General features: G+C 65.7%; 45 protein-coding genes and 1 riboswitch (1 of these 46 cut by a window edge). Of the genes, 28 read left to right on the forward strand and 17 right to left on the reverse strand.

From position 1 onward, the window contains the following. Positions 1–1,309: the 3' portion of an ArnT family glycosyltransferase gene (locus AC1DWU_RS13775; RefSeq protein WP_477150556.1), read on the forward strand. The gene continues 239 nt to the left of window position 1, outside the view; the window shows 1,309 of its 1,548 coding nt (coding positions 240–1,548); the start codon falls outside the window, past its left edge; it ends in the stop codon at positions 1,307–1,309. Here AC1DWU_RS13775 and AC1DWU_RS13780 read toward each other — a convergent pair. Genes AC1DWU_RS13780 through AC1DWU_RS13800 form a run of 5 tightly spaced genes read right to left on the reverse strand, consistent with a single transcriptional unit; the run spans position 1,255 to position 5,855 of the window. Then, on the reverse strand, positions 1,255–2,559 hold the full coding sequence (locus AC1DWU_RS13780; RefSeq protein ID WP_477150557.1) for an O-antigen ligase family protein: 1,305 nt from the start codon (positions 2,557–2,559) through the stop codon (positions 1,255–1,257). The genes AC1DWU_RS13775 and AC1DWU_RS13780 overlap by 55 nt on opposite strands. Then, complete coding sequence (kdsA, locus tag AC1DWU_RS13785) at positions 2,556–3,404, reverse strand: 3-deoxy-8-phosphooctulonate synthase (RefSeq protein ID WP_477150558.1); 849 nt, start codon at positions 3,402–3,404, stop codon at positions 2,556–2,558. Before kdsA ends, AC1DWU_RS13780 begins: the two co-directional genes overlap by 4 nt. After that, positions 3,404–4,045, reverse strand: a complete 642-nt coding sequence (locus AC1DWU_RS13790) for a histidine phosphatase family protein (protein WP_477150559.1) — start codon at positions 4,043–4,045, stop codon at positions 3,404–3,406. The genes kdsA and AC1DWU_RS13790 overlap by 1 nt, the downstream gene beginning before the upstream one ends. Further along, the gene (locus AC1DWU_RS13795) at positions 4,042–4,860 is read right to left on the reverse strand and encodes a 3-deoxy-manno-octulosonate cytidylyltransferase (protein WP_477150560.1); all 819 of its coding nucleotides are present in this window, start codon (positions 4,858–4,860) and stop codon (positions 4,042–4,044) included. The genes AC1DWU_RS13790 and AC1DWU_RS13795 overlap by 4 nt, the downstream gene beginning before the upstream one ends. A 2-nt stretch (positions 4,861–4,862) precedes the next feature. Continuing rightward, a complete protein-coding gene (locus tag AC1DWU_RS13800) occupies positions 4,863–5,855 on the reverse strand; it encodes a KpsF/GutQ family sugar-phosphate isomerase (protein WP_477150561.1) in 993 nt (330 codons plus the stop codon). 140 nt (positions 5,856–5,995) lie between these two features. On the opposite strand from AC1DWU_RS13800, the gene AC1DWU_RS13805 reads away from it, so the two are divergent. Then, complete coding sequence (locus AC1DWU_RS13805) at positions 5,996–7,276, forward strand: 3-deoxy-D-manno-octulosonic acid transferase (protein WP_477150562.1); 1,281 nt, start codon at positions 5,996–5,998, stop codon at positions 7,274–7,276. A gap of 123 nt (positions 7,277–7,399) precedes the next feature. On the opposite strand, the gene AC1DWU_RS13810 is transcribed toward AC1DWU_RS13805, so the two are convergent. Both AC1DWU_RS13810 and AC1DWU_RS13815 read right to left on the reverse strand, forming a co-directional pair. Beyond that, positions 7,400–7,648, reverse strand: coding sequence for a DUF4170 domain-containing protein (locus AC1DWU_RS13810; RefSeq protein WP_477150563.1), 249 nt, complete (start codon positions 7,646–7,648; stop codon positions 7,400–7,402). Continuing rightward, positions 7,645–8,490 carry a 3'(2'),5'-bisphosphate nucleotidase CysQ gene (locus AC1DWU_RS13815; protein WP_477150564.1) on the reverse strand — a complete coding sequence of 282 codons (846 nt, stop codon included), beginning with the start codon at positions 8,488–8,490 and terminating at the stop codon, positions 7,645–7,647. The genes AC1DWU_RS13810 and AC1DWU_RS13815 overlap by 4 nt, the downstream gene beginning before the upstream one ends. A gap of 324 nt (positions 8,491–8,814) precedes the next feature. Here AC1DWU_RS13815 and AC1DWU_RS13820 point away from each other — a divergent pair, with 324 nt between their 5' ends. After that, complete coding sequence (locus AC1DWU_RS13820; RefSeq protein ID WP_477150565.1) at positions 8,815–9,342, forward strand: DUF6101 family protein; 528 nt, start codon at positions 8,815–8,817, stop codon at positions 9,340–9,342. A 215-nt stretch (positions 9,343–9,557) separates the two neighbouring features. Further along, positions 9,558–10,409 carry a hypothetical protein gene (locus tag AC1DWU_RS13825; protein WP_477150566.1) on the forward strand — a complete coding sequence of 284 codons (852 nt, stop codon included), beginning with the start codon at positions 9,558–9,560 and terminating at the stop codon, positions 10,407–10,409. A gap of 229 nt (positions 10,410–10,638) precedes the next feature. Here AC1DWU_RS13825 and ubiA read toward each other — a convergent pair whose 3' ends face one another. Beyond that, positions 10,639–11,574, reverse strand: a complete 936-nt coding sequence (gene ubiA / locus AC1DWU_RS13830; protein ID WP_477150567.1) for a 4-hydroxybenzoate octaprenyltransferase — start codon at positions 11,572–11,574, stop codon at positions 10,639–10,641. 57 nt (positions 11,575–11,631) lie between these two features. Between ubiA and AC1DWU_RS13835 the strand changes: the two genes are divergently transcribed. Beyond that, positions 11,632–12,381 carry a 16S rRNA (uracil(1498)-N(3))-methyltransferase gene (locus tag AC1DWU_RS13835; protein WP_477150568.1) on the forward strand — a complete coding sequence of 250 codons (750 nt, stop codon included), beginning with the start codon at positions 11,632–11,634 and terminating at the stop codon, positions 12,379–12,381. An 82-nt stretch (positions 12,382–12,463) separates the two neighbouring features. Then, positions 12,464–13,828: a glutamate--cysteine ligase gene (locus AC1DWU_RS13840; RefSeq protein ID WP_477150569.1), complete on the forward strand. Its 1,365-nt coding sequence runs from the start codon at positions 12,464–12,466 to the stop codon at positions 13,826–13,828. Positions 13,829–13,908: 80 nt separating this feature from the next. Here the strand turns inward: AC1DWU_RS13840 and AC1DWU_RS13845 are convergent, their stop codons facing one another. The 4 genes from AC1DWU_RS13845 to AC1DWU_RS13860 form a co-directional block, all read right to left on the reverse strand. Continuing rightward, positions 13,909–14,778 carry a hypothetical protein gene (locus tag AC1DWU_RS13845; RefSeq protein ID WP_477150570.1) on the reverse strand — a complete coding sequence of 290 codons (870 nt, stop codon included), beginning with the start codon at positions 14,776–14,778 and terminating at the stop codon, positions 13,909–13,911. Between the two features lie 183 nt (positions 14,779–14,961). Further along, positions 14,962–15,606, reverse strand: coding sequence for a glutathione S-transferase family protein (locus AC1DWU_RS13850; RefSeq protein WP_477150571.1), 645 nt, complete (start codon positions 15,604–15,606; stop codon positions 14,962–14,964). 204 nt (positions 15,607–15,810) lie between these two features. After that, positions 15,811–16,569 (reverse strand): ABC transporter permease, encoded by a 759-nt coding sequence (locus tag AC1DWU_RS13855; RefSeq protein ID WP_477150572.1) that lies wholly within the window; start codon positions 16,567–16,569, stop codon positions 15,811–15,813. Between the two features lie 100 nt (positions 16,570–16,669). Then, complete coding sequence (locus AC1DWU_RS13860; protein ID WP_477150573.1) at positions 16,670–17,725, reverse strand: ATP-binding cassette domain-containing protein; 1,056 nt, start codon at positions 17,723–17,725, stop codon at positions 16,670–16,672. Positions 17,726–17,911: 186 nt separating this feature from the next. Between AC1DWU_RS13860 and AC1DWU_RS13865 the strand changes: the two genes are divergently transcribed. Beyond that, on the forward strand, positions 17,912–18,517 hold the full coding sequence (locus AC1DWU_RS13865; RefSeq protein WP_477150574.1) for a MarR family winged helix-turn-helix transcriptional regulator: 606 nt from the start codon (positions 17,912–17,914) through the stop codon (positions 18,515–18,517). A 542-nt stretch (positions 18,518–19,059) separates the two neighbouring features. Here AC1DWU_RS13865 and AC1DWU_RS13870 read toward each other — a convergent pair. Next, entirely contained in the window at positions 19,060–19,947 is an 888-nt protein-coding gene (locus AC1DWU_RS13870; protein WP_477150575.1) for a LysR family transcriptional regulator, read from the reverse strand. 177 nt (positions 19,948–20,124) lie between these two features. Between AC1DWU_RS13870 and AC1DWU_RS13875 the strand changes: the two genes are divergently transcribed. Next, a complete protein-coding gene (locus AC1DWU_RS13875) occupies positions 20,125–20,397 on the forward strand; it encodes a hypothetical protein (RefSeq protein ID WP_477150576.1) in 273 nt (90 codons plus the stop codon). 168 nt (positions 20,398–20,565) lie between these two features. Here the strand turns inward: AC1DWU_RS13875 and AC1DWU_RS13880 are convergent, their stop codons facing one another. Together AC1DWU_RS13880 and AC1DWU_RS13885 are read right to left on the reverse strand one after the other, a co-directional pair. Continuing rightward, complete coding sequence (locus AC1DWU_RS13880) at positions 20,566–21,264, reverse strand: gamma-glutamylcyclotransferase (protein ID WP_477150577.1); 699 nt, start codon at positions 21,262–21,264, stop codon at positions 20,566–20,568. Positions 21,265–21,275: 11 nt separating this feature from the next. Further along, complete coding sequence (locus AC1DWU_RS13885) at positions 21,276–21,722, reverse strand: invasion associated locus B family protein (protein WP_477150578.1); 447 nt, start codon at positions 21,720–21,722, stop codon at positions 21,276–21,278. 424 nt (positions 21,723–22,146) lie between these two features. On the opposite strand from AC1DWU_RS13885, the gene coxB reads away from it, so the two are divergent. The 12 genes from coxB (at position 22,147) to AC1DWU_RS13945 (ending at position 34,981) form a co-directional block, all read left to right on the forward strand. Beyond that, positions 22,147–23,070, forward strand: a complete 924-nt coding sequence (coxB, locus tag AC1DWU_RS13890; RefSeq protein ID WP_477150579.1) for a cytochrome c oxidase subunit II — start codon at positions 22,147–22,149, stop codon at positions 23,068–23,070. A 60-nt stretch (positions 23,071–23,130) separates the two neighbouring features. After that, positions 23,131–24,828, forward strand: a complete 1,698-nt coding sequence (gene ctaD / locus AC1DWU_RS13895) for a cytochrome c oxidase subunit I (protein WP_477150580.1) — start codon at positions 23,131–23,133, stop codon at positions 24,826–24,828. A gap of 54 nt (positions 24,829–24,882) precedes the next feature. Then, positions 24,883–25,812: a heme o synthase gene (locus tag AC1DWU_RS13900; protein ID WP_477150581.1), complete on the forward strand. Its 930-nt coding sequence runs from the start codon at positions 24,883–24,885 to the stop codon at positions 25,810–25,812. Then, positions 25,812–25,970 (forward strand): hypothetical protein, encoded by a 159-nt coding sequence (locus AC1DWU_RS13905; RefSeq protein ID WP_477150582.1) that lies wholly within the window; start codon positions 25,812–25,814, stop codon positions 25,968–25,970. The genes AC1DWU_RS13900 and AC1DWU_RS13905 overlap by 1 nt, the downstream gene beginning before the upstream one ends. Position 25,971: 1 nt before the next feature. Beyond that, on the forward strand, positions 25,972–26,523 hold the full coding sequence (locus AC1DWU_RS13910; protein ID WP_477150583.1) for a cytochrome c oxidase assembly protein: 552 nt from the start codon (positions 25,972–25,974) through the stop codon (positions 26,521–26,523). Positions 26,524–26,525: 2 nt separating this feature from the next. After that, positions 26,526–27,374, forward strand: coding sequence for a cytochrome c oxidase subunit 3 (locus AC1DWU_RS13915; RefSeq protein WP_477150584.1), 849 nt, complete (start codon positions 26,526–26,528; stop codon positions 27,372–27,374). Positions 27,375–27,484: 110 nt separating this feature from the next. Beyond that, positions 27,485–27,862 (forward strand): DUF983 domain-containing protein, encoded by a 378-nt coding sequence (locus AC1DWU_RS13920; RefSeq protein WP_477150585.1) that lies wholly within the window; start codon positions 27,485–27,487, stop codon positions 27,860–27,862. After that, positions 27,855–28,631 carry an SURF1 family protein gene (locus tag AC1DWU_RS13925; protein ID WP_477150586.1) on the forward strand — a complete coding sequence of 259 codons (777 nt, stop codon included), beginning with the start codon at positions 27,855–27,857 and terminating at the stop codon, positions 28,629–28,631. Before AC1DWU_RS13920 ends, AC1DWU_RS13925 begins: the two co-directional genes overlap by 8 nt. A 111-nt stretch (positions 28,632–28,742) precedes the next feature. After that, entirely contained in the window at positions 28,743–30,143 is a 1,401-nt protein-coding gene (gene thrC, locus AC1DWU_RS13930) for a threonine synthase (protein WP_477150587.1), read from the forward strand. After that, positions 30,144–31,406 (forward strand): M16 family metallopeptidase, encoded by a 1,263-nt coding sequence (locus AC1DWU_RS13935; RefSeq protein WP_477150588.1) that lies wholly within the window; start codon positions 30,144–30,146, stop codon positions 31,404–31,406. A gap of 18 nt (positions 31,407–31,424) precedes the next feature. Next, on the forward strand, positions 31,425–32,024 hold the full coding sequence (locus AC1DWU_RS13940) for a GNAT family N-acetyltransferase (protein WP_477150589.1): 600 nt from the start codon (positions 31,425–31,427) through the stop codon (positions 32,022–32,024). Positions 32,025–32,098: 74 nt separating this feature from the next. Next, positions 32,099–34,981 (forward strand): EAL domain-containing protein, encoded by a 2,883-nt coding sequence (locus tag AC1DWU_RS13945; protein WP_477150590.1) that lies wholly within the window; start codon positions 32,099–32,101, stop codon positions 34,979–34,981. Positions 34,982–35,048: 67 nt separating this feature from the next. Here the strand turns inward: AC1DWU_RS13945 and AC1DWU_RS13950 are convergent, their stop codons facing one another. Then, positions 35,049–35,627 carry a YqgE/AlgH family protein gene (locus AC1DWU_RS13950; protein WP_477150591.1) on the reverse strand — a complete coding sequence of 193 codons (579 nt, stop codon included), beginning with the start codon at positions 35,625–35,627 and terminating at the stop codon, positions 35,049–35,051. Positions 35,628–35,754: 127 nt separating this feature from the next. On the opposite strand from AC1DWU_RS13950, the gene AC1DWU_RS13955 reads away from it, so the two are divergent. The 7 genes from AC1DWU_RS13955 (at position 35,755) to gcvPB (ending at position 42,458) form a co-directional block, all read left to right on the forward strand. After that, positions 35,755–36,576 (forward strand): protein-disulfide reductase DsbD domain-containing protein, encoded by an 822-nt coding sequence (locus AC1DWU_RS13955; RefSeq protein WP_477150592.1) that lies wholly within the window; start codon positions 35,755–35,757, stop codon positions 36,574–36,576. 64 nt (positions 36,577–36,640) lie between these two features. Further along, positions 36,641–37,138, forward strand: coding sequence for a redoxin family protein (locus tag AC1DWU_RS13960; RefSeq protein WP_477150593.1), 498 nt, complete (start codon positions 36,641–36,643; stop codon positions 37,136–37,138). An 11-nt stretch (positions 37,139–37,149) separates the two neighbouring features. Then, positions 37,150–37,737 (forward strand): hypothetical protein, encoded by a 588-nt coding sequence (locus AC1DWU_RS13965; RefSeq protein ID WP_477150594.1) that lies wholly within the window; start codon positions 37,150–37,152, stop codon positions 37,735–37,737. A 59-nt stretch (positions 37,738–37,796) separates the two neighbouring features. Continuing rightward, a riboswitch (glycine riboswitch) is annotated at positions 37,797–37,885 on the forward strand. 148 nt (positions 37,886–38,033) lie between these two features. Continuing rightward, positions 38,034–39,203 carry a glycine cleavage system aminomethyltransferase GcvT gene (gene gcvT / locus AC1DWU_RS13970; protein ID WP_477150595.1) on the forward strand — a complete coding sequence of 390 codons (1,170 nt, stop codon included), beginning with the start codon at positions 38,034–38,036 and terminating at the stop codon, positions 39,201–39,203. Beyond that, positions 39,200–39,562 (forward strand): glycine cleavage system protein GcvH, encoded by a 363-nt coding sequence (gene gcvH, locus AC1DWU_RS13975; RefSeq protein ID WP_477150596.1) that lies wholly within the window; start codon positions 39,200–39,202, stop codon positions 39,560–39,562. The genes gcvT and gcvH overlap by 4 nt, the downstream gene beginning before the upstream one ends. A gap of 8 nt (positions 39,563–39,570) precedes the next feature. Then, positions 39,571–40,926 (forward strand): aminomethyl-transferring glycine dehydrogenase subunit GcvPA, encoded by a 1,356-nt coding sequence (gene gcvPA, locus AC1DWU_RS13980; protein WP_477150597.1) that lies wholly within the window; start codon positions 39,571–39,573, stop codon positions 40,924–40,926. Continuing rightward, positions 40,923–42,458, forward strand: coding sequence for an aminomethyl-transferring glycine dehydrogenase subunit GcvPB (gene gcvPB / locus AC1DWU_RS13985; RefSeq protein WP_477150598.1), 1,536 nt, complete (start codon positions 40,923–40,925; stop codon positions 42,456–42,458). Before gcvPA ends, gcvPB begins: the two co-directional genes overlap by 4 nt. 3 nt (positions 42,459–42,461) lie before the next feature. On the opposite strand, the gene AC1DWU_RS13990 is transcribed toward gcvPB, so the two are convergent. Next, a complete protein-coding gene (locus AC1DWU_RS13990; protein ID WP_477150599.1) occupies positions 42,462–43,325 on the reverse strand; it encodes an alpha/beta fold hydrolase in 864 nt (287 codons plus the stop codon). 199 nt (positions 43,326–43,524) lie between these two features. On the opposite strand from AC1DWU_RS13990, the gene AC1DWU_RS13995 reads away from it, so the two are divergent. Continuing rightward, positions 43,525–44,091, forward strand: coding sequence for a methyltransferase family protein (locus AC1DWU_RS13995; RefSeq protein ID WP_477150600.1), 567 nt, complete (start codon positions 43,525–43,527; stop codon positions 44,089–44,091). Positions 44,092–44,459: the final 368 nt, after the last annotated feature.

The raw sequence follows: 44,459 nt of genomic DNA on the forward strand, positions 1-44,459 counted from the left end.
CGTCGCTGGTGACACCCTGCTCGGCGTGCGCCTCATGCCGCTGCTCGCAAATCTCGCGCTGCTTGCCGCCCTTTATCGCACCGGCCGCCTGCTGGTGCCCGGACGCACCGCAGCCGCGCTCGCCGTCGCCTGGTACTGCCTCAGCCTGCAGGGCGGCGTGAACTTCGTCGCCACCCCCGACGTGCCATCGACACTGTTCTGGACGCTGTCGCTCTGGGCCGCCGCCGAGGCCGTTATGCGCTCACGCCCCAACTGGTGGCTGCTTGTCGGGCTCGCCGCCGGCGCCGGTCTTGCCTCGAAATACACCAATGCCTGGTTCGGGGTCGGCCTGGTGCTCATCCTCGTCGGCACGGCTGATGGCCGCGCCCAGTTCAGGCATTGGCAGTTGTGGGCCGGCGGGCTGCTGGCGATCGCAGTATTCTCGCCGGTGCTGTGGTGGAACTACCAGCACGAGTGGCAGTCTTTCCTGTTCCAGGGGGCCCGCGTCGTCACCGTTGACGCCGAACTCAAAAATCTTGTGGCCGAATTCATCGTCGGCCAAGCCGCCGCCATGGGGCCGGCGCTGCTGCTTTGCGCGCTGCTCGGCATCGGCGGGTTCTTCCTTGGGCAAGGTCGACGGAGCGGTGCGCGGTTGGCCCTGCCGGTGCTGACCACGCTGCCGGTTCTGCTCTACTTCCTGTTTCACTCCCTGCATGCCCGCGTCGAGGTGAACTGGCTGCAGCCGGTGACGCCGGTCCTGGCCCTGGTCGGCGCAGCCTTCGTCTGCCTGCTGCCGCCGCGACCGTTCGGGCGCTGGGTCGCGGTCCTCGCCACCGGCCTGCAGACGGCGTTCGGTCTGCTGGTGATCGGGTTCGCCTACATCCAGGCCGTCTACTATCCGCTGGACCTCGGTTTCGCCGATCGCACGCGCATGCTGCGCGGCTGGGACAAGCTCGCCTCGGACGTCCGCCAGATCGCCGACCAGGCCGGAGCGCAGGTGATCTGGACTGAGAATAGCTACCGGTTGACCGGGGAGTTGTTCTTTCACGGCCGCGGCGCCGGCGACCCGCGCCCGGTCCGCGACATCGCTCCGCACCCGCGCTACGACTTCCTGCCGTCCGATCAGCGCTATCCGGCGCTCTCGCCGGCCCTCTTGGTCAAGGCCGTCGCGTCGCCAGCCGCCGCCGACGCGTTGCCGGCACGGCCGGAGTTCGCCGAAACTCGCCTCGTCACCGTGCTGAAGCGCGACGAGGGGGGCGGGCGCGGCAGCGAGTATTATGCCGTTCTGGCGGTCTCGGGCCCCACTGCGGCCTGGCCGCGCGCCGACTGAGCGACCGTCGCCACCCGCTGCGGCACGACGACGAAGCCGAGGATGACCATGGTCATGAAGGCGTACTGCACGGTGTGGAACTCAAAGCCGATCATGATGATGGTCAGCTGGAACACCGCATAGCCGGCGCACAGCGTCACCGCGAGGTACAGCCGCGAGGCGAAGAGCTCGTCCCGCGGCGTGCGGAACACCGCGATCAGCGGCGCCACTGACAGCAGCAGGAAGCTGATGACGCCTGGTATCCCCGCTCCCACCGCAAAGCTCAGCAGCCCGTTGTGCAACTGCCTGAAGCTCAGCATCCGCTCCGCCTCCGACGCCGGGATGTACGGCAATATCGCCCGCACCATTTCCGGCCAGCCATAGCCGAACAGCGGCTTGTGCATGAACGCCTGATACCCGCCCGAGAACATCATCAGTCGTTCCTGCGTCGAGCGGTCCGCCACGCCGCCGGCGAGCACGTCCTGCGTCGCCGCGAACCCACCGATGGCGCGGTCCAGTCCGTATTGCATCGCGATCAGCAGCACGATGCCGGAAGCAACCACCACGGCAGCAGCGGCGATCAGCGTGACCACCCGGTGGCGGGCAGGGGCCAGTGCCAGGGCGAACACCAGCGCGATGAAGCCGAGTACCGGCGTCGCGATCAGCGCGCCACGCGTGCCGCTGAGCAGCGCCACCATGATGCCGAAAATCGGCCCCAGCAGGAACGGCAGCCGGCGATGCTTGCCCGGCGCGAACAGCCCCACCAATGCGAGGAAGCCCAGCAGCATCGCGGTGTCGGCGTAATGGAACGCGCTCATCAGTGGCTGGCCGGCCCGGTCGTAGCCGAGGAACATCACCTGGACCACGCCCACGATCACAGCAATGCCGGCGCCGGTCAGCGACAGCCAGCCGATCAGCACCGCACCATCGGCCCGCGCGAAGCGCTCGACCTGCCAGCGGAACGGCACGGCCACCAGCAACGGCGCGAAGTTGAACGCGAACATCAGGTCATCCGGGCTGTCCGCCGTGATCACGAACGAGAGCGCGGGTAGCGCCGCAGCCACGACGAACATCAGGTCGATCGGGTTTTGGCTCCGGTCCCGAAAGGCCACCAGGATCGACGGCGTGATCAGCGCGAAGATCGCGAACAGCAGCACGAAATACGTGGTGAGCCGCCCCGCGATGCAAGGCAGTGCAAACAGGAAGACGATCGCGGCAAAACAAGCCCAGCGGATATACGACGGCGTGCCATCCTTGGCCGCAGCGCTCATCGCCTGGGGCCTCGGCTCTTGGCAATGGCGTCGAGCGCCTTCAGTTCCGCCACCAGGCTCTCGATCTCGGTCAGGGGGATCATGTTGGCGCCGTCCGACGGGGCGTTGTCGGGGTCTTCGTGCGTTTCGATGAACACGCCGGCGACGCCCACCGCCACCGCCGCCCGCGCCAGCACCGGCGCATATTGCCGCTCGCCGCCCGACGATTCGCCACGTCCGCCTGGCTGCTGCACCGAGTGGGTGGCATCGAAGATCACCGGCTTGCCGGTCTCCGCCATGATCGGCAGGCCGCGCATGTCGACCACCAGCGTGTTGTAGCCGAAGCTCGTGCCCCGCTCGGTCAGCAACACGCCCGAGGCGCCGGCGCTGTCGAGTTTCTTGGCGACATTCTTCATGTCCCAGGGCGCGAGAAACTGCCCCTTCTTGACGTTGACGATGCGCCCCGTCGCGGCCGCAGCGACCAGTAGGTCGGTCTGCCGGCTGAGGAACGCCGGGATCTGCAGGATATCCACCACCTCAGCCACGGCAGCGCATTGCTCGCGCTCATGCACGTCCGTGGTCACGGCCAGCCCGGTTTCGGCTTTGACCGCTTCGAAGATCCGCAGCGCTTCCTCGATGCCGATGCCGCGGAAGCTCGCTCCGCTGGTGCGGTTCGCCTTGTCGAACGACGACTTGTAAATCAGTGGAATGCCCTGCCGCTCGCCGAGTTCGGCAAGAAAGCCCGCGGTCTTCAATGCGTGATCACGGCTTTCGATCACGCAAGGACCGAGAATGAAGGCAAGCGGAAGATCAGTACCAAACCCGACGCGCTTCCCGTTGGGCGCATCGACAAAAACCTGCTGCATCAAAACAAATCCAAATCGCCGGGCGATTCGCCCGGACGTATGTCCCACCCCAGTAGACGGAAATCGGCCCCGTCGTCGGCCTCGATCACACCATAGCTTCCCGTACGGAATTTGACGCCGGCACGGTTTTCCCCAGGCTTCAGGCCCAGCGCCGCCAAGGCGAACCGCGCTGCTCCATTACTGGTCACCAGGAGTATCGTTCCGCGAGGCAGCTCCTCCGCTGTCCGCTCCACGAACTCCCGCCAGGCGAGCAGGCGCCATTGCGCCCCCACCTCCCAACCTTCGGGCGCCACCCACTCTGTCTCCCACAGCGTGATGGCCTCGTTACCCAATCTTGCGATAACGGCGGCCTCGGGCTGCCCCTCATCCGGCCCATGGTCGATCTCGGTGAGGAATGGCGCCGCCTCGATCTTCAGCGGTTGCGACCCGACAATCGCCTCGGCCGTCGCGCGCGTCCGCTTGAGCTCGCCGCTCAACACCCGGTCGAAACGCACGCCCTTGTTGGCGAAATGCCGTCCCAGCGCCTCCGCCTGTTCGAGCCCCGTCGCGGTCAGCGGCAGATCGGTGCGGGCGCCAATCCGGCGCGGCGGCTCGCCGGCCTCGAAGGTGTTGCCATGCCTGACAATCACCAGCCGCGTCATGATCGCCAGTCGACGAACGGATCGCCGAACTCCGCGATCAGCCGCTCCGCCCGCTCCACGTCCGCCGGGCTATCCACCCCGCTCATGGTGATCTTGGCCGGCGGCACGATCACTGCGCGAATGTCGAGCCCCAGCTCGATCAGCCGCAACTGCTCCAACCCTTCGAGCTGCTCGTACTGCGAAGGCGGCGCGGCCTCGAACGCCTCGAGCGCCGGTGTCCGGTAGCAATAGAGCCCGATATGCTGCAGCACTGGCGACAGCGGGCCCTGCTTTCGCAGCTCCGCTTCCTTCCGCATGAACGGCAGCACCGTCTTCGAGAACCACACCGCCCGGCCCGCGCCGTCGCGAATGCACGTCGTGCCGCTCGCCGGCGTCGAGCGCTTGTGCGCCACCAGCGCGTCGAGCCGCGCCCAGTCCAACTGCACCACCGGCGTCGTCACATCCGCCGCCGACCCGCGCGCCGTCCGCACGATCTCGACGATATGCTCAGGCGCCGTGAACGGCGCATCGCCCTGCAAATTCACCACCAGACCTGCCGTCCGCCCGGTCGCCCGCAAAGCCGCCAGCGCCCGCCCGGACCCCGAAGTGATCTCGCTCGCCGTCATCACCGCTTCGAGCCCAAGTCCCTGTGCTGCCGTCAGGATGCGCTCGTCATCGGTGGCGACCAGCACCTCCGCATCGCCAAGCTGCCGCGCTGCCGCCACCGCGATTGCCGCTACCCGCTCCAGCAGCAACCGACCCGCAATCGGATGCAGCGGCTTGCCGGGCAGCCGGGTCGAACCATAGCGAACAGGGATGACGATGAGGTCGGACACGCTCAGACGAGGCCGACGCGCAGGCAATCGTGGACATGCACGATGCCCACCGGCCGGTTTCCGTCCATGGCGAAAATCGCAGTGATCCGCGGCGTCAGCACCGTCATCTGCCGCAGCGCCTCGCTCAACAGCGCCTCGGCGCCGATGGTCCGCGGGTTCACCGTCATCACCGCTGCCGCCGTCTGCGCCAGCAGCCCGTCGGCCATGTGCCGACGCAAGTCGCCATCGGTGATGATCCCGAGCAACTCGCCCGTCTCATCCACCACGCCGGTGCAGCCAAACCCCTTGGAGGTCATCTCGAGGATCGCAGCCGCCACGCTCGCCTCGGCCCCCACCAGCGGCAGCTTCTCGTCCCGATGCATCACCTCGCCGACCGTCAGCAGCGCGCTGCCGAGCGTGCCGCCCGGGTGGAGCACGTGGAAATCCGAGGCCTGGAAGCCGCGCCGCCTGAGCAGCACCACCGCCAGCGCATCGCCCAGCGCCGCCATCATCGTCGTCGAAGTCGTCGGCGCCGCCGTGATCTCGCACGCCTCGCGCGCGTCGGGCAGCGTCACCACGATGTTCGCCGCCCGCCCCAATCGAGAGTCGGGCCGCGCCGTCACCAGCGCCAGCGGAATATCGAACCGCACGCAATAGTTGGCGAGGTCCGCCAGCTCTGCCGTATCGCCGGACTTCGAGAACATCACCACCACATCGGCGGTAGTGATCATCCCGAGGTCGCCGTGGCTGGCGTCGCCACCATGGACGAACTGGGCCGGCGTACCGGTGGAAGCCAGCGTCGCCGCCACCTTCCGCGCGATATGCGCGCTCTTGCCCACGCCCGAGAGAATGACCCGCCCCGGCGCCCGCTGGATCAGCTCCACCAGCGCCACGAACGCGCCATCGAGCCCTGCGGCGAGTGCCTCGAGCCCCTCGGTTTCAAGCCGGATCGCCGCGCGCGCCTCATCGAGGGCGAGCTGCTGCAGACGCGCATCATTGGCAATCGGATAGCGCACGTTAGGACCCGGTCCGCGCCTCGCTGAAGACATGGCGTGGCTTAGCAGCAATCGCCAAGAACCCGCAAGCAAGCGCCGCAAGGTTGTGCCCCGCCGTTGGACCGGCTAGGTCACACCTGCAGCCCAGTTGGAGTCACCGCGTGTCCGAAGCCGTGCCGTTTCGCTGGAAGGCCTATGGCGGGCTCGTCACGGCGGCGTCCTGGCTGCACTATGCGGTGCTGTCCCGCTTCTCCAAAAGCGACGAAGGCGGCACCGCCTGGTTCGAAGAGCGCCTGAACCCGGTCCTGCCGCAACCCGCCCACGGCAAGCGCATCTGGATCCACGCTGTCTCCGCCGGTGAATCGAAGGTCGCCGAACTCCTCCGCCAGCGCCTGCTCGAGCGCGACCCGGGCCTCTCGGTCGTCCTCTCCGCCACCACCTATTCGGGCTACGCCCGCGTCCGCGCCATCGCCGGCGACAATTCCAGCTTCGTCATGCCGCTCGACACCCTCGAAGCGCAGCGCCGCATCTTCACCAAGGTGCGCCCGGACCTGCTGGTGCTGGTCGAATCCGAGTTCTGGCCCGCCCAGTTCGCCGCCGCCGAGGCCGCCGGCGTACCCGTCGTGGTCGTCAACGCCACGATGTCGCCGCGCAGTTTCGCCCGCCACCAGCGCAACCCGCTGGTCGCCAACCGCACCATCGCCAAGGCGCAGCGCATCTACGCCCAGGACGAAGCGATCGCCGCCCGCTACGCCGAACTAGGCGTCCCCGGCGACCGCATCGACGTGCTGGGCAACCTCAAGCTGGTGCCACTGAAGAGCTCCGGCGCGACTCCCAAGGACGCTCCCCCGCTCATCGCCTTCGGCAACGTCCACCGCGACGAGATCGACCTGCTCGCCCCCGCCATCGCCGAACTCCGAGCCAAACGCCCCGACGCGAAACTCGTCCTCGTCCCGCGCTATCCCGGCAAAACGCCGGGCGAAGTCCTCAGCGCCCGCCTCGGCGCCGAACTCGCCATCGTCGACAGCGAAGCGGCCATCACCGACTCCGGTGGGCTGGTTTGGCTCGATGAAATGGGCACGCTGTCGAAAGTCTACGCCCGCGCCACCATCGGCATCGTCTGCGGCACCTTCTCCGATATCGGCGGCCACGACCTCAGCGAACCGCTGCACCTGGGCGCAGCCAGCCTCTACGGCCCCCACATCGAACGCCAGAAGCCGCTGCACGAGGCGTTGTCAGCGCTAGGTTGTGCTGTTCAGGTCGGCTCGGCGGACGAGCTGCCTCAGGTAGTGCTGGGTCTGCTGGACGACGCCCCACGCCGCCAGCAAATGGTCGACGCCTTCCGCGGAGTGGCGGGCAAGGCGACCGAAAGGCTCGACGCTTTGGCTGCGAGCCTTATCGCGCAGGTCGAGAACCCGGTGCGAGCCGACCCCCACCCTTGATCCCTCCCCGCAAGGGGGAGGGAGACGACAATCTCGATGTCAGTGTAAGGGTCTCCCTCCCCCTTGCGGGGAGGGGACAGGGGTGGGGGTCCCCACGCTCCGGCTGCGGTGTTGTCGCCGACCTTACTCGTCGTCTTCCGGGTTCAGCAGCCGGTGCAAATGCACCACGAAATACCGCATCTCGGCATTGTCCACCGTCAGCTGCGCCTTCTGCTTCCACACCGCGTGCGCCGCGGCGTAATTCGGATAGACCCCGACCAGGTCCACGGCATCGAGGTCCTTGAAGACGATGTCCTCGGCCTTCTCCACTTCACCACCGATGACGAGGTGCAAGAGCTGCTGCTTGGTCTCGGGTTTCTTTGTCTTGCTCACGGCTTCAGACGCTCCAGATCGACTTCCTGTGGCTGCGGGCAGCCATAGACCTTGACCAGCGCCGCATGTAACGGCGCTTTTAGCGAAGGCTCGGCCAGCGCTGCAAGCGCTCCGTGCCGGGTTTCCGGGCGATTGAAGCGCAGGGCACCTATGCACACGTCTTCGAACCCGACCCCGGCCTCGGCAAGGATGCACGCCGCGCCCGCCACGTCCCAGTCCTGCGCCCCGCGCCGCACCACCACCGCATCGAGCTTCCCCGACGCCACCAGCGCCAGCCGATAGGCCAGCGAGGGGTAGAACGGCCCGCGCGTGTACTCGAGCCCCGCCGCCTGCAACTCCTGGTGCACCGCCCCCGGCGCCGGGATCAGCGGCGCGGTCCGGCCCGGATGGCGCTGCCGCACCAGCGGCTTGCCGTTGAGCCGCGCGCCATCGCCGATCGCCGCGTCATACATCTCGTCGCGCACCGGTGCGTACACCACCCCGGCAATCGCCACTCCGTCCTCGACCACCGCCAGCGACACGGTCCAGCTGTCCTCGCCGCGGATGAAGCCGCGCGTCCCATCGATCGGGTCGACCACGAACACCCGGCGATGGCTAAGCCGCGCGGGGTTGTCGACGCTCTCCTCGCTCAGCCAGCCATAGTCGGGGCGCGCCGTGAGCAGGGCCGAGTTGAGGAACTTGTCGAGGACGATGTCCGCCTCGCTGACCGGCGAGGCGTTCTCCTTGGTCCAGGTCTTCAGGTCCTTGCGGAAGTAGCCGGCCGCGATGATCCCGGCGGTGACGGCGGCCGAGCGCAGCAATTCGCGATCGTCGGCAGCTGTAGTCGGGGCGGCATTGAGCATCAGTCTTCCGGGGTATTTGGCTGGCCGTGCTTCTAGGCGCATCCCTGTGCAGGAACAAGGCCCGCACAAAGGCCACAGGTCGCCTCAGTGGCTGCGCGGCCACTACTTAGCCCAGTTGCGGGCTGGCGCCGGAGCGAGTGGTTAAAGCCAAGCAAGCACACGCACTTAAGACTGCGTTACACCCGGTGACACCCCGCTAACCCTTCGCAAAACAACCTAAACTTAACCCAGTTTCTTAAGCGGGGTGGCAAGGGGCGCGGGTACATTGGGCCCATCAAAGAGGGCGGCACTAACAGCTCTCGAAAGTTGACAGGAAGGCATATTATGCAGGGTCGTATTGGGATCGACGGTTCGTCGGTTGTCATGTTGTTCGGCGAGGGCAGAGCCCCCCGGACGCGTTCGCTGACTGCCAGATATTTCGGTCCGGCCAACGATAATGGCCCCAAGGATCCGGTGAAGACCGTGACGGTGCGCAAGACGCTCGAAAAGAGCGGCGTCGCCATCAAGATCAAGGTGCCGGTCGATGAGTTCATCGGCGTTGCCGTCTCGACCTCGATCACCGAAGAGGGTGTGCTGTCGAGCGCCATCGAGCTGGTGCACGGCGACCCGGACCTCAACTACCGCGTGTTCGAAGAGATCGGCAATTCCAACGTCGTCGCCGAGTGGCAGAACTGGGGCAAGAAGCTCCGCCTGCCGCTGTTCATCAAGGCCGGCGACGGCAACCTCCTCCCCTATTCGCAGCAGGTCGATGGTGTCGCACTCGGCATCAAGCACGACCGCCGCCGCCTCGCCGCCGACGCCGAGCGCCGTCCCCGCTTCCTCAACCGCCGCAAGCCGGGCGAAGCGTCCTGATGCAACTTTTCCGGCGCTAAGCCGTTAGTAATCAACAAGCCGACAGCGATCCCATGCACGTTTGAACTGTCGGAAAGACTCGTAGCGACCTCCAAAACTAGCTCGAGCCGGGGCCGATCCAGAAATGGACCGGCCCCGCTTCTATTCTGCGCCCTGTTCATCACTGCTTCAGCCGGCTTGCGGCAGATGCCAGTCGTGATCCCCAGGGGTGAGAGATGTTGAAGTCATTGGCTTTTGCGGCGCTGATCCTGGCGCTTACCGGCACGGCGGCCGGAGCGGTCGACGTGAAGCTGGCGGACCCGGTTCCCGGGCACCCGCAATCCACGGTGCTCGATCTCATGCGCCAGGTCGTCACCGACCTCACCATCGATTCCAATGGCTACGGCAGCGGCAGCGCCATGAAGCCGCTGCGCCCGATCGACGAGGCCGCGAGCGGCGAAACGCCCGCTGCGATAAAGGTCCTTGGACCCGAGGTTGTCACGCTGCGCGTCGACGGTCGCCCGCTCACCCTGCTGCACTCGGTTCTCGGCCACTCCAATGACAGCGTCGCGGAGGTGGTCCTGCTGGCGCTCTACGACGAGAACCTCAAGCTGCTCGATGCGGTGGATGTCGGTATCTACGAGAACAACTGGTTCGGCGAAGTCTTCCCGATCGGCGCCGCCAACGACGCGGTCCGCGTGAACTCCGAACACTTCAATTCGAGCCAGGGCTACGACGCCGCACAACTGGTCTTCGTCAAGGACAAGCAACTCACTCTCATCGACTCGATCTACTTCTTCTCGGTGCAGGGTGGCCGCTACGAGGAGCACCAGTCGCTCGCCGTCACCACAACTGCCGGCGGCCCCGGCTACTGGCCGATCACCGCCTCGGTCCACGCCACCCGCACCGTCGAGCCGCCTGAGCCGCCTGAGCCGGTGGAGGAGGGCGAGGATCCGCTCGAGCCACTGGCCCCGGCCTACGACCGAATGATCGCCCAGACCTACAACTGGAGTGCCTCGCTCGGCGGCTACGTGGCGGATACCGACGCGTTCGAAAAACTCAACGCCGAGAACGAGTTGAAGTACTAGGCCGGCGGGCACGGTGGCGTCCGTCCTGCATCGCTTCTAGCGCCAGGTAAGCCGCAGCCTCCCAGCCGATCTGGGCTTCGTCGGCGAGCGGGCGGCAACAGCGCTCCGCGGCAATGACCTTCAGTTTCGGCATGTCCATCTCCGGGTTTCGTTGCCCGAAGAAATACCCGCTCAAGGCTTTATGCAGAAGTCGGCGACATCAGGAGAGATTGTGCAGCAATCTGCACAATCAGATCGCGAGATCGAGCAGCAGCGCCAGGGTGAAGGCCAGTCCCACCCAGTGGTTGGCCCGGAACCGCACCAGCGCATTCGCCGGGTTCCGCGGCTCGAGCGTACGGATCTGCCAGCCCAGGATGCCGATCACCACTAGCATGCCCAAGAGGAACGGCCATCCCGCACCCACCAGCAGCGCCGCCGCCACCCACAGCACCACCGCCGCAGAATAGAACAGCGCCACCAATGTTCGCGCCCGCCGCCCGAACAATCGGGCGGTGGATTTCACCCCCACCAGCGCATCGTCCTCGATGTCCTGCAGCGCGTAGATCGTGTCGTAGCCGATCGTCCACAGGATCCCGCCGACATAAAGCAGCAGCGGGGGCAGGGCGAGGGAACCGGTCTGTGACGTCCAGCCCACCAGCGCGCCCCAGTTGAACGCCAACCCCAGGAACAACTGCGGCCACCACGTCACCCGCTTCATGAACGGATAGATCGCCACCAGCACCAGCGACGATACACCGAGCAGCACGGTTGTGCCGTTGAACTGCAGCAGCACCACCAGCCCGACCAGCGACTGCAGGACGAGGAACAGCGCCGCCTGCCGCTTCGTCACTTGGCCCGACGGGATCGGCCGTGAGCGCGTCCGCGCCACCTTCATGTCGATGTCGGTATCGACGATATCGTTGAACGTGCAGCCCGCCCCGCGCATCGCCACCGAGCCCACGTAGAACAGGATCAGCGCCCACCAGTCGAAGCCGCGTGCTGGGTTCGCCAGCGCCGCCAGCGCCAGCGCAAATCCGCACGGCCAGAACAGCAGCAGCAACGGGATCGGCCGGTCCCAGCGCGCCAGCCGCCCGTAAGGCTTCAGCCACTCCGGCGCGTAGCGATCGAGCCAGTTGCCGCGGCTCGCGTCCGCTACCGTACCTGCTGCTTTGTCAGGGGTTTGCATCGTCTGTCTTGTGTGTCGTAATGGCCCTGCGGCCAGTTTCATATCACGCGTACCACGATGCCCAGATCGCACAAGACCCTGCCTCGCCTGTTCATCGAGGCGCCGCTCGCCGCAGGCGCGAAGCTGGAGCTCGGTCGCGACCACACCAACTACCTCTTGACCGTCCTGCGCATGAAACAGGCCGATGCGCTGGTGGTGTTCAACGGCACCGACGGCGCCTGGATGGCGCGTATCGCCGACGATCACCGCAAGGGCGCCACCCTCGAACTCGTGGTGCAAACCCAGCACCAGACCGAAAAATCCGATCTCTGGTTCGGCTTCGCACCGCTGAAAACTGGCCGCCTCGACTACCTCGTGCAGAAGGCCACCGAGATGGGTGCCGGCATCATCCAGCCGGTGATCACCCGCTTCACCCAGGTCTCGCGCCTCAAGTCCGACAAGCTCCACGCCAATGTCATCGAAGCCGCCGAGCAGTGCGAAGTGCTGAGCGTCCCGAAGCTCGCCGACGAGGTCACGCTCACCGACCTCATCTCCACCTGGCAGCAGAAACACGGCCTTCGTCGCCTGATCTTCGCCGACGAAAGCGCCCCCAACCACGCCCCGAACACCCAGCTGATGGATCTCGACGGCCTCCCCATCGGCATCCTGGTCGGCCCCGAGGGCGGCTTCTCCGACGATGAGCGGCAGCTCCTCCTCGCCCAAACCTTTGTAATCCCGATCAGTCTCGGCCCCCGGATCCTCCGCGCCGACACCGCTGCGGTGGCTGCTCTCGCCGTCGTTCAATCGACCATCGGCGATTGGCGATAAAGCCCATTGCATTCGGAGCGCGGCTGGCTATTGTCCGCCGCGCCCGGCCCGGAGCCCGGCAGTCTTGCCTGTTGGAGTGCCTATGGCCGGCGAAGAAAACGCACCGCTGATTGAAACGCGGGACGACCTGCTCGAGGTCATGGCGGTCGGCGGCAAGCCCAAATCCGAGTGGCGCGTCGGCACCGAGCACGAAAAGCATGTCTATCGCAAAGCCCCGCTCCGTCCCGTCCCCTATGCCGGCGACGACGGCATCCATGCCCTGCTCAAGGGCATCGAGGCTCGCACCGGCTGGCACCCGTTCTTCGATCGCGGCAACCCGATCGGGCTGCGCAACCTCGGCGCCGTCGGCGGCATCTCGCTCGAGCCCGGTGGCCAGTTCGAACTGAGCGGCGCCCCGCAGCTCACCATCCACGATGCCGCCGCCGAGCTCGACGCGCATCTCGAGGATTGCCGCATCATCGGCGGCCCGCTCAACATCCATTTCCTCAGCCTCGGCGTCACCCCGCTCTGGTCCGTCGCCGAAATCGCCGCCATGCCGAAGTCGCGCTACGGCATCATGACCAAATACATGCAGGAGGTCGGCAGCCTCGGCACCTCGATGATGTACCGCTCGGCCACCGTGCAGGCGAACCTCGATTTCTCCGACGAAGCCGACATGGTCAAGAAGCTCCGTGTCTCGGTGGCGCTCCAGCCCATCGTCACCGCGCTCTTCGCCAACTCGCCCTTCGTCGACGGCAAGCCCTCGGGCTACCTGAGCTTCCGCTCGCACATCTGGCTCAACACCGACCGCGCCCGCACCGGCATGCTGCCCTTCGCGTTCGAAGACGGCTTCGGCTTCGATCGCTACGCCGAATACGCGCTCGACGTGCCGATGTACTTCGTCATCCGCAAGGGTGAATACATCAACGTCGCGGGCGAGAGTTTTCGCGCCTTCATGCAGGGCAAGCTCCCCCAGCTTCCCGGCGAGCGCCCGACCATCAAGGATTGGGAAAACCACCTCTCGACCCTGTTCCCCGAGGTCCGCCTCAAGCAGTTCCTCGAGCAGCGCGGCGCCGACATGGGCGATCGCGGCCACGTCCTCGCGCTCGCCGCCATCTGGACCGGCCTCCTCTACGACACCGAAGCGCTGGACGCCGCCTGGGACCTGGTCAGCGACTGGACCAATGCCGAGCGTCAGACGCTCCGCAACGAAGTCCCCCGCACCGCCATCCACACCAAGTTCCGCGGCGGCACCGTCGCCGATATCGCCCGCCTCGTGGTCGACCTCGCCGGCGACGGCCTCCGCCGCCGCAAGCACCTCGCCGCCGGCAAGGACGAGACGATCTTCCTCGATCCGCTCAACGAAACCCTCGATCTCGGCAAGACCCAGGCCGAACGCTGGCTCGACAAATACAACGGTGAATGGGCCGGCGACCTCACCCGCATCTTCGACGAAGCCGAAATCTAGTTTCTTCTCTTGATCCTCCCCGCGGGGCGGGGGGAGGCGGACCACCTGAAGGGTGGTGGACGGGGCGCCCAGCCCGCAGCTTAATCCGCCAGCGAAATCCGGTACTTCGGCATCGGCCGCTTGCGTTGCCGCCACTTCATGTAAGCCTCGTTCAGCCGATCGCGCTTTGGCTTGAGGAAACCAGGCCAGTCAAGCCCCGCCAGCTCATAGTAGCTCTCGAGAAGGTCCGTCTGCAGCAGCCGGCGCTCCTGCGTGTAGAAGCTGAAATGCGACACCAGCAGGTCGCCGAACACCTTGCCCGGCCGATTCAACTTGGCCGGCAGCACGGCCGAAAGCCACTCTTCCTCGTTCTGGTCGGGCGGATGAAACAGTTCGCCCAGCGCGATCACTTCAGCGCCGAAGAAGCCGATCGCATTGATCGAGAACCGCCCCAGCCGCACTTCCCGATCCGGCACGCGGAAATCGTCGAGCCGTCCCTTCCGGGCGGCTTCGATCAGCACCGGATGCATCGCTTCGGGAAAACTCGGATGCGCCCAGCTGTACGGACACATCGCCTGGCTGGTGATCGTTCCTTCGATCCGCACCTTGGAGAGGCTCTGGATCAACGAACTGCACACCGCATTGTTGATGATCAGCGGCGCAAACCACAGCGCCTCGCCGCGGCTGGCGAGTGCCCTCGCCTTGAAGCGTTCGAAGAACCCCGGCTCGGTGAACACGATGTCGTCGTCGAGCCGCAGGTAGAGCGCTTCCGGATCGTCGCAGAAACGGAAGAAGTCGCCGATGTTCTGGCTCGTGCCGTCTGCCGACGCGAGTCGCTTGATCGTGCAGCGTGGGTCGCTGGCCGCCAGCCGCTGGAGGTAGGCCCGGTCCGCGTCGTTGCGGCAATTGTCCCACAGCTGCCATTCGACCACCTCGGCGCTGCCGAGGACGTAGTGGCTGAGCAAACGCATATAGCGCTCCCGCCCAGCGGGAGTGACAACGATCAGCTTCAAGTCAGACCCTCAGCGAACAGCCTCGCGCCCTGTTCTCAAACGCCACGCCGGAGTCGTCAACACGTCCGTCTATCTACTTCGACGAAGCCGAGGTCCGGACCGCGGTCATCTCGACCCGTCGAAGTGGCGCAGCGGACCGTCTCAAACGGCCTGCAATGCAACCGCGGCGACCGCCAGTTGGGCTCGCTTGTATGCGGGGCGGGCTTGTCCGCGCGCGACATAGGCGTCGATGTTCGGATACTCCGCGAGCAGGCCCGACGGCCCGAGCCGCGACAGGGCGTGCACCATCATCAGGTCACCCGCGCTGAAGGCCCCATCGAGCCACTCGCTGTTGCCAAGGCGTTCGGACAGCTCGGCCAGCCGCACGCGGATGCGGTCCTTGACCAGCGGCAAGCGTTCCGCCGCCCAGCTCTCGTTGCCCTCGGCGAACCTCGCCGTCTGGAGCTCGAGGATCGGCGGCTCCACGGTGCTGAGCGCCGCAAACATCCACATGATCGCCCGCGCCCGGCCATTGGCATCGCCCGGCAGCAGCCCGGCATGCCGCTCCGCGATATGGAAGACGATAGCGCCTGACTCGAACAGCACCAGGTCGCCCGCCTCATAAGTCGGAATTTGCCCGAAAGGATGGAGCGCCCGATGCGCTGGCTGCTTCATCGCAGCAAAGGAAACGAGCCGCACCTCATAGGGCTGGTCGACTTCCTCGAGCGCCCAGCGGACGCGCATGTCGCGCGACAGTCCCTTGCCGCCGTCGGGCGACCGTTCGAAGGCGGTGATAGTGGGCTTCATCGCAAGGCTCCGTGCGTTCCGTGATCATCGCGAAGGCCTGCAAGCCTTCATTGATAATCGAACGGTCGAAGCGAGATTCGACAGGCCACCACAAATAATTCGCGTCACGGCGCCGGGAACAGCTCTCTCCGTGATCCTCCCCCGCGCGGCGGGGGAGGGGGACCGCCATGGGCGGTGGAGGGGGCGACCAAAGCCCCTGCCAGCCTATTTCGTCTGCGCCGCCAGCACCCGGCTGCCCACCCAGGCCCCGATCACCACCAGCACAACGGCCAGCACCAACCCGATCCACACGATCGGTTCGCCGAAGTTCCCCAGGAACACCGATCGCAGCGCTTCGACGATGTGCTTGAACGGGTTGAAGTTGGCGACCACCTGCAGCCAGGCCGGCGCCAGCGTCATCGGCAGCAATATCCCCGACAGCAGCAGGATCGGCAGCGCCAGCGTGTTGACCATCGGCGCCAGGGCGTCCTCGCTCTTGGTCGCGATGCCAATGGCGTTCGAGATGAACGAGAACGCCGCCCCGAGCAGCGCCACCAGCACCAGCCCGATCAGCAACGCCCCTACCGGCACCCGCAGCCCCATGAAGAACGCCGCGCCCACCAGGACGATCGCCTGCACGGTGATCACCACCACGTCGCGCAGCGTCCGCCCGGCGATGATCGCAGTCCGCGCCGCCGGGGACACCAGCTGCCGGTCGATCACCCCCGAGCGCCACTCGGCGATGATCCCGAAGCCGACGAACAGCCCGCCGAAAATCCCGAGCTGCACCAGCAGCCCCGGCACGAACACCTGCCAGGCATCCCCCTGGAACCCCGAGGTCGCCGCCACCGTCTGCAGCAGCGGCCCGAACAGCGTCAAATAGAGGATCGGCTGCAGCAGCCCGATCACCACCCACAGCGGCTGCCGCAGCGACAGGCTCATAGCCCGGGCAAAGATGATCCAGGTATCGCGAATGAAGGACATTTCCCAAACCTTCCAAGTTTCAGGCGCGCCGCCCCCTCAGTCGTCACCCTCCCCCTTGCGGGGAGGGATCAAGGGTGGGGGAGCCACACGCTCAGTCAGTTCAATCCCGTAGCGACCGTCCGGTCAGCGTCAGGAACACATCGTCCAGCGTCGGCCGGTTCACATCGACGCCGATCGCGTCGATCCCCGCCTTGGTGAGGTCGCCGAGCAGCACCGGCAGCGCCGTCGCTCCATCGGGCACATGGAAACGCACGACGTTGGCTTCGGTCACCGGCACATCCGCGCCGACCAGACGGCCCGCAATGCTGGCCGACGCGGTCGCGTCCGCCTCCGTGCGCAGCGTCAATGTGATCGTGTCACCCGACACCCGCTTCTTCAGCTCTGCCGGCGTGCCTTCGGCAACGATCGTCCCATGGTCGATGATCAGGATGCGATCCGACAGCGAGTCGGCCTCGTCCATGTAGTGTGTGGTGAGAAACACCGTGGTCCCCAGCTCGTCGCGAAGCTTGCGGATGTGATTCCACAGGTTCGCCCGGCTCTGCGGGTCGAGCCCGGTCGAGGGCTCGTCGAGGAATACCAGCCGCGGCTGGTGGATCAGCCCCATCACGATATCGAGCCGCCGCCGCTGCCCGCCCGAGAGCGATCCGCAGGTGCGGTCCCAGATCTCGGCCAGATCGAGCGCCGAGAGCAACTCCTTGCCCCGCTGGATCGCCACCGGCTTGTCGATGCCATAGAGCCGCGCATGGCTGACGATCTCCTCGCCCACCTTGGCCTCGGGCGAGGTGGAGCCCGCCTGGCTGACATAGCCGATACGCCGGCGTACCTCGACCGGATCGCGGAGCAGGTCCGCGCCCACCACCGTCGCCGAGCCGTCGGTCGGCGTCAGCAGCGTGCAGAGCATCTTCAGCGTCGTGGTCTTGCCGGCGCCGTTCGGCCCCAGAAAGCCGACGATCTCGCCTTCGCGAACGGAAAGGTCGATGCCGCGCACCGCCTCGATGGTCTTGCCCTTGGCGCCCCGCGCCTTGAAGCTTCGTTTGAGGCCCTTGGCCTCGATGATCGTGTTGGTCACTTGCGCCTCATTGTCATTGCGCGGCACGGCGAACAGCTCCACCGGCATGCGCCGGATCGGCTGGAATGGATGCGATTGCGGTTTCATGCGCCGGCCCTCCGGCCGTCGGTTGCGTCGTCTTCATGATCGTTTTGCAGGCCACCCGGCTTGATCGCGGTTGCGATTACGAGATCGCATCCGCGTATCTCGCATCGCATTCGCGTATCCTCGTGGGCGGTCCATGCGACATCCAGGAATCTTGCATTCCTCGATGTCTCATCGTATAATTATCTTATGGATCAAGATATCAACGCGTCAAGAGAAAAATCGGAGCAGGAATTCGGCCTGCGTTTCAAGGAAGCCGTTCGCGCCAGCCAGACCGCAACGGACCTCTTCGACGAAACGCTGACCCAGTTCCTCGGCATCAACCGTACCGACGGCCGCTGCCTCGATCTGATCGACCGGCGGGGCAGGGTGAGCGCCGGCCAGCTCGCCAATGACAGCGGCCTGACTACGGGCGCCGTCACTGCAGTGATCGATCGCCTCGAGGCCGCCGGCTATGTCCGCCGCATCCGCGACACTCTCGACCGGCGGAAGATCTGGGTCGAACTGACCGAGGACACCCGCAACATCACCGCACGCATCTTCGGTCACTACGAAAAGACCGGCCCGATGATGATGGCCCGCTTCACCCCCGACCAGGTCCGCGCCATCCTCGAGTATCTGGAGATCGGCACCTTCGTAGAGAACGAAATGGCCGCTGCTCTCAAGGAGCACCTCGACCCCCGAGCCACCACCCCCACCGCCCGCCTCATCCAGGCCCGCGCCTTCGAACGCGCCGTGGAAGCCGGCCGCCCCAGGCTGCAGGCAGAGCTGAACGAGCTGCTGAAGGAGAAGTAGGGGGATACGGCTGGCAGACCGGTGGGCACTTTTCATCCTCCCACCAGCCGTCATCCCGGCGAAAGCCGGGACCCACTGCTCAGACAGTCGGTCTGGGCACCGGCCGTGCCGGTCCATCACGGCAAGGTCGGAGGGCTAAAAGCGAGTGGATGACCCAGTGCACTGGGTCCCGGCTTTCGGCGGGATGACGGTCGGTGGCGGTGGAAAGAAAAATCGTCACCGACTTATCCCCCCACTCCGAACCCGTGCGATCCTGCCCTCGTCACCCACACGGGCGCGGTCGCGTACGGACGGTCGGTGGGGCGATTTCGGTGCTGGGGGAGCCGTCCCCTGGCGGCCGCGGCTGTGGGCACCCGTCCACCGTTTCCGTGCCTGGTGCACGGCGTGCGAACGCTTCCTCATGGTCCCCGCAAAAACCCCGAACAGTTCCGGCGTGGCGACGGCCTTCATATTGCGGACTACCCGCGTGGTCGAAGCCACGCCGGAACCGCCTGCTCTTTGAATCTACCGAAGCCCACGGGCTGTCGGGCGCTTCGTCGCGCCTATTCCGCCGCCATCGGCAGGCTGTCCTTGCCGTCGAGGTTGCCCATGCTGGCAACGATGTGGCTCGAAAGCGCATCATAAATCCCGCCATAGGCGTGGCTCGCGCGCATGATGGCGATCTCGGCGTCGCGCAGCCGCGGCAAATCCTTGTCCTCGGCAATCACACGCATGCCGGGCTGCAGCGCGCTCTCGGGCAGGAAGCCGACCGCGAGGTCGGTCAGCACGGCGCTGGCGATCGCCATGGCGTTCGACGAGGTATAGGCGATGCGATAGTCGCGGCCGATGCGGTTCAGCACCTCGACCGCGTTCTCCTTCCAGCAGCAGTGCAACCCGCCGGCGATCGGCAGCGGCTCGGTGGCCAGCGCCTGGCCGCCATGCGAGGCAACCCAGAACATCCGCTCGGTGCGGAACATCTCGCCATATTCGTGGTTCGTGCCCTGCGTGAAGACGATGAGGTCGTAGCGCCCCTTCTTCATCCCATCGAGCAGCTCTTCCGACGGCTGGCAGCGCACATCGACCACGATCTTGGGATGCGTGCGCTGGAAGCTCGAGAGGATCACCGGCAGCAATCTCACCGCATAGTCGTCCGGCACGCCGAAGCGGATCGAGCCCTTGAGGTCGCCATCCGAGAACACGTCCATGATCTCGGCATTGATCCGCAGCATACGCCGCGCCCGCGCATAGAGCGCATCGCCATACTCGGTCAGCGCCACCGTGCGCCCGTCGCGGCTGAGCAGCGCCTGTCCCAGCCGCTCCTCGAGCCGCTTGATCTGCATGGAAACCGCGGACTGCGTCTTGTTCACCCGGCGTGCCGCCTCGGTAAAACTGCCGCAATCGGCGATGGCACAGAAGCTCTGCAACTGGTCGAGATCGAGGGGAGTGGTCATCCCGCTTCTCCATCACGAAATTTGATGACGAGGATGAAATCTATTTGTTGGACGAATGGAAGGCAAGGGCTCATATCACCACCCATCGGTGATCCCGAGGTCGCCACCGGCGATCCTCCGATCGCTTTCCCCGCCCCGGCACTCCCGCCCAGGCAAAGATGAAATTGGAGAAGGACCATGGTCCACTTGCTTTCGAGCGAGCGGCCGTCGATGGCTGCCGCGTCGTCCAACCCGCTGAGCGCACTGGTGAATTGGTTCGCCAAAGCCCGGGCTGCGCGAACCCAGCGCATCGCCCTTGAGTCGCTTCTCGACTACGACGTTGCTCGCCTCGAGGACCTCGGCATCAACCGCCAGGACCTGTTCGAAGCGCTTGACAGCCCCAGCCAGCGCCCCGGCTACAAGCTGTCGCAGAAGCGCGCCGAGAGCGCCCGGAATTGGCTCAACCCCTGAGGTGAGTCTCCTCGTTGGCTCAATCCCAGATTGTGCCATCTTCGGGTCGGTTCACCCACCGGCCTTGTTTCCTGATGAACTGCCGGGCTCCAGGGCCCGGCTTTTTTGTTTGATCCTCCCCGGCGCAGCGGCGGAGGGGGACCAAGCAAAGCTTGGTGGAGGGGGCGCCTAGCCCATCGCGTCCAGCCGCTCAGCCACCAGCTCCTGCAGCCGCCACAGATGCGGGTCGTGGATACCCAACTGTTCGAGATGGGAGACCGTATTGAACAGGTACTCGACCATCGAGCCGCGCGACCCCACGGCCTTCGCCAGCACATCGGCGACCTGCGCCTCGCTCAGCCCCGAGACATAGCGCCCGCTGTTGCGATCGATGCAGAAGGTGAACGCCCGTACCGGGCCGTGTTCGGTCGCCACCGTCACCCAGCGCGGCGGAAACGAGGACGGCTTCTGGCTCATCTCGCGCCGGCAGAGTTTCTCGATGTTGTCTTCGGCCTGGCCCGGCGGCAGCCGGTACAGCGCGCCCTTGCAGGCGCCGCCCCGGTCCAGCGCAAGCATCAGCCCGGGATTACTCTTCGAGCCCCGGAACCAGGTGTTCCAACCGAGGCAGAAGGCGCGATGCCAGCCCCGCAGCAGCCCGGTGCGTATCTCGACGAAGTCGCAGGCCGGCTTCCAGATCAGCGAGCCATAGGCGAACACCCAGATCTGATCCGAGCCATCGCTGCCGCTGAGGATGTCCTGCACGAACTGCTTGTAGTCCTCGTCGGTGGCAGCCTCGCTTGGCGAGACCGCCCCATCCGGCTGCACCAGTAGCGCCATCCGGGCCACATGGGCCTCGTTCAAGCGCATCTGCCGCACCGGCTGGCCCATCGGCGCTGATCCTACGGGAGTTGCGCGAAGCCGTCGCCGAAGCCGTTGAGCGAAACCGGGATGCCGATACCTTCCTCCGGCGTCTTGAACACGAAGAAAATCGCGCTCTTGCCGGTGGTGAGCTTGGCGATCAGCTCGTCGTCCAGCACCACCTCGGCGACGCACCCGTTGGGCAGGCAGCGCACGAAGGCCACGCGTCCGATATTGGCGCCGTCGATATTGAGCCCGAGCCCGTTCGGCAGCAGCACGCCCAGCGGCGCCAGCACCCGCAGCAGCCGCGCCTGCTTGTCGGCGGTCTTGAGCACGATCACCGACAGCCCGACATTGGGCTGGTCCTCGGCCGAGACGTTCTGGATCAGCGCGCATTGCTCGAAGCTGGCGCCCGGCGGCGTGTCGCAGCTCATTTGCCAGTCGCCGTACTGCGCCTTGACCACGCCCTGAGACAGGGCAGGGGACATCAGACCCGCCGCAATCGCGGCCACCGCGCCAACAACCGCGAACGTCCGAACAACTAGCCCGAGGATTGGCTGCACCGATCCACTCTCTCTATATGTGACATAACGAATCCCGCGTTTCCGCAGGCTCTGCAACTTAGTCGGTTAGCCCCGCGCGGCTGTCAACAAGCCGTCCCGCATGGCGCCGCGGATAAACGCCTGCCAATCAAGGCGAGCATGAGGCGGGGCCCCTTCCACCCGAACGGTGCGTTTTGACGCACGGTGTGGCGAGAGGCATGAATTGCCTTGGGTCTGCCGATGTGGTTTAGACACGTTCCAAGTTTCAAGCGCTCCGAGGTTGAGTCGGGGCGGCGTTTCGCTATGCCGCATTTGACACCTCAACCCGCGCTAGAATACCGGACCAGACGGGATCTCAAGGGGGTTTTAGGTGACCGGCAAACTACTGAGTTCGATTGGCTCGCTCGGAGCCGCAGCCCTTGCGCTTCTGCCGATGGTGGCAACTGCGCAGGAGCAAGGCCATCCGGTGCCCGGTCAGATCGGGCTGCAGCCCTCCGTGACCCCGATCATGGATTCCATCCACGCCTTCCACGATGGCCCGCTGCTGTGGACTGCCGTGCTGATCGCAGTGCTCGTCCTGGTGCTGCTGATCGTCGTGATTGTGCGGTTCAACGCCAGGTCGAACCCCAAGCCGTCCTCCACCACGCACAACACGCTGGTCGAGATCGTCTGGACCGTAGTGCCGATCCTGATCCTCGTGATCATCGCCATCCCGTCCTTCGCGGTGCTGACCGACCAGCTCACCGTCCCCGATGGGCAGCGCAAGTATCTCGGCTCTAACATCTTCTCGTTCGGTGACGTCGAGGTTCCGGCCCCCGAGCTGACGGTCAAGGCGACCGGCCAGCAGTGGTACTGGGACTTTGAGTATGTCGACCAGGGCAAGTCGCTCTCGTCCAACATCCTCCAGGAAGTCGACAAGGACGGTAAGGACCGCCCGCACCTGAAGCCCAACCAACCGCGCCTGCTCGCGGTGGATTATGAGCTGGTCGTTCCCGTCGACACCACCGTGCGCGTTCAAGTGACCGCCGATCCGTCGGGCGTGATTCACGCCTTCGCCGTGCCCTCGTTCGGCATCAAGATCGACGCCGTGCCCGGCAAGCTCAACGAGACATGGTTCAATGCCCGCAAGACCGGCATCTACTATGGTCAGTGCTCGGAACTGTGCGGCAAGGACCATGCCTTCATGCCGATCGCCGTGCGCGTCGTGACGAAGGAAGAATTTGCGGCCTGGATGGCAGCGTTCAAGGCGGGTACCGTCGACGACGCCAACGCCACCCTGCCTGCACTCAGCTAAGGACCCGTGCGCGGGTCCTCGACCCGGCGCCCCAGGTGATACGAAAAGGGATCGCTCAGAATGGCCGATACTCACGCTTTGGAAGCCCATGATGACCACGGCCACGCCGCGGCACATGATCATGGCCATCCGACCGGCTGGCGGCGCTACGTCTATTCGACCAATCACAAGGACATCGGCACGATGTACCTTATCTTCGCGATCGTCGCGGGGGTGATTGGTGGTCTGCTCTCGGGCGCCATGCGCCTTGAGCTGCAGGAGCCCGGCATCCAGATCTTCCACGGTCTTGCCGCGCTGGTCTACCAGACCGATGCCGATGCCGCGCTCGATGCCGGCAAGCATATGTACAACGTGTTCACCACCGCTCACGCGCTCATCATGATCTTCTTCATGGTGATGCCGGCGATGATCGGCGGGTTCGGCAACTGGTTCGTGCCGCTGATGATCGGCGCGCCGGACATGGCCTTCCCGCGCATGAACAACATCTCGTTCTGGCTACTCCCGCCGGCCTTCCTGCTGCTGTTGATGTCGATGTTCTTCGAGGGGCCCTCAGGTGCGCTCGGTACCGGCGGCGGCTGGACGATATATCCGCCGTTGTCCTCGAAGGTCGGACAGCCCGGCCCGGCGATGGACTTCGCAATCCTGGCCCTGCATATCGCGGGCGCTTCCTCGATCCTCGGCGCCGTCAACTTCATCACCACCATCTTCAACATGCGCGCACCGGGCATGACCCTGCATCGCATGCCACTGTTCCCGTGGTCGGTGCTGGTCACTGCGTTCCTGCTACTGCTGTCGCTGCCGGTGCTTGCCGGCGCGATCACCATGCTGCTCACAGACCGTAATTTCGACACCCACTTCTTCGATCCGGCCGGCGGCGGCGATCCGATCCTGTTCCAGCACCTGTTCTGGTTCTTCGGTCACCCCGAGGTGTACATCCTGATCCTGCCGGGCTTCGGCATCATCAGCCACATCGTCTCGACCTTCTCGCGCAAGCCCGTGTTCGGCTACCTCGCGATGGTCTACGCCATGATTGCCATCGGCGGCGTCGGCTTCATCGTGTGGGCGCACCACATGTACACCGTCGGCATGTCGCTCGACGTGCAGCGCTACTTCGTGGCCGCCACCATGGTCATCGCGGTGCCCACGGGCGTGAAGATCTTCTCGTGGATCGCCACCATGTGGGGAGGCTCCATCAGCTTCCGCACGCCCATGCTCTGGGCCATCGGCTTCATCTTCCTGTTCACCGTCGGCGGTGTGACCGGTGTGGTGCTCGCCAATGCCGGTGCCGACCGTGCGCTACACGACACCTATTATGTCGTGGCACATTTCCACTACGTGCTGTCGCTGGGCGCCGTGTTCGCCATCTTCGCGGCCTGGTACTACTGGTACCCGAAGATGTTCGGCATCATGTACAACGAGACGCTGGCCAACATCCATTTCTGGATCACCTTCGTCGGCGTGAACGTGATCTTCTTCCCGCAGCATTTCCTCGGCCTCGCCGGCATGCCGCGCCGTTACATCGACTATCCCGATGCGTTTGCGCTGTGGAACCGCGTCTCCTCGGTCGGCTACTACATCACCTTCGCCGGCCTGGTGCTGTTCCTCTACATCCTGTTCGAAGCCGCTCGTAAGAAGCGTCCGGCTCCGGCCAATCCCTGGGGTGATGGTGCGACCACTCTCGAGTGGACGCTGTCGTCGCCGCCGCCGTTCCACCAGTTCGAGACGCTGCCGCGTATCGGCGCCGACACGAACCACTGATCCAAGAACCTGTGGCGGGGCTTCCGGGCCCCGCTGCCACAAGGGCGAGAGACATTGGCCTACGTGCACCACAGCAATGAGATCTCGACCCACGCCCACGAGGCGCGGGTTGAAGACTATCTCGCGCTGTTGAAGCCGCGGGTGATGTCGCTGGTGGTGTTCACCGCCCTCGTCGGCATGCTGCTCGCCCCCGTCGGCATCAATCCCTTCGTCGGCGCGGTCGCCATTCTCTGCATCGCCATCGGGGCAGGGGCCTCGGGCGCGCTGAACATGTGGTACGACGCCGACATCGACGCGCTGATGAGCCGTACCGCCAACCGGCCCATCCCAGCCGGCCGCATGGAACGCGACCACGCCCTGGCTTTTGGCCTCGTGCTGTCGGTCTTTTCGGTGTGCCTGCTCGGCCTGGCCACCAACTGGGTTGCCGCGGGTCTCCTAGCTTTCACCATCTTCTTTTACGCCGTGATCTACACGATGTGGCTGAAGCGCTCGACGCCGCAGAACATCGTCATCGGCGGCGCTGCCGGCGCCTTCCCGCCAATGGTCGGCTGGGCCGCCGTCACCGGCACGATCAGCATCGAATCCGTCGTGCTGTTCCTCATCATCTTCCTGTGGACGCCGCCGCATTTTTGGGCGCTGGCGCTCTACAAGCAGTCGGACTACGGCGCCGCCGGCATCCCGATGATGCCCAACGTGGCGGGCGAGGCCTCCACCAAGCTGCAGATCCTCGCCTACTCGGTGGTGCTGGTTGCCTCGACGCTGGTGCCTGGCTGGCTCGGCTTCATGGGCGTGATCTACACCGCCACCGCCGTCGCGACCGGCATTGGCTTCCTCTGGTTCGCCTGGATCCTCTTCCGCACCACCGAGACGGTGGCGATGAAGAAGGCCGGCCGCGCCCTGTTCACTTACTCGCTGAGCTATCTCTTCGTGATCTTCCTGGCGCTGATCACCGATCACGTAGCCACCACCTTGGGATGGCTCTGATGGCTGAACCAGTCAAACGCGACGAAGAGGCCGAGCTGGCTGCCCGCCGCCGCCGGCGCTCGATTGCGCTCGGCCTCGCCCTCGGCGCCTTCGTCATCATCGTCTACGTGCTGACCATCGTGAAGATGGGCCCTGCCGTGCTCGACCGGCCGCTTTGACATGACCGACGCTTCGCTCCCCAACAGTCACCGCAACCGCCACGTCGCCCTGACGCTGCTGGTCGTGGTTGCCCTGATGGTAGGCGCCGCCTATGCGGCCGTGCCGCTCTACGCGCTGTTCTGCCAGGTCACCGGGCTTGGTGGCACCACGCAGGTTTCCGCCGGCAACCCCAAGGGCGCCATCGCCCGCGAGATGACCGTGCGCTTCGACTCCAATGTCGAGGGCGGCCTGCCCTGGACCGTCACCCCCGCCAAGCCCGTCACCGACAAGATCGGCAACGTCGAGACGGTGACGTTCATCGCCCACAATTCTTCGAACAAGCCGATCACCGGCCAGGCGATCTTCAACGTCACGCCCGAGCAGACCGGCATCTACTTCAACAAGATCGAGTGCTTCTGCTTCACCGAGCAGACGCTGCAGCCCGGCGAAACCGTCGAGATGCCGATCGTCTTCTTCGTCGACCCCGATATTGCCGAGAATGGCGATCTCGACACCGTTCGCGATATCACCCTGTCCTATACATTCTACGCCGTTAAGAGCGAGGGAAGCTGACCATGGCTGCGCACGCCAAGCCCAACCACGACTATCACCTGGTAAACCCCAGTCCCTGGCCCTTCGTCGGCTCGGTCTCGGCCTTTGTCATGGCGCTCGGCGCCATCCTGTGGTTCCACGAGATCCTGCCGCCATACCTGCTGATCGTGGGTTTCATCGGCGTGCTCTACACCATGTATGCGTGGTGGAGCGACGTCATCAAGGAAGGCAAGGCCGGCGACCATACCCCGGTGGTGATGATGCATCACCGCTACGGCATGATGCTGTTCATCGCTTCCGAAGTGATGTTCTTCGTCGCCTGGTTCTGGGCCTACTTCGACGGTTTCTTCAACCAAGAGGCCCACGAGCAGTACGCCCGCATTGCGGCCCTGGGCACCACCTGGCCGCCGACTGGCGTCGAGCTGTTCAACCCCTGGCACCTGCCGCTGTTCAACACGCTGATCCTCCTGACCTCGGGCACTGCGGTGACCTGGGCCCATCATGCGCTGCTCCACAAGGACAAGCGCGGCCTCGTCTGGGGCCTGGTGATCACCATTGCGCTCGGCGCGCTGTTCACCTGTGTGCAGGCGCTCGAGTATTCCGAGGCCGGGTTCCTGTTTGGCGGCGAGGGTGCGAACATCTACGGCGCCACCTTCTTCATGGCCACCGGCTTCCACGGTTTCCACGTGCTGATCGGTACGATCTTCCTGATCGTCTGCCTGATCCGCGCCATGCGCGACAGCTTTACCCCCGAGCATCACCTCGGCTTCGAGTTCGCCGCCTGGTACTGGCACTTCGTTGACGTGGTCTGGCTGTTCCTGTTTGCCTCGATCTACGTCTGGGGCAGCTGGGGCGTGACGCTCAACCACTGAGGTGGACCTGCTAGGATCTTCAAAGGGCGCGGCTCCAGCCGCGCCCTTTGCCTTTTGGCCTGCGCGACAATGACGCGTCCCGCGCTTTCCGGATGTGATAGAAACCCGCCATGACCGAGCCCACCTCCGAACGCCTCCCATCTCCCTTCGCCACCGGCCTTGCCTGCCGCTGCCCGCGCTGCGGTGAGGGACCACTATTCTCGGGCTTCCTAAAGCCCATGAAGCGTTGCGAGAGCTGCGGCCTCGACCTCAGCTTTGCCGAGGGCACTGAGGGGCCGGCGGTGTTCATCATCCTGATCGTCGGCTTCGTCATCGTCGGAGCGGCTGCCGCCGTCGAAGGGCTGTTCCACCCGCCGCCGTTCGTTCACCTGCTGCTCTGGCTCCCTGGCACGGTGATCCTGTCGCTGCTGCTGCTTCGGCCGTTCAAGGCGACGATGATCGCGCTGCAATACCACAACAAGGCCGGTGAAGGTCGTCTCGATGGCTGACGACATCACGGCCGAGCGGCGGCCCTCGCGCCTGCTGTTCTGGGGCTTCATCGCCTTCATGCTGGTGCTGATGGTGCTGTTTACCGTCCTCGGCACCTGGCAGGTCGAGCGCCTCGGCGAGAAGGAACGGCTGATCGCCAACGTGGCGTCGCGCATGGACCAGCCGCCCGAGCAGCTGCCGCCGCTCGCCGAGTGGGGCGCCTTCGACGCGGAAGCCTGGGACTATCGCCCGGTCATCGCCTCCGGCACCTTCCTGCCGTCCGAAACCGTGCTGGTCTTCACCAGCCTTGCCGATCAGCACGGTAAGCTCTCCGGTCCCGGCTACTGGGTGATGACACCCCTGGCGCTCGCTGCCGGCGGCACTGTCTTCATCAACCGTGGCTTCGTCCCGCAGGAGTCGGCCGAGGCGTTCGCCGTCGGTGGTGTGGTTGAACCCGGCCTTGTCAGCCTTACCGGCATCGCCCGAGCCACCGAGGCCATCACCAGCTTCACGCCGGCTCCCGACACGGCCAAGCGTGTCGAATGGGTGCGCAACACCGACCGGCTGGCCTCGCTCGCGGGGGCGGTGCCCCAGCCTGTCGCGCCGATCTACATCGACCTTCCGGCCGGCCCTGGTGGGGCCTTGCCGCAGGGCGGCGAGACCACCGTCAGCTTCCCCAACAACCATCTCGGCTATGCCATTACGTGGTTCGGCTTCGCCACGCTGGTGCCGTTCCTGCTCTGGTTCTGGGCCCGCCGGCAACGGCCGCCACAGCCACCCAAGCGATGACACAAGCCATGAAACTTGCGGCGCAGCCCCAGTTTCAATAGGGTGCGGCGCAATCCCAAACCGCGTGCTGCAGCAGGCACGTGTGAGAACAAGGCGGGGCGCTTTCCCTACATGCAGTTCGTTTCTACGCGCGGCGGGGCGGTCGTGCCCGGCTTTTCAGACGCTGTTCTCGCGGGTCTAGCGAGCGACGGCGGCCTCTTCGTCCCCCAGACCTGGCCCCAGATCACCCCCAGCGAGATCGCGGCCTACGCCAACCGCCCCTATGCCGAAGTCGCCTTCGACATCATCCGCCGCTTCGTCGATGGCGAGATTCCCGATCTGGAGCTGAAGCGCATCATCGACGATGCCTACGCCACGTTCCGCCATCCCTCGGTCGCGCCGCTGGTCGAGATCGAGCCGGGGCACTTCGTCCTCGAGCTGTTCCACGGCCCGACGTTGGCGTTCAAGGACGTCGCGATGCAGTTCCTTGGGCGGGTGATGGACCACATCCTCGCCAAGCGCGGCAGCCGCGCCACCATCGTCGGCGCCACCTCCGGCGACACCGGCTCCGCCGCCATCGAGGCGTTCCGCGGCCGCGACGCCACCGACATCTTCATCCTCCACCCCGAGGGCCGCACCTCCGAAGTGCAGCGTCGGCAGATGACCACGGTGCTCGACGCCAACGTCCACAACATCGCGCTACGCGGCACGTTCGACGACTGCCAGGACATCGTCAAAGGCCTGTTCAACAACCGCCGCTTCCGCGACGCGACACAGCTGAGCGGCGTCAACTCCATCAACTGGGGCCGCATCGTCGCGCAGATCGTCTACTACTTCACCGCTGCTGCCTCGCTCGGCGCGCCGCAGCGTGAGGTGATCTTCACCGTCCCCACCGGCAATTTCGGCGACATCTTCGCGGGCTATTGCGCCGCACGCATGGGTCTGCCGATCAAGACGCTGGCCATCGCTACCAACTCCAACGACATCCTCGCCCGTACGCTCGAAACCGGGCGCTACGAGGTCACCGGTGTCCACCCTACCATCAGCCCCTCGATGGACATCCAGGTCAGCTCGAACTTCGAGCGCCTGCTGTTCGAGTCGGTCGATCGCGACGCAGACGCCGTGAAGTCGATGATGAGCGGACTGAAGCAATCCGGCGGCTTCTCCATCCCCGACAAGGGCATGGCGGCGATCCGCCGGCAGTTCGTCGCGGGCCGCACTGACGAGGCTGCGACCGCCGCGACGATCAAGGCCGTACAGACCGCCTCCGGCTACCTGCTCGACCCGCACAGCGCCGTCGGCGTTGCCGTCGCGCGCACTCTGGTGGGCGGGCCGTCGCCGGTCGTGACGCTCTCCACCGCGCATCCCGCGAAATTCCCGGCGGCCGTCAAGGCAGCGGCGGGCATTGAACCGGCTTTGCCGGCGTGGTTGTCTGATCTTTATGAACGAGAAGAACGCTACACGGTGCTGGACAACGACCAGTCCGAGGTTGAGCGGTTTATTGCGGCACGGACCCGTGCTGGAGGAGCATAAGTGACTGTCAGGAGTACGACGCTTCCGAACGGCATGACCGTTTTGACCGACGACATGCCGCACCTCGAAAGCGCCTCCCTGGGCATCTGGGTCAAGGCCGGATCGCGCAGCGAAACCGAAGCCGAGCACGGCATCTCGCACATGCTCGAGCACATGGCCTTCAAGGGCACCAAAACCCGCGATGCGTTGGAAATCGCGTCAACGATCGAGAACGTCGGCGGCGACCTCAATGCTGCGACCTCGGTCGAGCACACCGGCTACTTCGCCCGTGTGCTGAAGGAAGATGTGGCGCTCTCCGCCGACATCCTCTCGGACATCCTCCAGAATTCGCAGTTCGAGCAGCACGAGCTCGATCGCGAGCAGCAGGTGATCGTCCAGGAGATCGGTGCCGCCCGCGACAACCCTGACGACCACGTCTTCGACCTGTTCCAGCAGGCGGCCTATCCGGATCAGGCCATCGGCCGCACCATCCTCGGCACCGTCGAGTCGGTGAACAGCTTCGGGCCGGACTCCATCCGCGCCTACATGGAGCGCAACTATGTGGGCGACCACATGGTGCTCTGCGCCGCCGGCAACGTCGATCACGATGCGCTGGTCGACATCGCCAACAACCGCTTCCACGACCTCAAGACCACCGGTGCTCCGGCCCCGGAGAAGGCCGCCTATGTCGGGGGCGAGCAGCGTCTCATCTCGGACCACGAGCAGGCACACATCGTGCTCGGCATGGAAGGCCGTGCCTACAATTCCGACGGCTTCTACGCGGTGCAGATCCTCGCCTCGATTCTCGGCGGCGGCATGAGCTCGCGGCTGTTCCAGGAAGTGCGCGAGAAGCGCGGCCTCTGCTACTCGGTCTACGCCTTCCACTGGGCCTTCGCCGACAGCGGCATCTTCGGCGTCGCCGCTTCGACCGGCGAGGACGAGGTCACGGACCTGCTGCCTGTCGTGCTCGATGAACTGCGCAAGGCGACCGAAACCATCTCCGACGAGGAGGTGATCCGCGTCCGCAACCAGATTCGTGCTGGCCTGCTGATGTCGCTCGAAAGCCCGTCGTCCCGCGCCGGGCAACTGGCGCGCCAGCAGATCCTGTGGGGCCGCACCATTCCGCTGCAGGAGACGGTGGACCGGATCAACCGCATCACCGCGGATCGCGTGAAGCAGATCGCGCGGCAGATATTCGATGCCGGCAAGGTGTCGCTGGCGGGCATTGGCCCGGTCGCCAAGCTCCCCGACTATCGCGACATTGCGGCACAGCTCAAGAACTGAACGCGTGGCGACGGCGTCATGATGCTCACCTGGTTTGCTCGCGACGATACCCCGGTGCTGACGGGTCAGCGGGTGATCCTGCGCGCGCCGCGTACGAGTGACTACATCGCCTGGCGGGACCTGCGCCGTGCCAGCCGCGATTTCCTCAGGCCCTACGAACCCCGCTGGACCGACTCGGACCTCGGCCAGCGCGTCTATGCGTCGCGGCTGAAGCGCGGCCGCGACGAGGCCAAGGCCGGCACCGACTACGCCTTCTTCATTTTCACCCGCGAGGGCGAACTGGTCGGCGGCATCACCCTCTCCAACGTGCGGCGGCGTGCCGCGCAGTTCGTCAACCTCGGCTACTGGATGGGCCACAAGTTCGCCGGCAAGGGCTACATGACCGAGGCAGTGGGTCTCGTCGTGCCGTTCTGCTTTGAAACACTTGGACTTCACCGCATCCACGCGGCTTTCCTGCCCGACAATCAGGCCAGCCGTCGCGTCCTTGAAAAAAACGGATTCACGGAAGAGGGCTACGCCGAGAACTACCTCCAGATCGACGGCAGATGGGCCGATCATGTGCTATTCGGCCTTACCCGAGAGCGCTACGACGCGGCCGTTAGGCACTCCAGCCGGTGAATGCTTGTCCCAAGGGGGAAACCCCGCTACCTAAGTTCCCCAACCATGACGGCGGCAGGGCCATTTTTCATCTAATGCGTCACATCCTCTTCCTCGCGATGTGCATTGCGTTGGCTTTGGCCGGGAACCTTCCTGCCTCCGCTTTCGACGTCATCACCGCCCCCGAGAACGTCAACGCCGTGAACCTCACCGGCGTGGTCGATATCGTTCCCGGCGACGCAGGCAAGGTGCAGCTCTCCACCGCCGCCGGTGAAGACGGGATCATCCGCCGCATCGAAGTGCTGGCTTCCGTAGGCGGCAGCAACCCGAACTGGGCGCTGTTCGCGCTGCGCAACGATTCCGACGTGCAGCTCGAGCGCCTGCTGGTGGCGCCATTCTTCCGCCTGCCCGGCTCGGGCGTGTTCCGCCCCGATCTCGGTGCCGAGCGCATCAAGGTGCTGACCCCGAGCGCCGGCCTCAGGCCGACCCGCCTCACCGACCGCGAAGCGGACGTCTTCGAGGTGGTGCTCGACCCGGGCGCCACCGTGACCTTCGTCGCAGAGCTGTCGAACGGCTCGCTGCCGGAACTCTACTTGTGGAAACCCGACGCTTATCGCGACTACGTCAACTCGTTCACACTGTTCCGCGGCGTGGTACTGGGTGTTGCGGCGCTGGCGGCGGTGTTCCTCACCATCATGTTCGTGGTGAAGGGGCGCGGGATCTTCCCGGCGACGGCGGCGTTCTCATGGGCCGTGCTGATCTACCTGCTGGTCGATTTCGGCGTGCTCGGACCTTTGCTGGGCATCTCCAACGGGGCCATGCAACCGTTCCGGGCGGCGGCGGAGGCAGGCATCGCCACGACGCTGTTCGGCTTCCTGTTCATCTATTTGAACCTCCACCGCTGGCACCTGCGCTTCATCCACCTGGCGCTGGCGCTTGTGGTGGTGTTCCTCGCGCTCTTCGGTTTCGCCTTCTTCCAGCCCTCGATCGCCGCGACCGTGGCGCGGCTCGTGCTGGCGCTGCTCGGCGTCACCGGCTTCTTCCTGATCCTTTTGCTCGCGCTGCGCGGCTACGACCGGGCGGTGCTGCTGGTGCCGACCTGGGTCATCTACATCGCCTGGCTGTTCTACGCCTGGCTGGTGGTCACCGGTCAGGTGTCGAACGACGTGGCGCAGCCGGCAGTGGCGGGCGGCCTCGTGCTCATCGTCATGCTGCTCGGCTTCACCTCGGTGCAGCACGCCTTCTCCGAGGGGCAGGTGTCGATCGGCACGCTCTCCGAAGTGGAACGACGCGCGCTGGCGCTGACCGGTTCGGGCGACTTCGTCTTCGACTGGAACATCGAGCGCGACCGCGTCTCGGTCTCCGATGAACTCGGCACCCGCCTCGGCGAACGGCGCGGCGCACTGCGCGGCTCGATCAAGCGCTGGCTCGACCGTGTCCATCCCGAGGATCGCGACCGCTTCCGCACCGCCTTCGACACGCTGGTGGAACTGCGCCGCGGCAAGGTCTCGGCCGACGTGCGCCTCACTGCCCACGACGGCAGTTTCCGCACCATGCGCATGCGGGTGAAGCCGGTGCTCGGCGGCGACGGCCAGGTCAACCGCATCGTCGGCACCCTGCAGGACGTCAACGAGGACCGCGCCAGCCGCGAGCGCCTGCTGCACGACGCCGTGCATGACAGCCTGACGGGCCTGCCCAACAAGCACTTGTTCCTCGACCGGCTGGAGCGCGCCCTGGTCCGTGCCCGCCTGCCCAACGGCACCAAGCCCGCGGTGTTTCTCATTGATATCGATCGCTTCACCGAGCTCGAGGAGCGGGTAGGGCACTCCGCCGCCGACTCCGTGCTGTTGGCGATCTCCCGCCGCGTCGCCCGCGTCATGCGCCCGCTCGATACGGTCGCGCGCCTCGGCGGCGACCAGTTCGGCGTGATCCTCGCGTCCGAGCAGGCCGCCGGCAAGATCGCCGAGACCGCCGAGCAGATCCGCAAGGCCCTGAAGTCGCCCTTCAACTTCGGCGAGCGCGACCTCAGCCTTACCGCCTCCATCGGCGTTACGATCTATGACGGCAACCCGGTCGCCGCGCCCGACGTGCTGCGCGATGCCGAGCTCGCCATGTACTACGCCAAGCGCCTGGGCGGCGACCGCATCGAAGCCTTCCGCGCCTCCGCCCGCTCCATCGCCGCCTATTCAAAGGCCGGTGAGGAGGACCTCGACCGCGGCCTCCGTCATGGCGAGCTGGCGGTGCAGTTCCAGCCGATCATGGACATCCATTCTGGCACGATCGCTGGATGTGAGGCGCTGATGCGCTGGAATCATCCGCAGCGTGGCGTGGTTCCGCCCGAGGAGTTCGTGCCGCTGGCCGAGCGCACCGGGCTGATCGAGCGCCTCGGCCGCGTCGCCTTCGAGCAGGCCGCCGGGCAGGCCCGCGAATGGGCGGCATCGCTGCCGCTGCCCGAGGATTTCTTCGTCTCGGTGAACCTGTCGCCGGCGCAGCTTGCGACGGAATCGCTGCTCAACGACATGCGCGCGCTGGTCTCCGACCACCGCCAGATCGCCCGCCACCTGAAGCTGGAGATCACCGAGAGCCAGGTGATGAGCAACCCCGAGCACTCGGCCTATGTGCTGAACGCGCTGCGCGCCCTCGGCCTCCGCCTCGCGCTCGACGATTTCGGCACAGGACACTCATCGCTCAGCTACCTGCACCGCTTCCCATTCGACACCATCAAGATCCCCGCTGCCTTCGTGCAACTGGGCGACGACAGCGGCATGAGCCACACCCAGGTGCCGATCATCCGCGCCATCATTACGCTGGCGACGGAACTCGACCTCAGCGTCATCGCTGAGGGTGTCGAGACCATCGAGGAAATCGAGCGGCTGCAGCAGCTCAACTGCCAGTACGCCCAGGGCTACGCCTTCGGCGCCGCCATGAGCGGCGCGGAACTCGGCAAGCGCCTGCAGAGCCAGTTCAGCGGCAAGTAGGGCGCGGCGCTACCCGCGGTCTCTCCACCATCACCGGCCGTCACCCCGGCGAAAGCCGGGACCCCGTTCAACCATGCCCCGCCGTCGCGCTCAGCGTCGCCCGCGTGATCCCCAAGCTCGCCAGCGCTGCGTCGTAACGGTTCTCGATCGGCAGCCCGAACAGCAGTTCGCGTGAGAATGGCACCGTCAGCCAGCCATTGCCCTGTATTTCGGTCTCGAGCTGCCCCGGGCTCCAGCCGCAATAGCCGAGCGCGAACAGCGCCTCGCTCGGCGAGTTCTTGAAGGCCATGGCCTTGAGGATGTCGAGCGTCGCCGTGAGGCAGATGTCGTCGGTGACTTCGTAGGAGTTGCCGACGCGGAAATAGTCGGACGAGTGCAGCACGAAACCGCGGCTCTTCTGCACCGGGCCGCCGCGCAGCACCTTGCGGTTGCGCACTTCGTCGGGCAGCTGGATGAGTTCGTCTTTCTCGCCGAGCTGCAGCTCTTCGAGGATATCGGCGAACTTCATGTCCTCGAGGCTCTGGTTGATCACCAGCCCCATGGCTCCTTCTTCGCCGTGCCCGACCAGATAGACGACGGTATCGCGGAAACGGTCATCGCCCATGTCCGGCATGGCGACGAGAAACTGGCCCCTGAGCGACTCCATGACGACATCTCCTGGCACCGGCTTGGCCGGATGCCTCTAATCTAGACCCGGCCCGGGCACTCTGCCTAGCTTCACGAAGACCTGATCCGCCTTTCTATTTAGGGTGCGCTCGGCTATCCGGAAACCCATGCGCACCCCGGCAGTTCTGCTTATCGCCGCCCTCAGCCTCCCCGCCACGGCGGCCGAAACGCCGTGGCAGGATGTTGCCCCCGATGCGAGGGTCCGGCTGATCTCGTCCGATGTGCTGAAGTCCGACGGCACCACCACGGTGGCGCTCGAGATTGACATGCCGATGGCCACCAACACCTATTGGCGGGTGCCCGGTGAAACCGGCATTCCGACCACCTTCGATTTCAGCGGCTCCACCGGCGTGCTCAGCCACGAAGTGCTGTGGCCGTTCCCGTTGCGCGAGACCAAGACCGGCTATGTTGATTTCGTCTATCGCGGCCCGACGGTGCTGCCGGTGGACCTGAAGCTCGATGGTGCGGCCACCAACCTCAAATTGCAGGTGGTGATGGGCGTCTGCTCCGACATCTGCGTGCCGGTGACGGCAAGCTTCGACCTGCCGTTGTCCTTTGCTACCCCCGACCGGGTGCAGGGGCTGCGCATCGCGCAGGCGCTAGCGCTTACACCGATGCCCTGGGAAGACCCGCGCGACCCGATCGCCTGGGTGGGGCTGGACACCGCGAGCGGCGCGCTGGCGGTGCAGGTCAGCGACCACGAGGTCGACCCGCAATCGCTCATCGCCGATGCCGGAGAAGGTGGGCAACTCTTTGGTGCGCCGCAAAAAAGCCCGGATGGAAAACTAGTCCTCCTGCCACTGCTCGGGGGAGAAAGTAGCCGCGACGTGGAGGGCATGCCCGTCCGGCTCACATTCATGACCGAAATGGGTCCGTTCTCGGTCGAGCGGCGGATTTCGTCCGCCGGGTCGACGGCAGCGGACGACTGATCTAAGGTCCCTCGCGCCCGGGTTCCGGGTGTTCGAGTTTTGGTCATGGGGAGCTAGCACAGAGATGACGATCCAGCCCGGCGACAGGATTCCGTCCGTTCCCGTCAAGCTCGTGACCAGCGGCGACACTGTCGATACCACCGCCGACGCCGTGCTCGGCACCGGCAAGATCGTGTTCTTCGGCGTGCCGGGCGCCTTCACCCCGACCTGCGACACCTCGCACCTGCCTGGCTTTGTCGCCAACACCGCGAAATTCAAGGCGCTCGGCGTCGACCGCGTCGTCTGCGGCACGGTCAACGACCACCATGTGACTAAGGCCTGGGGACAGCGTTCCGAGGCCCTGGGGAAGGTCGATTTCATCGCCGATGCCCACGCCCAGTTGGCCGATGCGCTTGGGCTGGACAAGACATCCAACGATCTGGGCAAGCGCTTCGCGCGTTTCGCCATGATCATCGAGAACGGCGTCGTTAAGGACCTCTTCGTGCAGGATGTGGCAGGAGTGACCGTCAGCGGCGCGCCGGCCGTGCTGCTGGCCCTCGAAGCGTCGCGAGTAAGTGCGTAAGGAGCAGTCGCATGGGGTTTGTTGAAGTGGCAGCGACGCAGGGCGCACGGCTGGTTTCGATTGGCGCAGTGGCGCTTGCGCTCTCGGCCTGCTCGATGGGCAATATGTTCGCGCCCGCCGCGAGCGGTCCGTCTCCCATGCAGACCGCCAACCCCACGCAGCAGGAACTGGCAACCGCCAGCACCAATGCGCTGCCTGCCATCGCCACCGAATGCCCGCCGATCAAGGTGCGGCTGGGCGGCGAAGCGCTGTTCTATTACGGCAAGGGCAAGGTGGGTGACGCGCGCGCGCTGAACTACCAGGCGGTGATCGAGAAGCAGTCGCGCAACTGCGTGGTATCCAACGGGCTGATCACCGTGAAGATGGGTATCGTCGGCCGCCTGTTGCTCGGGCCTGCCGGCAACCAGACCAACGTCAACGTGCCGGTGCGTTTCGCGGTGGAACGCGACGAAGTTCCGCTGTTCTCCGAGCGCTACGAAATCCCCGTCACCATCACGCCGCCGAACCAGTCTGAAGAATTCGTGAAGGTGGTCGAGAACGTCGCCATTCCCTACACAGGCGGCGAGCAGATCGTGATCTGGGTCGGCTTCGACAGCTGACGTGACTGTATAGCCGGCGAGGGGCGGATTGACTCCGCCCCGTAAACCCGGCTTAGCATACCTCGACTGCGGGAGAGTCCGGCTTCGCGCCGGCGCCGAAGGAGCAACCGCCCCGGAAACTCTCAGGCAACCGGACCGTAGTCAGACTGAACTCTGGAAAGCGGGTGACCACACCCCACCGAAGGAGCAACTCGCCCATAGGCGGTGAGGAAATCTCTCAGGTTAGCGGACAGAGGGGGCACGAACGCGGGGGCGGTTGCTCACGCGTTGCTGTGCAGTCAACCCCTGGTGTCCCAATGGCCGAACAACCGGCAGACGACCTCAAGACCGTAGTCCTCAACGATAAGCACGTTGCGCTTGGCGGGCGAATGGTGCCGTTCTCCGGCTATTCGCTGCCGGTGCAATACCCCGCCGGCATCATCGCCGAGCACAAATGGACCCGCGAGCATGCGGGGCTGTTCGATGTCTCGCATATGGGCCCGAGCTTCCTCGTGCTCGATCACAAGTCGGGCGACGGCGAAGCCGACCATGCCGCGGTGGCCGAAGTGGTGGAGCCGCTGATCTGCGGCGACATCAAGGGGCTGAAACCCGGGCAGATCCGCTACACGCTGCTGCTCAACGAGGCGGGTGGCACCTATGACGACCTGATGGTCGCCCGACCGGCAGCCGAGGGCTGGGGCGGGGCGCTCTACATCGTGGTCAATGCCGGCACCAAGGAAGCCGATTTCCAGCGCATCGCCACGGCGGCGCTGGGGCGGGCGACGCTCAACCGCTCGGACCACGCGGCGCTGCTGGCGTTGCAGGGGCCGGAGGCGGCGGCGGTGATCGACGCGATCGTCCCGGCCGCTGCCGAACTCGGCTTCATGCACTACGGCTCGTTCGACTGGCGCGACACCAAGCTGGTGATCTCGCGCTCCGGCTATACCGGCGAGGACGGCTTCGAGATCCTCGTCGATCCGGAGCACGCCGCCGCCTTCTGGGATACGCTGCTCGCCGATAACAGGGTGAAGCCGATCGGCCTCGGCGCCCGCGACAGCCTGCGGCTCGAGGCCGGGCTGCCGCTCTATGGCCACGACCTCGATGAGACCATTTCGCCTGTCGAGGCCGGCCTAAACTTCGCCATCTCGAAACGCCGCCGCGAGGCCGCCGATTTCCCCGGCGCCCAGCGCATCCTCGCCGAACTCGGCGGGGTGCTGGAGCGCGTCCGTGTCGGGTTGACGGTGGAAGGCGCGCCGGCGCGCGAAGGTGCGGCGATCCTCGACCAGTACGGCGCCGAGATCGGCGTTGTCACCTCGGGCGGCTTCGCCCCGAGCCTCAGCCGCGCCATCGCCATCGGCTTCGTGCCGCCCGATCACGCCGCCCCCGGCACCAAACTGCAGGTGATGGTGCGCGGCAAGACCCAGGCGGCGGAAGCCGTCGCCACCCCATTCGTTCCCCATCGCTATGTCCGGAAGGCCAGCAAATGACCAAGTTCACCAAGGACCACGAGTACATCACCCAAGAGGGCTCCATCGGAACCGTGGGGATCACGCCCTACGCGCAGGAGCAGCTGGGCGACATCGTCTATGTCGAGCTTCCCAAGGTGGGCCAGAAGCTGAAGGCCGGCGACGAGGCCGCGGTGGTGGAATCGGTGAAAGCCGCGTCCGAGATCTACTCCCCAGTCTCCGGCACCGTCACCGCCGTCAATGAGGCGCTCTCGGGCGAACCCGGCCTCATCAACTCGTCGCCAGAAGCCGACGGCTGGATCTTCAAGCTCCAGCTCGACAACGCGGCCGAGCTCGACGGGCTGATGGATGCCGACGCCTACGCCAAGCTGACTGCCTGAGGATTTCGATGCGCTACCTCCCCCATTCCGAGCACGAGCGGGCCGATATGCTCGCCGTCATCGGCGCCAAGACCGCCGCTGACCTGTTTGCCCGCGTGCCGCGCTCAGCGCTGCTGACCGAGTCGGTGAACCTGCCGGCGCATTCGCCGGAGTTCCTCGTCGAGGCGCACATGAAGGCGCTGGCCGGACGCAACCACGCGGCTGGCGATGGCCCGTTCTTCATCGGCGCCGGCGCCTACCGGCACCACGTGCCGGCGAGCGTCGATCACCTGATCCAGCGTTCGGAATGGCTGACGGCATACACGCCGTACCAGCCGGAGGTCTCGCAGGGGACGCTCCAGATGCTGTTCGAGTTCCAGACCCAGGTGGCGCATCTCACCGGCATGGAGGTCGCCAACGCCTCGATGTATGACGGCTCGACCGCTACAGCCGAGGCGGTGCTGATGGCGCGCCGGCTGACCCGCCGCAACCGCATCGTGCTGTCGGGCGGATTGCACCCGCACTATCGCGACGTGGTCCGCACCTATCTGGGCGATGGCCCAGATCTCATCTGCCTGCCGGCCTCGCCGGAGGGGCAGGGCGACATCCTCAACCGTATCGACAGCGAGACGGCTGCGATCGTCGTGCAGACGCCGGACTTCTACGGCCACCTGCGCGATCTGCGCGCCGCCGCCGACGCGGCGCATGCCGCTGGAGCGCTGCTGATCGTCGTGGTGACCGAGGTGGTGTCGCTGGGCCTGATCGAGGCCCCGGGTGCACTGGGTGCCGATATCGTCGTCGCCGAGGGCCAGTCGATCGGCAACAGCCTAAACTTCGGCGGCCCCTATGTCGGGCTGATGGCGACGAAGAAGGAGTTCATCCGGCAGATGCCTGGCCGGCTCTGCGGCGAGACCGTCGATGCTGACGGCAATCGCGGCTTCGTGCTGACGCTCTCGACCCGCGAGCAGCACATCCGCCGCGAGAAGGCGACGAGCAACATCTGCACCAACTCGGGGCTCTGCGCGCTGGCTTTCTCGATCCACATGTCGCTCTTGGGCGAGGCCGGACTGGTGAAACTGGCCCGCCTCAATCACCACAATGCGGTGAAGCTGGCGCGCATGCTCGGCACGGTGCCGGGCGTCGAACTGCTCAACAAGAGCTTCTTCAACGAGATGACCATCCGCCTCCCGGTCCCCGCAGCGCCGATCGTCGAACTGCTAGCCAGGGCCGACGTCCTCGCTGGCCTCCCGGTCAGCCGGCTGGAGCCGGACAATCCGGATTGCGCCAACCTCATCGTCCTCGCGGCCACCGAACTGACCACCGACGATGATATCGCGATGCTGGCCGAGTGCCTCCACGCCGCCCTCTCGGAGCAAGCCCAATGAGCATGAACAACCAGGGCCGCCCGACCGGCGTCGGCACTTCCGATTTCACCTCCGTCTCAGGCTCGTCGCTGCTCCCTAACGAGCCGCTGCTGTTCGAGATCGGCGACCGCGAGCACTCCGGCGTCGACCTGCCGGACGTGAAGATCGACGGCGCGTTCCTCGGCGGCTTCGAGCGGAAATCCGAGATCGATCTGGCAGGACTCACCGAGCCCGAGACGCTGCGCCACTATGTGCGGCTCAGCCGGCTCAACTACTCGATCGACAGCGGCATGTACCCGCTCGGCTCGTGCACCATGAAGCATAACCCGCGCCTCAACGAGAAGATGGCCCGACTGCCAGGCTTCGCCGACATCCACCCGCTGCAGCCCGTTTCGACCGTCCAGGGCGCGCTGGCACTGATGGATGAGCTGGCGCATTGGCTGCTGACGCTGACCAACACCGCTGCCGTATGCCTGACCCCCAAGGCCGGCGCCCATGGCGAGATGGCCGGCATGATGGCGATCCGTGCCGCGCAGGAAGCGGCAGGGCAGGGGCACCGCAAGGTCGTGCTGGTGCCCGAGAGCGCCCACGGCACCAACCCGGCGACGGCGGCCTTCCTCGGCTACAGCGTGCGCTCGATCCCGGCGCGCGATGACGGCACGGTGGATGTCGAGGCTGTGAAGGCGGCGCTGAGCCCCGACGTCGCGGCGATCATGCTGACCAACCCTAATACCTGCGGGCTGTTCGAGCCGGAGGTGATTGAGATCGCCGCCGCCGTGCACGAGGCTGGCGCCTTCTTCTACTGCGATGGTGCCAACTTCAACGCCATCATGGGCGTGGTGCGGCCGGGCGATCTCGGCATCGACGCCATGCACATCAACCTGCACAAGACCTTCTCCACCCCGCATGGCGGTGGCGGGCCGGGCGCCGGCCCGGTGGTGCTGTCGGCAGCGCTGGCGCCGTTCGCGCCGGTGCCATTCGTCCGGAAAGGCGAACTGGTGGAGCACGCTGAAGGCCAGCACCTCGGCCGCATCACCGCGTTCAACGGCCAGATGGGCATGTACGTGCGCGCGCTGACCTACATGCTGAGCCATGGTGGCGACGGGCTGGCGCAGGCTGCCAAGGATGCCGTGCTCAATGCCAACTACATCAAGGCGCGGCTCGAGCGCGCCTTCTCGGTGCCGTTCCCCGGCCAGCCCTGCATGCACGAGGCGCTGTTCGACGACAGCTTCCTCGAGGGCACCGGCGTCTCGACGCTCGATTTCGCCAAAGCGATGATCGACGAGGGTTTCCACCCGATGACCATGTACTTCCCCCTGGTGGTGCATGGCGCGATGCTGGTGGAGCCGACCGAGAGCGAGAGCAAGCAGACGCTCGACCACTTCTGCGACGTGATGTTGGAACTGGCGGCGGATGCGAAATCCGGCAACAGCGCTCGCTTCACCAGCGCCCCGATGAGCGCACCGCGGCGCCGTCTCGACGAGACGCGTGCAGCGCGCTCGCCGGTGCTGAAGTGGGAACGGGCCGAGCCGCTGCCGCAGGCGGCCGAATAAGGCTCAGGCCGAACGGGCGAGCGGCAGTTCTCTGGGCGTGGTGGCGGGCTTCGCCACCACATCGGCCGCGAACCGGCCGAGCAGATCGTTGAAGACGGCGGGCTGGTCCCAGAACGGCGCGTGTCCCGCCTCGGGGATGATGTGGCAGACATTGCCCCACAGCGTGCGGTAGCGCAGGCCCGCCAGGTAGCTGAGCCGCGCGACCGGCTCATTGGCGCCGTTGACGATGGCGATCGGGATCGTGGCCTCTTCCACCGCCTGCTTCTGGTCGGCCACGTCGCCCCTGAGAAGGCTCCGCGACACCGCCGGCCTGACGCGGCCATCGGCACGCCGGATCGACTGCAGGAAGGTCGGGTCGCCGGCGCCGTGGTAGCACATCTCGTAGAAGCGCTGCGCCTCGCGCTCGCTGAAATGCTCCTTGGCTGCGAGCAGCAGGTCGAGATTGGTCTGGAACGCCTTCAGCATGGCAATGGGGCCGCGGCTGACCGGCGGTGCGCCGACCAGCATCAGGCCGGTGACGCCCGGGTGTCGCGCCATCAACTCGATGCCGACATGGCCGCCAAGCGACCAGCCGAACACCACTGCGTGGTCGATCCCCTTGTGTGCGAGAACTTCGGCCACGGTGTTGGCGAGCGCGTCGACACCGTAGTCGGCCGGTGACTCGGCATCGCTCGATGCCCCATGTCCCGGCAAATCAAGCGCGATCAGGCGGTGCCGCTCGGCCAGCGGGCTGTCGAACTGCTTGCCGAACACCTTTCGCGAAGCGCCCGACCCGTGCAGCAGCACGAGCGGCCCGCCCCGGCCATCGCTTTCGCTGAGGCGGATCGAGGCAGAGCGGGTCTGCACTGTGCTGTGGTAGACGGTCATGCGGGCGTCCTTCGAGAACGACCGGACTCTGCCAGACACTCACTACGTGCCGGTCAACCGGCACGGTGAAGCAACGACGAAGCTGAAAGCTTGTATTTTACCGATATCGCTGGCGCCGCCATGCAACTGCGACTTGTTTAGCTCCCAAACACTACGTAGCGTGATTTTGAAATCGACTGGCGTCACAGGGAGAATGCGAATGGACCTGATCCTCGATCTGATCGTCAGTGCCGTCAGCCTGTCGGTGATCGCCCAGTACAGCTGGTCGCTGAAAGCGCATTTCAACTCGCCCAAAATGCCCACCGGCACCGTGGTGATCTCGGTGGTGGTGCTCGCCACCGCTGCCATCTATGTGGCCCTGCTGTGGATCGAGAGCCAGCCGCTGCTGGCAACCCTTGTCGCCCTCATGCTCGAGGGCCTCGCCATCTGGATGTTCTGGTCCGCCATCAAGGCCTCGCGGGCGGCGCGGCTGAAGATGGCCTTTGACGTGCGGAACCCGCACGGCCTCGTCACCGGCGGCCCCTACCGCTACCTGCGGCACCCGTTCTACACGTCCTATCTGATCTTCTGGATCGGTTGGGCAGTGGCGACCTGGTCGCCGTGGTCTGTCGTGCCGCTGGTCGTGATCACGGTGATCTACGTGCTCGCGGCCCTGGGTGAGGAACGGAAGTTCTCACGCACCGAAATGGCGGCGGACTATGCTGACTATCGCCGGCGCACCGGGTTCTTCTGGCCGCGGCTTGGCGGCAACCCGCAGAGTAGGTGAGCGGAGTCACCACGCCCAGGCGGCCTCGCGATGCCGCGGCGCGCCTTCCCGACCTCTCCCATCCGCCGGCGCCATCCCCGCGAAAGCGGGGATTTCTGTTTCCGCCGAGCCTCCGCCAACGAAGGTTCCCGCTTTCGCCGGGATGACGGCCGATGGGCGGAGCTCGATGGTGCCCCAAACTCGATGCGGCACCTCCCCCTCTGACGGGGGAGGATGGGAGGGGGTGAGCGGAGCCACAATCACGAGGCCGGGCAAGGCGTTGCGAGAATCTTGCACGATTCTATCCCCCCACCTCCTCACCCATGCGATTCTCTCACCCATCCGCTGCACCGAAGCGAGATCATGACGAGTGGTTGGTGCGGGGGAGA

The organism is Devosia sp. P2_G7, assembly GCF_056403495.1.

Excerpts from the sequence above, each read along its gene's own strand:
- AC1DWU_RS13780 (WP_477150557.1), bottom strand. The coding sequence starts at position 2,559 with ATGAGCGCTGCGGCCAAGGATGGCACGCCGTCGTATATCCGCTGGGCT.
- kdsA (WP_477150558.1), bottom strand. The coding sequence starts at position 3,404 with ATGCAGCAGGTTTTTGTCGATGCGCCCAACGGGAAGCGCGTCGGGTTT.
- AC1DWU_RS13790 (WP_477150559.1), bottom strand. The coding sequence starts at position 4,045 with ATGACGCGGCTGGTGATTGTCAGGCATGGCAACACCTTCGAGGCCGGC.
- AC1DWU_RS13815 (WP_477150564.1), bottom strand. The coding sequence starts at position 8,490 with ATGCTCAATGCCGCCCCGACTACAGCTGCCGACGATCGCGAATTGCTG.
- AC1DWU_RS13820 (WP_477150565.1), top strand. The coding sequence starts at position 8,815 with ATGCAGGGTCGTATTGGGATCGACGGTTCGTCGGTTGTCATGTTGTTC.
- AC1DWU_RS13825 (WP_477150566.1), top strand. The coding sequence starts at position 9,558 with ATGTTGAAGTCATTGGCTTTTGCGGCGCTGATCCTGGCGCTTACCGGC.
- ubiA (WP_477150567.1), bottom strand. The coding sequence starts at position 11,574 with ATGCAAACCCCTGACAAAGCAGCAGGTACGGTAGCGGACGCGAGCCGC.
- AC1DWU_RS13835 (WP_477150568.1), top strand. The coding sequence starts at position 11,632 with ATGCCCAGATCGCACAAGACCCTGCCTCGCCTGTTCATCGAGGCGCCG.
- AC1DWU_RS13840 (WP_477150569.1), top strand. The coding sequence starts at position 12,464 with ATGGCCGGCGAAGAAAACGCACCGCTGATTGAAACGCGGGACGACCTG.
- AC1DWU_RS13845 (WP_477150570.1), bottom strand. The coding sequence starts at position 14,778 with ATGCGTTTGCTCAGCCACTACGTCCTCGGCAGCGCCGAGGTGGTCGAA.
- AC1DWU_RS13850 (WP_477150571.1), bottom strand. The coding sequence starts at position 15,606 with ATGAAGCCCACTATCACCGCCTTCGAACGGTCGCCCGACGGCGGCAAG.
- AC1DWU_RS13855 (WP_477150572.1), bottom strand. The coding sequence starts at position 16,569 with ATGTCCTTCATTCGCGATACCTGGATCATCTTTGCCCGGGCTATGAGC.
- AC1DWU_RS13860 (WP_477150573.1), bottom strand. The coding sequence starts at position 17,725 with ATGAAACCGCAATCGCATCCATTCCAGCCGATCCGGCGCATGCCGGTG.
- AC1DWU_RS13865 (WP_477150574.1), top strand. The coding sequence starts at position 17,912 with ATGGATCAAGATATCAACGCGTCAAGAGAAAAATCGGAGCAGGAATTC.
- AC1DWU_RS13870 (WP_477150575.1), bottom strand. The coding sequence starts at position 19,947 with ATGACCACTCCCCTCGATCTCGACCAGTTGCAGAGCTTCTGTGCCATC.
- AC1DWU_RS13875 (WP_477150576.1), top strand. The coding sequence starts at position 20,125 with ATGGTCCACTTGCTTTCGAGCGAGCGGCCGTCGATGGCTGCCGCGTCG.
- AC1DWU_RS13880 (WP_477150577.1), bottom strand. The coding sequence starts at position 21,264 with ATGGGCCAGCCGGTGCGGCAGATGCGCTTGAACGAGGCCCATGTGGCC.
- AC1DWU_RS13885 (WP_477150578.1), bottom strand. The coding sequence starts at position 21,722 with ATGTCCCCTGCCCTGTCTCAGGGCGTGGTCAAGGCGCAGTACGGCGAC.
- ctaD (WP_477150580.1), top strand. The coding sequence starts at position 23,131 with ATGGCCGATACTCACGCTTTGGAAGCCCATGATGACCACGGCCACGCC.
- AC1DWU_RS13905 (WP_477150582.1), top strand. The coding sequence starts at position 25,812 with ATGGCTGAACCAGTCAAACGCGACGAAGAGGCCGAGCTGGCTGCCCGC.
- AC1DWU_RS13910 (WP_477150583.1), top strand. The coding sequence starts at position 25,972 with ATGACCGACGCTTCGCTCCCCAACAGTCACCGCAACCGCCACGTCGCC.
- AC1DWU_RS13915 (WP_477150584.1), top strand. The coding sequence starts at position 26,526 with ATGGCTGCGCACGCCAAGCCCAACCACGACTATCACCTGGTAAACCCC.
- AC1DWU_RS13920 (WP_477150585.1), top strand. The coding sequence starts at position 27,485 with ATGACCGAGCCCACCTCCGAACGCCTCCCATCTCCCTTCGCCACCGGC.
- AC1DWU_RS13925 (WP_477150586.1), top strand. The coding sequence starts at position 27,855 with ATGGCTGACGACATCACGGCCGAGCGGCGGCCCTCGCGCCTGCTGTTC.
- thrC (WP_477150587.1), top strand. The coding sequence starts at position 28,743 with ATGCAGTTCGTTTCTACGCGCGGCGGGGCGGTCGTGCCCGGCTTTTCA.
- AC1DWU_RS13940 (WP_477150589.1), top strand. The coding sequence starts at position 31,425 with ATGATGCTCACCTGGTTTGCTCGCGACGATACCCCGGTGCTGACGGGT.
- AC1DWU_RS13945 (WP_477150590.1), top strand. The coding sequence starts at position 32,099 with ATGCGTCACATCCTCTTCCTCGCGATGTGCATTGCGTTGGCTTTGGCC.
- AC1DWU_RS13950 (WP_477150591.1), bottom strand. The coding sequence starts at position 35,627 with ATGGAGTCGCTCAGGGGCCAGTTTCTCGTCGCCATGCCGGACATGGGC.
- AC1DWU_RS13955 (WP_477150592.1), top strand. The coding sequence starts at position 35,755 with ATGCGCACCCCGGCAGTTCTGCTTATCGCCGCCCTCAGCCTCCCCGCC.
- AC1DWU_RS13960 (WP_477150593.1), top strand. The coding sequence starts at position 36,641 with ATGACGATCCAGCCCGGCGACAGGATTCCGTCCGTTCCCGTCAAGCTC.
- AC1DWU_RS13965 (WP_477150594.1), top strand. The coding sequence starts at position 37,150 with ATGGGGTTTGTTGAAGTGGCAGCGACGCAGGGCGCACGGCTGGTTTCG.
- gcvT (WP_477150595.1), top strand. The coding sequence starts at position 38,034 with ATGGCCGAACAACCGGCAGACGACCTCAAGACCGTAGTCCTCAACGAT.
- gcvH (WP_477150596.1), top strand. The coding sequence starts at position 39,200 with ATGACCAAGTTCACCAAGGACCACGAGTACATCACCCAAGAGGGCTCC.
- gcvPA (WP_477150597.1), top strand. The coding sequence starts at position 39,571 with ATGCGCTACCTCCCCCATTCCGAGCACGAGCGGGCCGATATGCTCGCC.
- gcvPB (WP_477150598.1), top strand. The coding sequence starts at position 40,923 with ATGAGCATGAACAACCAGGGCCGCCCGACCGGCGTCGGCACTTCCGAT.
- AC1DWU_RS13990 (WP_477150599.1), bottom strand. The coding sequence starts at position 43,325 with ATGACCGTCTACCACAGCACAGTGCAGACCCGCTCTGCCTCGATCCGC.
- AC1DWU_RS13995 (WP_477150600.1), top strand. The coding sequence starts at position 43,525 with ATGGACCTGATCCTCGATCTGATCGTCAGTGCCGTCAGCCTGTCGGTG.